This window comes from Aeromonas sp. 603404 (assembly GCF_049171775.1).
Lineage (GTDB): Bacteria > Pseudomonadota > Gammaproteobacteria > Enterobacterales > Aeromonadaceae > Aeromonas > Aeromonas veronii_A.
Genome location: NZ_JAAKPE010000016.1, coordinates 1 through 56826, shown reverse-complemented (window position 1 = coordinate 56826; position 56826 = coordinate 1). Strand labels below are relative to the sequence as shown.

General features: G+C 59.3%; 54 protein-coding genes and 1 riboswitch. Of the genes, 27 read left to right on the top strand and 27 right to left on the bottom strand.

Annotation, left to right across the window (positions count from 1 at the left end; translation table 11 throughout):
- Nucleotides 1–45: 45 nt before the first annotated feature.
- A complete protein-coding gene (gene arcB, locus G5306_RS18030; RefSeq protein ID WP_421313342.1) occupies nt 46–2358 on the bottom strand; it encodes an aerobic respiration two-component sensor histidine kinase ArcB in 2313 nt (770 codons plus the stop codon).
- Between the two features lie 204 nt (nt 2359–2562).
- Between arcB and G5306_RS18025 the strand changes: the two genes are divergently transcribed.
- Nucleotides 2563–3558 carry a DUF2860 family protein gene (locus G5306_RS18025; RefSeq protein WP_216952915.1) on the top strand — a complete coding sequence of 332 codons (996 nt, stop codon included), beginning with the start codon at nt 2563–2565 and terminating at the stop codon, nt 3556–3558.
- A gap of 67 nt (nt 3559–3625) precedes the next feature.
- Here G5306_RS18025 and G5306_RS18020 read toward each other — a convergent pair whose 3' ends face one another.
- From G5306_RS18020 to G5306_RS18005, 4 genes are all read right to left on the bottom strand, one after another.
- Nucleotides 3626–4327, bottom strand: a complete 702-nt coding sequence (locus G5306_RS18020) for a DUF3334 family protein (RefSeq protein ID WP_227341980.1) — start codon at nt 4325–4327, stop codon at nt 3626–3628.
- An 89-nt stretch (nt 4328–4416) separates the two neighbouring features.
- Nucleotides 4417–4863 (bottom strand): HIT domain-containing protein, encoded by a 447-nt coding sequence (locus tag G5306_RS18015; RefSeq protein ID WP_227341979.1) that lies wholly within the window; start codon nt 4861–4863, stop codon nt 4417–4419.
- A gap of 74 nt (nt 4864–4937) precedes the next feature.
- Nucleotides 4938–5579 (bottom strand): DUF2057 domain-containing protein, encoded by a 642-nt coding sequence (locus tag G5306_RS18010; RefSeq protein ID WP_227341978.1) that lies wholly within the window; start codon nt 5577–5579, stop codon nt 4938–4940.
- 71 nt (nt 5580–5650) lie between these two features.
- A complete protein-coding gene (locus G5306_RS18005; protein ID WP_227342988.1) occupies nt 5651–6550 on the bottom strand; it encodes a LysR family transcriptional regulator in 900 nt (299 codons plus the stop codon).
- Nucleotides 6551–6647: 97 nt separating this feature from the next.
- Here G5306_RS18005 and G5306_RS18000 point away from each other — a divergent pair, with 97 nt between their 5' ends.
- The gene (locus G5306_RS18000; protein ID WP_064338734.1) at nt 6648–7250 is read left to right on the top strand and encodes a short chain dehydrogenase; all 603 of its coding nucleotides are present in this window, start codon (nt 6648–6650) and stop codon (nt 7248–7250) included.
- Nucleotides 7251–7378: 128 nt separating this feature from the next.
- On the opposite strand, the gene G5306_RS17995 is transcribed toward G5306_RS18000, so the two are convergent.
- From G5306_RS17995 to dapA, 3 genes are all read right to left on the bottom strand, one after another.
- Nucleotides 7379–8482, bottom strand: coding sequence for a phosphoribosylaminoimidazolesuccinocarboxamide synthase (locus G5306_RS17995; protein ID WP_245147344.1), 1104 nt, complete (start codon nt 8480–8482; stop codon nt 7379–7381).
- A 168-nt stretch (nt 8483–8650) separates the two neighbouring features.
- Complete coding sequence (gene bamC, locus G5306_RS17990) at nt 8651–9778, bottom strand: outer membrane protein assembly factor BamC (protein WP_005349235.1); 1128 nt, start codon at nt 9776–9778, stop codon at nt 8651–8653.
- The gene (dapA, locus tag G5306_RS17985) at nt 9771–10658 is read right to left on the bottom strand and encodes a 4-hydroxy-tetrahydrodipicolinate synthase (RefSeq protein ID WP_421313339.1); all 888 of its coding nucleotides are present in this window, start codon (nt 10656–10658) and stop codon (nt 9771–9773) included. The genes bamC and dapA overlap by 8 nt, the downstream gene beginning before the upstream one ends.
- Before the next feature lie 205 nt (nt 10659–10863).
- Here dapA and G5306_RS17980 point away from each other — a divergent pair, with 205 nt between their 5' ends.
- The 3 genes from G5306_RS17980 to G5306_RS17970 all read left to right on the top strand — a co-directional run bounded on the left by G5306_RS17980 (nt 10864) and on the right by G5306_RS17970 (nt 12550).
- A complete protein-coding gene (locus G5306_RS17980; protein WP_005349229.1) occupies nt 10864–11397 on the top strand; it encodes a glycine cleavage system protein R in 534 nt (177 codons plus the stop codon).
- Nucleotides 11398–11421: 24 nt separating this feature from the next.
- Nucleotides 11422–11886, top strand: a complete 465-nt coding sequence (gene bcp, locus G5306_RS17975; RefSeq protein ID WP_216980162.1) for a thioredoxin-dependent thiol peroxidase — start codon at nt 11422–11424, stop codon at nt 11884–11886.
- A gap of 163 nt (nt 11887–12049) precedes the next feature.
- Complete coding sequence (locus G5306_RS17970; protein ID WP_421244824.1) at nt 12050–12550, top strand: YfbU family protein; 501 nt, start codon at nt 12050–12052, stop codon at nt 12548–12550.
- Nucleotides 12551–12609: 59 nt separating this feature from the next.
- Here the strand turns inward: G5306_RS17970 and yfbV are convergent, their stop codons facing one another.
- Nucleotides 12610–13050, bottom strand: coding sequence for a terminus macrodomain insulation protein YfbV (yfbV, locus tag G5306_RS17965; RefSeq protein WP_005339116.1), 441 nt, complete (start codon nt 13048–13050; stop codon nt 12610–12612).
- A gap of 304 nt (nt 13051–13354) precedes the next feature.
- Between yfbV and G5306_RS17960 the strand changes: the two genes are divergently transcribed.
- From G5306_RS17960 to G5306_RS17940, 5 genes are all read left to right on the top strand, one after another.
- Complete coding sequence (locus G5306_RS17960) at nt 13355–14557, top strand: acetate kinase (RefSeq protein ID WP_421206035.1); 1203 nt, start codon at nt 13355–13357, stop codon at nt 14555–14557.
- 54 nt (nt 14558–14611) lie between these two features.
- Nucleotides 14612–16792 carry a phosphate acetyltransferase gene (gene pta / locus G5306_RS17955; protein WP_005339119.1) on the top strand — a complete coding sequence of 727 codons (2181 nt, stop codon included), beginning with the start codon at nt 14612–14614 and terminating at the stop codon, nt 16790–16792.
- Nucleotides 16793–17172: 380 nt separating this feature from the next.
- A complete protein-coding gene (locus G5306_RS17950; RefSeq protein ID WP_021231962.1) occupies nt 17173–17493 on the top strand; it encodes a ComEA family DNA-binding protein in 321 nt (106 codons plus the stop codon).
- Nucleotides 17494–17589: 96 nt separating this feature from the next.
- Nucleotides 17590–18501 carry a UTP--glucose-1-phosphate uridylyltransferase GalU gene (gene galU, locus G5306_RS17945; RefSeq protein WP_227341976.1) on the top strand — a complete coding sequence of 304 codons (912 nt, stop codon included), beginning with the start codon at nt 17590–17592 and terminating at the stop codon, nt 18499–18501.
- Between the two features lie 213 nt (nt 18502–18714).
- A complete protein-coding gene (locus G5306_RS17940; protein ID WP_227341975.1) occupies nt 18715–20112 on the top strand; it encodes a peptide MFS transporter in 1398 nt (465 codons plus the stop codon).
- Between the two features lie 74 nt (nt 20113–20186).
- Here the strand turns inward: G5306_RS17940 and G5306_RS17935 are convergent, their stop codons facing one another.
- On the bottom strand, nt 20187–21158 hold the full coding sequence (locus G5306_RS17935) for a response regulator (RefSeq protein WP_421206036.1): 972 nt from the start codon (nt 21156–21158) through the stop codon (nt 20187–20189).
- 289 nt (nt 21159–21447) lie between these two features.
- Here G5306_RS17935 and G5306_RS17930 point away from each other — a divergent pair, with 289 nt between their 5' ends.
- The 3 genes from G5306_RS17930 (at nt 21448) to G5306_RS17920 (ending at nt 23841) form a co-directional block, all read left to right on the top strand.
- Nucleotides 21448–22146, top strand: a complete 699-nt coding sequence (locus G5306_RS17930) for a DnaT-like ssDNA-binding domain-containing protein (RefSeq protein ID WP_005349201.1) — start codon at nt 21448–21450, stop codon at nt 22144–22146.
- Between the two features lie 71 nt (nt 22147–22217).
- Entirely contained in the window at nt 22218–23072 is an 855-nt protein-coding gene (locus G5306_RS17925; protein ID WP_005349200.1) for a DnaA ATPase domain-containing protein, read from the top strand.
- Nucleotides 23073–23205: 133 nt separating this feature from the next.
- Entirely contained in the window at nt 23206–23841 is a 636-nt protein-coding gene (locus G5306_RS17920; RefSeq protein WP_421222447.1) for an NAD(P)-dependent oxidoreductase, read from the top strand.
- Nucleotides 23842–23951: 110 nt separating this feature from the next.
- Here G5306_RS17920 and G5306_RS17915 read toward each other — a convergent pair whose 3' ends face one another.
- The 4 genes from G5306_RS17915 to G5306_RS17900 all read right to left on the bottom strand — a co-directional run bounded on the left by G5306_RS17915 (nt 23952) and on the right by G5306_RS17900 (nt 28777).
- On the bottom strand, nt 23952–25148 hold the full coding sequence (locus tag G5306_RS17915; protein WP_421222445.1) for an ABC transporter permease: 1197 nt from the start codon (nt 25146–25148) through the stop codon (nt 23952–23954).
- Nucleotides 25148–26302 (bottom strand): ABC transporter permease, encoded by a 1155-nt coding sequence (locus tag G5306_RS17910; RefSeq protein ID WP_421313335.1) that lies wholly within the window; start codon nt 26300–26302, stop codon nt 25148–25150. Before G5306_RS17910 ends, G5306_RS17915 begins: the two co-directional genes overlap by 1 nt.
- Nucleotides 26302–27306, bottom strand: coding sequence for an HlyD family secretion protein (locus G5306_RS17905; RefSeq protein ID WP_158111906.1), 1005 nt, complete (start codon nt 27304–27306; stop codon nt 26302–26304). Before G5306_RS17905 ends, G5306_RS17910 begins: the two co-directional genes overlap by 1 nt.
- Before the next feature lie 73 nt (nt 27307–27379).
- A complete protein-coding gene (locus G5306_RS17900; RefSeq protein WP_199258709.1) occupies nt 27380–28777 on the bottom strand; it encodes a TolC family protein in 1398 nt (465 codons plus the stop codon).
- 292 nt (nt 28778–29069) lie between these two features.
- On the opposite strand from G5306_RS17900, the gene dusB reads away from it, so the two are divergent.
- The 6 genes from dusB to G5306_RS17870 all read left to right on the top strand — a co-directional run bounded on the left by dusB (nt 29070) and on the right by G5306_RS17870 (nt 34056).
- The gene (gene dusB / locus G5306_RS17895) at nt 29070–30035 is read left to right on the top strand and encodes a tRNA dihydrouridine synthase DusB (protein ID WP_019445016.1); all 966 of its coding nucleotides are present in this window, start codon (nt 29070–29072) and stop codon (nt 30033–30035) included.
- A gap of 26 nt (nt 30036–30061) precedes the next feature.
- Nucleotides 30062–30358, top strand: coding sequence for a DNA-binding transcriptional regulator Fis (gene fis, locus G5306_RS17890; protein WP_005309538.1), 297 nt, complete (start codon nt 30062–30064; stop codon nt 30356–30358).
- A gap of 112 nt (nt 30359–30470) precedes the next feature.
- On the top strand, nt 30471–31352 hold the full coding sequence (locus G5306_RS17885; protein WP_151285941.1) for a DMT family transporter: 882 nt from the start codon (nt 30471–30473) through the stop codon (nt 31350–31352).
- A gap of 258 nt (nt 31353–31610) precedes the next feature.
- Nucleotides 31611–32429: a DUF3100 domain-containing protein gene (locus G5306_RS17880; RefSeq protein WP_042658540.1), complete on the top strand. Its 819-nt coding sequence runs from the start codon at nt 31611–31613 to the stop codon at nt 32427–32429.
- Nucleotides 32426–32875, top strand: coding sequence for a hypothetical protein (locus G5306_RS17875; RefSeq protein WP_033114935.1), 450 nt, complete (start codon nt 32426–32428; stop codon nt 32873–32875). Before G5306_RS17880 ends, G5306_RS17875 begins: the two co-directional genes overlap by 4 nt.
- A complete protein-coding gene (locus G5306_RS17870; protein ID WP_421313333.1) occupies nt 32875–34056 on the top strand; it encodes a M20 metallopeptidase family protein in 1182 nt (393 codons plus the stop codon). Before G5306_RS17875 ends, G5306_RS17870 begins: the two co-directional genes overlap by 1 nt.
- Nucleotides 34057–34145: 89 nt before the next feature.
- On the opposite strand, the gene G5306_RS17865 is transcribed toward G5306_RS17870, so the two are convergent.
- The 8 genes from G5306_RS17865 to G5306_RS17830 form a co-directional block, all read right to left on the bottom strand.
- A complete protein-coding gene (locus G5306_RS17865; protein WP_150997392.1) occupies nt 34146–35105 on the bottom strand; it encodes a LysR substrate-binding domain-containing protein in 960 nt (319 codons plus the stop codon).
- A gap of 134 nt (nt 35106–35239) precedes the next feature.
- Nucleotides 35240–35866: a LysE family translocator gene (locus tag G5306_RS17860; RefSeq protein WP_151285943.1), complete on the bottom strand. Its 627-nt coding sequence runs from the start codon at nt 35864–35866 to the stop codon at nt 35240–35242.
- Between the two features lie 104 nt (nt 35867–35970).
- Nucleotides 35971–36465: an acetolactate synthase small subunit gene (gene ilvN, locus G5306_RS17855; RefSeq protein ID WP_005311605.1), complete on the bottom strand. Its 495-nt coding sequence runs from the start codon at nt 36463–36465 to the stop codon at nt 35971–35973.
- Nucleotides 36466–36556: 91 nt separating this feature from the next.
- Entirely contained in the window at nt 36557–38275 is a 1719-nt protein-coding gene (locus tag G5306_RS17850) for an acetolactate synthase 3 large subunit (protein WP_151285944.1), read from the bottom strand.
- 390 nt (nt 38276–38665) lie between these two features.
- Nucleotides 38666–38818 carry a hypothetical protein gene (locus G5306_RS17845; RefSeq protein ID WP_005341188.1) on the bottom strand — a complete coding sequence of 51 codons (153 nt, stop codon included), beginning with the start codon at nt 38816–38818 and terminating at the stop codon, nt 38666–38668.
- A 37-nt stretch (nt 38819–38855) separates the two neighbouring features.
- Complete coding sequence (locus tag G5306_RS17840) at nt 38856–39965, bottom strand: MJ1255/VC2487 family glycosyltransferase (protein ID WP_421222433.1); 1110 nt, start codon at nt 39963–39965, stop codon at nt 38856–38858.
- Nucleotides 39962–40465, bottom strand: a complete 504-nt coding sequence (locus G5306_RS17835) for a phosphatase PAP2 family protein (protein WP_042052499.1) — start codon at nt 40463–40465, stop codon at nt 39962–39964. The genes G5306_RS17840 and G5306_RS17835 overlap by 4 nt, the downstream gene beginning before the upstream one ends.
- 126 nt (nt 40466–40591) lie before the next feature.
- Nucleotides 40592–41212: a TetR/AcrR family transcriptional regulator gene (locus G5306_RS17830; protein WP_005349170.1), complete on the bottom strand. Its 621-nt coding sequence runs from the start codon at nt 41210–41212 to the stop codon at nt 40592–40594.
- A 408-nt stretch (nt 41213–41620) separates the two neighbouring features.
- Here G5306_RS17830 and leuA point away from each other — a divergent pair, with 408 nt between their 5' ends.
- From leuA to G5306_RS17805, 5 genes are all read left to right on the top strand, one after another.
- The gene (gene leuA / locus G5306_RS17825; RefSeq protein WP_421268196.1) at nt 41621–43183 is read left to right on the top strand and encodes a 2-isopropylmalate synthase; all 1563 of its coding nucleotides are present in this window, start codon (nt 41621–41623) and stop codon (nt 43181–43183) included.
- 132 nt (nt 43184–43315) lie between these two features.
- Nucleotides 43316–44401 carry a 3-isopropylmalate dehydrogenase gene (leuB, locus tag G5306_RS17820; protein WP_319919746.1) on the top strand — a complete coding sequence of 362 codons (1086 nt, stop codon included), beginning with the start codon at nt 43316–43318 and terminating at the stop codon, nt 44399–44401.
- 33 nt (nt 44402–44434) lie between these two features.
- Nucleotides 44435–45832, top strand: a complete 1398-nt coding sequence (gene leuC / locus G5306_RS17815; protein ID WP_421313331.1) for a 3-isopropylmalate dehydratase large subunit — start codon at nt 44435–44437, stop codon at nt 45830–45832.
- 12 nt (nt 45833–45844) lie between these two features.
- The gene (gene leuD / locus G5306_RS17810) at nt 45845–46444 is read left to right on the top strand and encodes a 3-isopropylmalate dehydratase small subunit (RefSeq protein WP_421313329.1); all 600 of its coding nucleotides are present in this window, start codon (nt 45845–45847) and stop codon (nt 46442–46444) included.
- A gap of 116 nt (nt 46445–46560) precedes the next feature.
- Nucleotides 46561–47490, top strand: a complete 930-nt coding sequence (locus G5306_RS17805) for a transglutaminase domain-containing protein (protein WP_421313327.1) — start codon at nt 46561–46563, stop codon at nt 47488–47490.
- 30 nt (nt 47491–47520) lie between these two features.
- Here G5306_RS17805 and G5306_RS17800 read toward each other — a convergent pair whose 3' ends face one another.
- A complete protein-coding gene (locus tag G5306_RS17800) occupies nt 47521–47811 on the bottom strand; it encodes a PilZ domain-containing protein (RefSeq protein WP_005339160.1) in 291 nt (96 codons plus the stop codon).
- 89 nt (nt 47812–47900) lie between these two features.
- Nucleotides 47901–47991: riboswitch (TPP riboswitch) on the top strand.
- A 60-nt stretch (nt 47992–48051) separates the two neighbouring features.
- Here G5306_RS17800 and thiB point away from each other — a divergent pair.
- From thiB to thiQ, 3 genes are read left to right on the top strand one after another with little or no spacing between them, the layout of a single operon-like run.
- A complete protein-coding gene (gene thiB / locus G5306_RS17795; RefSeq protein ID WP_421313325.1) occupies nt 48052–49032 on the top strand; it encodes a thiamine ABC transporter substrate binding subunit in 981 nt (326 codons plus the stop codon).
- Entirely contained in the window at nt 49029–50648 is a 1620-nt protein-coding gene (thiP, locus tag G5306_RS17790) for a thiamine/thiamine pyrophosphate ABC transporter permease (protein WP_139735828.1), read from the top strand. The genes thiB and thiP overlap by 4 nt, the downstream gene beginning before the upstream one ends.
- Nucleotides 50635–51330, top strand: coding sequence for a thiamine ABC transporter ATP-binding protein (gene thiQ / locus G5306_RS17785; protein WP_421203454.1), 696 nt, complete (start codon nt 50635–50637; stop codon nt 51328–51330). The genes thiP and thiQ overlap by 14 nt, the downstream gene beginning before the upstream one ends.
- 81 nt (nt 51331–51411) lie before the next feature.
- Here thiQ and G5306_RS17780 read toward each other — a convergent pair whose 3' ends face one another.
- The 4 genes from G5306_RS17780 to G5306_RS17765 all read right to left on the bottom strand — a co-directional run bounded on the left by G5306_RS17780 (nt 51412) and on the right by G5306_RS17765 (nt 56508).
- Nucleotides 51412–52782 (bottom strand): PhoH family protein, encoded by a 1371-nt coding sequence (locus tag G5306_RS17780; protein ID WP_005339173.1) that lies wholly within the window; start codon nt 52780–52782, stop codon nt 51412–51414.
- A gap of 220 nt (nt 52783–53002) precedes the next feature.
- The gene (locus G5306_RS17775; RefSeq protein WP_421313323.1) at nt 53003–53686 is read right to left on the bottom strand and encodes an NrdJb; all 684 of its coding nucleotides are present in this window, start codon (nt 53684–53686) and stop codon (nt 53003–53005) included.
- 10 nt (nt 53687–53696) lie between these two features.
- Nucleotides 53697–55844, bottom strand: coding sequence for an adenosylcobalamin-dependent ribonucleoside-diphosphate reductase (locus G5306_RS17770; RefSeq protein WP_421313322.1), 2148 nt, complete (start codon nt 55842–55844; stop codon nt 53697–53699).
- A 211-nt stretch (nt 55845–56055) separates the two neighbouring features.
- On the bottom strand, nt 56056–56508 hold the full coding sequence (locus G5306_RS17765; RefSeq protein WP_005349109.1) for a pullulanase: 453 nt from the start codon (nt 56506–56508) through the stop codon (nt 56056–56058).
- Nucleotides 56509–56826: the final 318 nt, after the last annotated feature.

The following is a 56826-nucleotide window of genomic DNA, read 5'->3' as shown; positions in this document are numbered from 1 at the left end:
GCTCCTTGCCAGCCACTTCCATCAGACTCAAGACAACCTCCAGCCTCAAGACAGCAACCAGCGCCGCAGCCGGGCGATATCGCCCGGATATTCCCGGCGCAACGTCTCAATCCAGTCTTCCACGTTCTCCCACCAGGCGGGATGATCCGGGCTCTGGATCAGCTGAGCCGTCTGCTGCAAACGACGCAGGCCAATGGAGCCTGCCGCCCCTTTTATCTTGTGCGCCTCCTCCACCACCCCCGCCTGATCCCGGGCGATCATGTTGGAGTCGAGCACCGCCATGTAGTCCGGCATCATCTTCTCGAACAGCTCGACGCTGGAGAGCAGCACCGGCTTGCCCACCGTATCGGCATAATCAGTGAGGAAGGGAATATCCAGCAGGGCATCCTGATTGCCCGCATCAGCTTGCTCGTCCGCTTCATCCTCGGCCAGACCGGCAAACAGATGGCCAATCACCTCCCGCACAGCCTTCGAGCCAAGCGGTTTGTTGATCACATCCCGCATCCCGCGCTCCAGATAATACTGGCGATCGCCGGTAGAGTTGGCCGTTAGTGCCACCATGGGCGGCAGGCTGTCGCCATAACGCTCCAGCAGGGTTTTCGCCACATCGAAGCCGGTCATGTCCGGCAGCTGGATATCGAGCAGAATGAGGTCGAAATCATCCGGATTGGCCATCGCCAGCGCCTGGGTGCCATCCCGTGCCACCTGCACCTGATGACCCAACTTGCCCAGCAGGGCGCAGGCCACCGTCACGTTGAGCTCCACATCTTCCACCAGCAGGATATCGAGGGAGGGCATCTCCTCCTCCTGCTCCTGCGGCACTGGCTCGGCGCAAGCTACCTCCAGCTCGGCGGTGAAGCAGGAGCCTTCGCCCGGCTCACTGTCCACATAGAGCAGGCCGCCCATCGCCTGCACCAGCTGACGGGAGACCGCGAGGCCAATACCGGTGCCGGTGGCGTGTTTCTTGCCCTGCACCTGATAGTACATGGCGAAGATCTTCTCCTGCTGGGCGCGCGGGATGCCGATGCCGGTATCCTCCACCTCGAAGTGCAGGGCCAGCTTGCCCGGCTCGTCGGCAGGATGAGAGAGGCAGCGCACGGTGACGCCCCCCTCGTCGGTAAACTTGACCGCATTGCCCACCAGATTCCACAACACCTGACGCAGACGGGTACCGTCGGCTATCACGAATTGCGGCATGTCGCCATCGCGATCGAAATGCAGATATAGCCCCTTCTGCTCCGCCTGAATGCGCGACAGGGTCTCCAGCTCGTCGAGGAAGGCAGGCAGATCGATGCGGGTCGGCGCAATTTCGAGGCGACGCCGATCGAGTTTGTCCAAATCGATGATGTCGTTGAAGATATTGCCAAGGGTCACCGCACTCAGGTGAATGGTCTTGAGCTGCTGGTGCTGCTTGGGATCGAGGGGGGTATCCATCAGCATCCGGCTTAAGCCCACGATGCCGTTGAGCGGGGTGCGCAGCTCGTGGCTGATGGTGGAGATAAAGGTAGTCTTGTCGCGGCTCGCCTTCTCCAGTTTGTCCTGATACTGCTTGCGCTCGGTGATGTCGCGCCCAAAGCCGAGCAGGCCCAGCCGCTTGCCGAAGCGATCGAAGAAGGGCACTTTGCGCAGCTCGAAGTAGGCCTTGCGGCCATCGGGATACTCCAGCCACTGTTCATAGGTGAGGGGCTCATTGCTGGCAAAGACCTGCTTGTCGGTCTCCACCACCTTGTTGGCAATCTCCTGCTTGTAGACATCGAAAGGTGTGAGGCCAATCAGCTCGCTCTCCGCCTTGCCGGTCAGCTCCTCCATGGCGCGGTTGCAACCGGAGAACTGCTCATCCTCATTGCGGTAGTAGACCAGATCCGGGGAACAGTCGATAAAGGAGCGCAGCAGAGCGGTACGCTCCCCCAGATGAAGCTGGGCTTTCTCCCGCTGGAACACCTCGTTCTCGAGATCCTCGATGGCCTGCAGACGCAGTGCCTCGGCCCGGTTGGTCTCGGCAATCTGGGCATTGAGGCGACTGATGTTCTCCTGCAACTGACTGTTGAGCTCCAGATCCCGCTCGCGCATATCCTGCAGCTTGCGCACCATCCGGCTCAATCGCTGACGGGAATCCTCCAGCTGATCCACCACGATGGAGAGAAAATAGACCGCCCAGGGGGTCACCAGCAGGCCAAAGAAGACCGAGCGCACGAAGTCGATCACATCAATATTGCCGCGCAGGAACAGGGTCACCCCCATCTGGATGGCGACAGCCAGCACTATGATGCCAGCCGCCAGAAACATGCTGAAGCGCACCAGTCCCAGCTTGGTCATCAGATCGACGTAATATTGTGCCCAGGATTTAATCTGCTTCATCTTGTTATTTTCTCCCCCATATCCGCGAACAGAATACCAGCACAGAGAATTGAACTCTTCTTATCTCGCACAATTAATTAACGATTCGCCTAGTGAAATGAGTGAGTTAGGATATTTGATGAAATTCTGTCAGTTGCCATTAAGGGTGGCCCCCTATAATCGCCCACCTGGTAATTTAAACGCGTTTAATTTAGGAGTTATCTGATGCGCAACACTACCCTGCTTGGTCTGGGCCTGCTGGTCGCAAATAGTGCATATGCGGATTTGGGAACCATTCCCAACGAATCGGGCTGGTCCGGTTTCCTGCTTGGCGGCGTCAACGTCATCAATTACGAATCCAACTTTTACAGCGGTGACGACGAAAATCGTCGACTGAGCGGACTGGGCAGTGCAGAGAGCAGCTCCGCCGTCGCCCCGCTGCTCAACGCAGATATCCGTTACACCTTTGCCGATACCCGCACCCAGGTCTTCCTCGGTAACCTGATCCAGGATGCCATCCGTTTCGACTTCACCCAGCAACTCGGTATCCGCCAGGAGATGAGCAACAAGGGCACAGTGGCCGGCTCCGTGGTCTTCAATGCCATGCCAACCGAGCAGTGGAGCGATCCCTTCGCCGTAAGCGTCGATCGCCAGTCGACCGATATCAAGTCAAAAGGGGTGCGCTTCGCCTGGGACAATATCTGGGGCAGCAACTTCTTCGGCAGCCTGACCACCCGCAACATCGAAGTCGATGAAGAGCGCAGTGGCAGCCAGTATGGTGCCGACACGGCGGCCAAGCTGGATCGCAACGGCAAGATCCACGCCCTCGACCTCTCCTACAAATGGCAGCTGGCAGCCGGTCAGGTGCTGGAGCCGGCTTTCATCCACCGTCAGGCTGACCTGGACGGCAGCGCCCAGAGCTACAAGAGCAACGGCCTCCAGTTGACCTACGGCAAGCGGGCATCCCAGTGGTCCTTCGTCAGCAACCTCTATCTGGGTCAGACCAAATATGATGAAGCCAACCCAATCCCTGACTTTGGTAACAAAAAAGCCGACTCCGACGAGTTTGCCCTGACCGGTACCTTCTTCTGGCACCGCCTGTTCGGTATTGCACCGCTCTCGGCAACCTTTACCGCTGGCTACGCCAAGTCCGATTCCGACATCAACTTCTACGATTCTGAATCGGTGATGTTCAACACCGGCCTGCTCTACAACTTCTAATAACGGTTGTGCGCACCGATACAACAAGGCCACCCGAAGGTGGCCTTGTTGCTATCCGGCATTTGCCTCAAATACCCAAAGAGTCGAGCAGATCATCGTGATCATTACTGGCTGGCGCAGCGGCTGCCGGGGCCGGCTTGGCGGCATCCTGCTTGGCTTGGGCGATCAGGGCGTCAGGATCCAGCTCCTCGTGCTCCATCCCCTCATTGTGAATGCGGATGAACTCGGTCTTGTCCATCGCCAGCTCCAGATAAAAGATGTTGTTACGGGCGGTGAAGAAAGTGACGCGGCGGGACTCCGGACTGTCAAGATTGGTATCGACGCTCAGCATCACCTGCTTGTTGAGGGCCAGCATCTTCGGCTGGTTCTGGGTAATGTGAGTCTGCAAATCCCGGCCCACCTTGACGGTAAAGCTACCGACGATCTGGTTCATCAGTTCGCCCATCACGTTGCTCACCTCGTCAGAGGTATGGGAGATGGCGAGATCCTCCTTGGAGAGCCCCATGCTCAGCATGTAGCTCTCGTACAACTCCATGGCGGCAGCGGCGGAGAAGTTGATCACCACCAGACCGGAAAAACCGCCATCGAACAGCACGAAGCAGCCGATATCCGGCTTGAGGCAGGTCTTGCTGATCCGCTGCACCATGCCGGAAAACCGCACCTGACTCATGGTCGCGGCACTCAACACATCGGTCACCGAGTTGCACAGGCTGAGCAGTACATCCTCAGTCGTCAACACGACGTCATCATCGGCTCTTGTCACTATCATGGGACCTTCCTGAACATCGAGAATGGGCTTATCTATACCATAACTCTAACAGATGGCGCGGCCCGAAGACTGAAATAGCGACACGCCTCTCAGTTGACGCCGTTATCAGCAGCCGCAGGGGTAAAACCGCTCAGCTTGGCGAGCCGGGCACGCCATCTGTCGGCCTGCTGCGCCAGCACCTGTGGCTCATAAGGCACGATCGGATGAGCCCCCCAGATGGGGCCTGGCCAGGCAGCATCGGTGGCGAAACGTGCGACATGGTGAATGTGCAGCTGTGGCACCAGATTGCCCAGCGCCCCTATGTTGATCTTGTCCGGGCTGAGGGCCTGCTCCATCAGGGCGGCGACGGCGCAGGACTCCTGCATCAGCTGTTGCTGCTGCTCCGGCGCCAGATGGTGAATTTCCCGCAGGTTGGCTACTCGCGGTACCAGGATGAGCCAGGGATACTGGCTGTCTTTTGCCAGCAAGACACGGCAGAGGGGCAGATCCCCGAGCCACCGGGTATCTGCCTGCAGGCGTGAATGCAATTCAAACATGAAAACCTCGTTGAGTACGATGAACAGAGCGCCTGAAAAAAGGAGTGTCCACGTTACTGCAACGGGCAGAAAACTTAAAGCTGTGGCACGGCCCAACCGATAAAGCGCTTGCGCAGGGCTGGGTCTGCCTGGAGGAACAGCTGCTGCAACTGCCCTTCCAGCTCGCTGGCTGCCACAACGGGTTGAGCCCCACCAGCGGCCGTGGCCGTTGGCTGCGTAGCAACGGCGCCAGCCGCCAGCGCCGCCTTGCCGCCGCTGCGGTTGTATTCAGCCAGTTTGCCGTTCCAATCCACCCCAAGCAGCATGCCGCTGGTCACCAGTGCGTCCTGCTGGATGGCAAGCGCGCGGCCATTCTCCTGCAGCGCTACCACAGGAGCCTTGGCATAGGCCTGCATCCCCCGCTCGTCTCCCGGTACGCTGGCCGTCAGCTGCAAATGCTGATTGCTGCCCTGATAGCGCACCACCTGCGGCTCGGAGCGTACCTGCCGATCATTCTCGCTGCTGCTGCGGCTGGGGATCACCCCCTCGAAGCGCACCAGCAGTTGCTGCTCACCATCCGCCAGGGTGGCATGCTGCTCATCCAGCAAGGTGCCGTTGCTCACCGCGAGAATGCGGAAATTCTCCGGAACCTTCACGTCCACCATGGCCTGCACACTGCCAGCCCCCAACACTGCACAGAGCAGCACAAAACCGGTCAACCCTCTATTACTCTTCATTCCCGCTGATCTTCCTGATGCCGATGATGGGCGCAGGGTAGCAGCCGAAGATGACAGAAAAATAACGCCGCTCAGAGCAGGTAGTGGGGTCGCTCGGCAAACCACTGGGCAAGCACCTGCTTGAACAGCCGGATCTTGCGTGGCACCCGCCGCTGCTGGGCATGCAGCACATGAAGCTGATGCAGCCCGCTCTGCCACTCATCTAGCACGGTCACCAGCTCCCCTGCCGTCAGCAGCGATTCCACCAGCATCAGCGGGCACTTGGCATAGCCCATACCGGCACGCGCCAGTTGCAACACTGTGCTGTAATGGTTGGCCCGCACCTTGCCCTGCACCAGAATGTGGGCCTCTTCCCCTTCACGGATAAAGTGCCACTGCTCCCAGGCCGGATTGTGCCCCTGCAACAGGCAGCTGCGCCCGCTCAGCTCATAGGGAGTGGCTGGACGCCCCTCTCTCGCTACAAGTGCGGGGCTGGCCACCACTACATCCTTAAGTCGGCCAATAGGAAGTGCGACCAGATTGTCCGGCACCTCGTTCATGGCGCGCAGGGCGATGTCGTTCTCCCCCTGGCTCATGTCGACCATCTGGTTGGTGAAATTGAGCTCCACCTCCACCCCCGGGCAGAGCGCGGCAAAACTGGTCAGCAGCTCACTCACCATGCGATCGCCGGTACTGACCGGGCAGGTAAAACGCAGTCTTCCGCTATCCTCTTCGGTCAGCGCCTGAATATCCTGCTCCGCCTGCCGAACCAGCGCGAAGATCTCCCCCACCTGCTGGTAGAGGGTCTTGCCCGCCTCGGTCAGACTGAGGCGGCGGGTGGTGCGCTGCAACAGTTGCGCATTGAGGGAGGACTCCAGCGCGCTGACGTGGCGGCTCAGCATCCCCTTGCTGACCCCCAGCGTATCGGCCGCAGCCGAGAAACTGCCGCGCAGCACCACCTCATAAAAGCTGGCCAGATGGGCGATATCCATCATTAGCTCCAATATGGAAACAATGGGTTTATTTTACGCGCTTTTTCACATTTTCTGTTGCGCTAGAATCGATACATTCCAACCAGGAGTGATGCAGATGAAAATTGTGATTGTGGGTGCCTCCGGCACCGTCGGTTCCGCAGTCAGTGAACTGCTTGCCAAAGATCATCAGGTGATCCGGGTCGGCCACAGTCGTGGCGATGCCACGGTCGACATGCGCGATCCCGCCTCCATCAAGGCGCTGTTCGCCAAGCTGGGCCAGTTTGATGCACTGGTTGTCGCCAGCGGCAGCGTGGCCTTCAACGGCCTGACCGAGATGACCGACGAACAGTGGCAGGTGGGACTGGAGAGCAAGCTGATGGGCCAGATCAACCTGACCCGCGCCGCCATTCCCTATCTGACTGACAAGGGCTCCATCACCCTGATCAGCGGTATTCTGAGCGAGGAGCCGATCAACTGGGGCGTGAGCGCCAGCACAGTCAACGGCGCTATCGATCACTTTGTGAAAGCGGCCGCCTGCGAGTTACCCCGCGGCCTGCGCATCAATGTGGTGAGCCCCACCGTGCTGGCGGAGTCGATGGACAAATACGCTGACTTCTTCCCGGGCTTCGTACCGGTACCCGCCGCCAAGGTAGCGCAGGCCTACAAGAAGTCGGTGCTGGGCATCCAGACCGGCCAGGTGTTCAGGGTCAACGGCTAATCGCCGCTCGCTTGCCGCCAGACCAGCAATAAAAATGGGCCCCATAGCGGGGCCCGTCTGTTTATCTGCCTCTCTCCTTCACCATCAGCAAACGTTTGTTTGTTGGCGACAAAAAAAGAGCGCAACCCTTAGTCGATCAGACCGTACTGATCGCGCAGCACCTCGATGATCTCCTGCTTGGGATTGGCAGAACGCGCCAGCTTGTGGCCGATAATCTTCTCGGCGATCCCGACGTAGGTGTTGGAGATATCCATCATCACTTCGGTCGGCAGCTTGTTGTCGCGGGCCAGGGCAAAACGTTCCGGCATGCGGTTCTTGTTGAGCAGGATGTCCGGATCCGGGAAGTGGTTGAGCAGCCACTGACGGAAACCCTCTTTAGACTTCTCGACGATCTGGCCGTCGCGCAGGGCGGCGCCATCCCAGATACGGGAGCTGTCGGGGGTGCCCACTTCGTCCATGTAGATCAGCTTCTCGTTGCCTGCCGCATCGTGGACATAACCAAACTCGAACTTGGTATCGACGAAGATCTGATCCAGCCCGGCCAGCGCGTCGCTGATGACGTTGAAGCCCTCTTTGAGCAGCACTTCGTAGCGGTCGATGTCGGCCGGCTTGCTGAAGTTGAAGCCCTTATAATGGCGCTCGATATCGGCACGGGAGACGTTGACGTCATCGGCTTCCGGCACGCCATCCAGCCCTTTCAGCACGCCCTTGGTGGACGGAGTGATGAGGATCTCCGGCAGCTTCTGATCCTTTTTCAGCCCTTCCGGCAAGGTGATGCCGCAGAACTCGCGCTCGCCATCCTTGTAGGCACGCCACATGGAGCCGGTGATGTACTGGCGGGCAATCGCCTCGATCATCACCGGACGGGCTTTTTGCACGATCCAGACGAAAGGGTGCGGAATATCCAGAATGTGGCTGTCGGCCAGTCCCTTCTCCTTGAACAGCTTGAACCAGTGGCTGGAGATGGCGTTGAGCGCCGCCCCTTTGCCCGGTACGCCGTTCAGGCCATCCTCACCTTGCCAAATGCAATCGAAGGCCGAGATGCGATCGCTGATCACCATGAGGGCGAGGGGCGCATCGGCCGGCACATCATAGCCTTTCTCTTTTATGAGCCGGGCACTGTCTTCGGGGGTCAACCAGTAGACGCTGCGCACTTTGCCGGAATGGACAGGTTTATCGGTACGGATCGGCAAATCGTCATTCACCGCCAATACTTGATCTGCAAGACTCATGGCTAATAACACTTCCTGTTTGTGGGGGGGTAAACATCGCGAGTCCCTCACCTGCGCGCTCTGTTTGCAACGGGCTGGCAAGGGGGCTCGCATCATCGAAAACCGCTCGGAATCCCCGCGTTTTCAGGGGGATTTTGATAACAAAACAGGGGCACAAGGCCCCTGTATTTATTCTGCTTTTGCTGCTGCCTGATCGGCCAGCCCCTTGGCGAACGCCTCGGACAGGCTGATATACATCTGGGAGATAACCCCGGACGATACCGGCTTCTTGTCCTTGTCGAACAGGGTGATGGAGGTCTTACCTCCCGCCATTTCGCCAAGCTGGAAGCGGTATTTCTCCTCCTCCAGTTTGAACGGCTCGCTCCCTTTCGCCTTCCAGAACTCGGCGCCCGGCTCTTCGTACTCGACGTCGATCCAGCCCAGTGACTGCTGGGTATCCTTGATGGTGAAACCGTAAGCGGGCAGTACCTGGTTGAGGCGACGCCACACCTGATCAAAGGAGCCTTCGGCAATCCAGGCGCTCAGTTCGTTGTTGTCCAGACCCAGTTGCAGACCCATGCCATCGTTGGACTTGTGCTGCTCGCGGGCTTTCAGCTGGCTGTCGTAATAGAGAGAGAACTGGTTCAGCACTCGCGCGGCATAGCGCTGGGCATCGGCAGGGGTCAGCTTGTTGCTGGTCTCGCCGTCGATAGTCTCTTCGTGATCCAGCACCCGGACCGACATGTTGACGGCGTGGCGCTGGGCGTCGTTGCGCACGGTGAACTGGTAACGCTGACGGATTTTGAAGTCTTCGTCATCTTCACCCCAGCCATCGAGGGCGACCGTGTTGTCAAACCAGCCGGTCTGCAATACGCCATCCTGCTGATCCAGCTTCTCGGTGGTGACCTTGTATTTGGCCAGGAAGTTCATCAGGAACGACCAGGTATCGCGCTCCACGCTCTGGCTGGTGCTCAGGGCATAGAAGGCAACAGTCGGTTCGGTTGCGCTCTGCACCACCTGACTGCCCGGTACCACGGTCAGCAGTTGAGCGGGTGGGCGCACATCGACCTGGGCGCCGAGGGCACCTTCACGGCTGCTCTCGGGAAGCGGCGGGATGTCGTACTGGCTGTTGAAGGTGGGGGCACTCAATCCTGCGGGGATCAAGAACGCGCGGCCCTCGAGGCGGGCATCTTCATAACCGAAGTCGCGGTTGGCCATTTTGCGATCCTGGGGGGTGCTGCAACCGGCCAATACGGCCACAGTCGCAACGCTCAGCACCAGACGGGCTCTATTTCCCTTTCCATTAGATTTAAACACTCGCCATCAACTCCGCTGTGGTCAGTGCTCGCGCCATCAGCTGTTCGCCCTCGGGGGTGAGGTCAACCAGCGGCAGGCGCAAGGTGGCTGTTGCAATCAACCCCAGTTGGGCACAGGCCCATTTCACCGGGGTGGGGCTCGGTTCGCAGAACAGAGTCTTGTGCAACGGCATCAAGAGATTGTTGATGTCATGCGCCTGCCCGGCATCACCGGCCAGCGCAGCACGACACATGTCGGCCATCTGGGCCGCTGCAATATTGGTGGTGACCGAAATCACGCCATCGCCACCTTGCAGCATAAAATCACAACCAGTGGCATCGTCGCCACTGTAGAGAGCAAACTCCGGCCCGCACAGCTCGCGCAGCAGCGGGGTGCGGCTCAAATCGCCGGTTGCCTCTTTCAAACCGATAATGCCGGGAACCTTGGCCAGACGGGCCACGGTCTCCGGTTTGAGATCGCAACAGGTGCGACCGGGCACATTATAAAGAATTTGGGGCAGACCACTAGCCTCGGCGATCGCACAATAGTGGCGATAGAGACCTTCCTGAGTGGGCTTGTTGTAGTAAGGAGTCACCGAGAGACCCGCCACCACGCCGGTTTTGGCCAGTCGCTTTGCCAATTCAATGGCATGGGCAGTATTGTTGGAGCCGCAACCGGCGATGACGGGAATGCGTCCGGCGGCATACTCAACGGTCTTTTCAACGACGGCGATATGCTCCTGCTCGCTCAGGGTCACCGATTCCCCTGTGGTACCCACCGCAACAATGGCGCAGGTCCCGGCGCTGACATGATAGTCGACCAGTTTGGCCAGACTGGCCCAATCGACTTCACCTGAAGCCATCATGGGGGTAACGAGCGCAACAATACTACCGCGTAACATGGACTTTTCTCCCGATTTTCAGGGGCGTAATGGTAAAGCTGACCCCTTTGAAAAACAAGGGAGAGAGGGGGCAAGCCGTGATACCATCCGGAACAAAAAGTAATGGACGAAAGTCGGCAGCGTCCCTCAGGGAGTGGTCATCAGGGCCGGAGGGTTGGCTTGCCAGCGCGGCTTTCGCAACGAAATAACGGACGAGAGAAGATTTATGACTCACTACCTGGTCGTAACGGCCATCGGCACGGACAGGCCTGGCATCGTCAATGAAGTGACCCGCCACGTCAGTGGCTGTGGTTGCAACATTGTGGACAGCCGCCTTGGCATCTTCGGCAATGAATTTACCTTTATCATGCTGCTCTCGGGCGACTGGAACAGCATGATGCAACTCGAAATCAGCCTGCCCCTGCGTAGCCAGGAGTGGGATCTCATCACCATGATGAAACGCACCGAGCGCCACCAGTCCCTGCAGTATGACGTCCGCGCCAGTGCCGACCTGTTGATCCGCGACGAGCCCGGCATCGTAAGCCAGTGCACCCAGTTCTTCAGCGAACATGGCTGGAACATTCAGGCGATGCAATCCATGACCCTGGAGCAGCAGCCATTCAACCTGCTGAAGATCAGTTTTCAGCTCAATCTGGCCAGAGAGGGTGAAGTGGAAGGTTCGCAAACCGCCTTCGCCGAATTCTGTCGTCAACTGGGTGCCGAATCGTTCGAGTTTATCGTCAATCGCAAACACGCCTGAGGGCGTTTTACCCGAGGAGACCCCATGCAACCACTACAAGCTGGCAGCCCCGCCCCCGATTTCTCCCTGCCCGACCAGAATGGTAATCAGGTCAGCCTCGCTGGCCTGCGCGGCAGGAAGGTGCTGGTCTATTTCTATCCCAAGGCAATGACCCCCGGCTGCACCACCCAGGCCTGCGGCATGCGCGATGTGAACGCCGAGCTGGCCGCCCTCAATGTGGTGGTGCTTGGCATCAGCCCGGATCCGGCCAAACGGCTGAAAAAGTTCGAAGAGCGGGACCAGCTCAACTTCACCCTGCTGGCCGATGAAGACCACGCCGTCGCCGATGCTTTTGGCGTCTGGGGCCCGAAGAAATTCATGGGCAAAGAGTATGACGGCATTCACCGTCAGAGCTTCCTGATCGATGAAGAGGGCAAGATTGCCCACCACTTCGACAAGTTCAAAACCAGCGATCACCATCAGGTGGTACTGGATTTCCTCAAGGGATAACCCTCCCCTGCGTCATTGAAAGGCCTGCCATGCAGGCCTTTTTTGTCTGGTCAGCCGCCCCTTGCCAACGGATTTTTCTCACCAACTCCCCCGCCCAGATCAAAAAATTCATTTTATATATGGGTTAACGTGACCCAAGAATCATATTCCAGCGAGATATCCCATGAACATGAGCAACACTGAGCGTTTGATCCTGAGCAACCAGTACGAAATTCTGGCGAAACTCAATCCGGAGAAAGCGGACGCCTACCAGCGCGCAAGCACCATCATCGAGCGCGGCTACTGCCTGCAGATCCTCGAGCTGGAGAAGAGCTTCGGCCATCTGGATCTGGCGACCTGCCAAGAGGTAATCGACACCCTGGAGCTGCACCACGCACTGGCCATCTCATGGGGCAATCTGGATGTAGACGATCAGGGCGAGATCAACGCCAGTCGGCTGGAGTTCAACGGCTACAGCCGCAGCCAAGAGCGTGAGCTGGCTGACTACGTCTGCTTCCTGCTGGAGGTGGACAAGCGCTTCCCCGAGCTCAAGTGCCCGTGCGACGAGCTCTCCAGCGACATCGCCATGCGCGACAAATACCAGCGGATGCTGCAGGTGTGGCGTCAGTGTCCACGTCAGTACAAGCTCTCCATCCAGGAGATCCGCAAGGTGCTGGCGGCCTGATCCGCATACCAACCGCAACAAAAAAGGCGCCACTGGCGCCTTTTTGCATCTGAAACGGGTTATTCGTAGAGAAAGGATTTATCGAGCTGCTGGAAGGCGGCCTTGAGGGTATCGGCCAGCTCTTCATAGCGCGGCTGGGAAACCAGCTGGCGGCGGCCACCCTGCTCGTTCATCTTGCCGTTGATCTCCCGATACCAGCTCGCCAGCGACGGGGGCAATCGGGTATCGGCACGCTGGCCGAGCCAGTAGTAGCCCTGCAGCGGCAAACTGAGCAGAAACAGCACGGAAGTGATGACAGAAGGCCAGTAGTGCAGCTCGCCAAACTGGAACTGCAGCATCACGCTCAACACCGCCAGTGCGGGGATCACCTTGAGGGCGAACTCGGTCGCCTTGATCACCCGATTTTCAGGAAACATCGAATTGAGCTCGGGACGGCGCGGCCAAAGCGTCATATAATGGCGGCCTTGCTGTAACTTAGTTCCAAAAATGTTCATGCTCATACTACCTCCGAGCGCTTTTTGAACGTACTAACGGCAAAACCTCGACAAAATTTGATGCAAAGTAACAAAGGTTGAGGATGACTTTGTTATTTTTCAACAATCGGGTTATCCTTTGTACGCCCATTTTTGCGTCAAAAGCTTCTTGCTATTGACCTGTCAGGGACGTCTGGATTTCGGGTCTTGTATCACTATACAAGGGGCAAGCAACAGATTGCCAACCCTCATAAGGATAAGTTGAAAGTTTTTGGCCGCACCGCGTCCAACGCATCCGCCTACACAACCCAATCTGCGATAGGATTTATTCATGAGTAAGCTGGTTCTTGTTCTTAACTGTGGCAGCTCTTCCCTGAAGTTTGCCGTCATTGACGCAACCACCGGTGATGACCTGCTGTCCGGCCTGGCCGAGTGCTTCAACCTCGACGACGCCCGCATCAAGTGGAAACTGAATGGCGAGAAGGGCAGTGCCGATCTGGGTGCGGGTGCCGCTCACCAGGAAGCGCTGGACTTCATCGTCAACAAGATCCTGCCGCTCAATCCGGAACTGTCCAAGAACCTGATCGCCATCGGTCACCGTGTTGTTCACGGCGGCGAGCGCTTCACCTCTTCCGTCGTTATCTGTGACGACGTGATCGACGGCATCGAAGCCGCCGTTCCGTACGCACCGCTGCACAACCCGGCTCACCTGATCGGTATCCGTGAAGCTCGCCGCGTATTCCCGGCGCTGGCTGACAAGAACGTGGCCGTATTCGATACCGCGTTCCACCAGACCATGCCGGAAGAAGCCTTCCTGTACGCCCTGCCGTACAAGCTCTACAAAGAGAACGGCATCCGTCGCTACGGCGCTCACGGCACCAGCCACTACTATATCAGCCTGGAAGCTGCCAAGCAGCTGAACAAGCCGGTTGAAGAGCTGAACATCATCAACTGCCACCTGGGCAACGGCGGTTCCGTCTGCGCCATCAAGAACGGCAAATCCGTTGATACCTCCATGGGTCTGACCCCGCTGGAAGGCCTTGTTATGGGTACCCGCTCCGGCGATCTGGACCCGGCCATCATCTTCTTCCTGCACGACAAGCTTGGCATGAGCGTGGCCGATATCAACACCATGCTGACCAAAGAGTCCGGCCTGCAGGGTCTGACTGAAGTGACCTCCGACTGCCGTTTTGTTGAAGACAACTACGACAGCAAAGAAGAAGCCAAGCGTGCTATGGACGTTTACTGCTATCGCCTGGCCAAGTACATCGGCGCCTACGCTGCCGCCATGGACGGTCGTCTGGACGCCGTTGTTTTCACCGGTGGTATCGGTGAAAACTCCGCCCCGATCCGTGAAATCACCCTGAACAAGCTGGGTCTGCTGGGCTTTGACGTCGATCACGACGCCAACCTGAAGGCTCGTTTCGGCAAGGGTGGCGAGATCACCAAGGCTGGTTCTACCAAGGCCCTGGTTATCCCGACCAACGAAGAGTGGGTTATCGCCCACGACGCGCTGGAACTGGTCGGCGCTTAATTGACGCAGTAACTCGAGGCCGCCCACAGGGCGGCCTTTTCCTGATCCCAAAAAATGAACAAGGGGTATAAAGTGGCACGCACTATTATGCTTATCCCGGTCGGCACTGGTGTCGGCGTAACTTCCGTGAGTCTTGGCGTTGTTCGCGCCATGGAGCGTCACGGTGTCAATGTCAGCTTCTTCAAACCGGTTGCCCAGCCGCGTCCGGGTGAAACCGGCGCAGAGCGCTCAACCGCCGTTATCCGCGCAGCTGCCAACATCAACCCGCCCGAGCCCTTCACCCTCTCCTACGCCGAGAACATGATCAGCTCCAGCAACACCGATATCCTGCTGGAAGAGATCGTTGCCCGCTTCGAAGAGCACGTGAAATCCAGTGGTGCCGAAGTGCTGGTTGTCGAAGGTATGGTGCCGACCGACAAGCAGCCCTTTGCCAACAAGCTGAACTACGACGTCGCCAAGGCGCTGGACGCTGACATGGTATTCGTGACCCACCCGGGCCATGACTCCAGCCAGAAGCTGAAAGAGCGCATTGAGCTGGCCTGCTCCAACTTCGGTGGTGTCAACAACCCCCGCATCGTTGGTTGCGTGATCAACAAGGTGGGCGCGCCGGTTGACGAGCATGGCGTAACCCGCCCTGACCTGACCGAGATGTTCGAGGCCCATCACCACGCTTCTGACGCGGCTCACAACCTGGAAGTGCTGCAAGTGTTTGGCAAGAGCCCGCTGCGCATCCTGGGTTGCATCCCCTGGAACACCCAGCTGATCGCCCCGCGCGCCAAGGATCTTGCCAAGCATCTGGCCGCCAAGATCCTGCACAAAGGCGAGCTGGACAGCCGCCGTTTGCAGACCGTGACCTTCTGTGCCCGCTCCATCCACAACATGGTTGAGCACTTCCGTCCGGGCAGCCTGCTGGTGACCTCCGGCGACCGCTCTGACGTCATCGTCTCCGCCTGCCTCTCCGCCATGAACGGCGTCAAGCTGGGCGCCCTGCTGCTGACCGGTAACTATCATCCGGAGCCGCAGGTAATGGCGCTGTGCCAACAGGCCATGGCCACCGGCCTGCCGATCATGATGACCGGTACCAACACCTGGCAGACCGCCGTAAGCCTGCAGAACTTCAACGTCGATATTCCGGAAGATGACCGCGAGCGTATCGAGCTGGTACAGGACTACGTCGCTGGCCACATCGACAAACACTGGATCGAGTCACTGACCGTCAGCTCTACCCGTTCCCGTCGTCTGAGCCCGCCGGCATTCCGTTATCAGCTGACCGAGCTGGCCCGTCAGGCCAACAAGCGTGTCGTGCTGCCGGAAGGTGACGAGCCGCGCACCATCAAGGCTGCCGCCATCTGTGCCGAGCGTGGCATTGCCCGTCCGGTGCTGCTGGGTAACCCGGAAGAGATCCGTCGCGTTGCCGAACAGCAGGGTGTGGTACTGACCGATCGCGTCGAAATCATCGATCCGGCCGTTGTGCGCGAGCGCTATGTGCCGCGTCTGGTCGAGCTGCGCAAGAACAAGGGCATGACCGAAGTGGTTGCCCGCGAGCAGCTTGAAGACAACGTGGTACTGGGTACCATGATGCTGGAGCGCAATGAAGTTGACGGCCTGGTATCCGGCGCGGTGCACACCACTGCCAACACCATCCGTCCGCCGATGCAGATCATCAAGACCGCTCCGGGCTCTTCACTGATCTCCTCCATCTTCTTCATGCTGCTGCCTGACCAGGTGCTGGTCTACGGTGACTGCGCGATCAACCCGGACCCGACTGCCGAGCAGCTGGCCGAGATCGCCATCCAGTCCGCCGACTCCGCAGCCGCGTTCGGCATCGAGCCGCGCGTCGCCATGATCTCCTACTCTACCGGCACCTCCGGCGCCGGTGCCGATGTAGAGAAAGTGCGTGAAGCGACCGAGCTGGCCAAGGCCAAGCGCCCCGACCTCATCATCGACGGCCCGCTGCAGTACGATGCGGCCATCATGGAGAACGTAGCCAAGTCCAAGGCACCGAACTCACCGGTTGCCGGTAAAGCTACCGTGTTCGTCTTCCCTGACCTGAACACAGGTAACACCACTTACAAAGCGGTGCAGCGTTCTGCTGACCTGGTCTCCATCGGCCCGATGCTGCAAGGCATGCGCAAGCCGGTCAACGACCTCTCCCGTGGTGCCCTGGTTGACGACATCGTCTACACCATCGCCCTGACCGGTATCCAGGCTGCTCAGGCTGACGAACAAGCCTAATCAGCATCCGCCTGAAAAAACCGATCACAAAGGCTGCTCACCCCAGGTGAGCAGCCTTTTTTATTGGTTCTCTCTTTGAAGACCAGTGAAACATGCCATCCGCACTTTGTTGCGCAGAATAATTCCATCCGGCACCTCCACAACGGTTTGAGCAGAGCATCTCGGAGAAGTTTGCTCGTCAAATCAAAGATGCATCTGAAATACATTCCAGATCATAAGGTTGGCTATACGGCGGCATTCATGGCTAAGCGCTTATAGCAAATCCGCCACCATCGGCATGAGAATTTGACCTGTTAGAAATAGCAGTGAAAAAGACCCGTTCGATACGCTATTTCTCAAACTGCCTACTCGGCAAAATCCAACATCATGGAGGAATGGAAATGCTGATGAAGAAGCTCTCTGCAATCATGCTGTTAGCCTGCTTGCCCCTGTTCAGCCAACCTGTGTTGGCCGCTGATAAAGCAGCGCCGAAGCAAACCACCACAGCCGAGGTCGCCAAGGAAGCCGGCAAGCTGAATATCAATACGGCCACCCTTGCCGAACTCACCAGCCTGAAAGGGATTGGCGACAAGAAGGCACAAGCCATCGTCGACTATCGGGAGAAACAGGGAAAGTTCACCTCGGTCGATCAGCTGGCAGATGTCAATGGAATTGGCCCTGCCACGCTGGAAGCCAACCGTGACATGATCATCGTCAAATAACGTCCGAGCTCTGCATATACGAATGGGGTAGCCTGTGGCTGCCCCATTTTTCTTGGAGTATCATGGCCGCACTTTAATCCCGCTGGATAGTTTTCCATGAAAAAGACTCCTCTGACAGTTCGCAAGGCCGTGCTCCCGGTAGCCGGTCTGGGTACCCGTATGCTGCCAGCCACCAAGGCCATCCCGAAAGAGATGCTGCCGGTGGTCGACAAACCGCTGATCCAGTACGTAGTGCGCGAAGCCATCGCCGCCGGTATCAAAGAGATCGTGCTGGTCACCCACTCGAGCAAGAACTCCATCGAAAACCACTTCGACAAGAGTTTCGAACTGGAAGCGACCCTCGAGAAGCGAGTCAAGCGTCAGCTGCTGGAAGAGGTGCAACAGATCTGCCCGAAAGACGTCACCATTATGCACGTCCGCCAAGGGGAGGCCAAAGGGCTGGGCCACGCGGTCCTCTGTGCCCGCCCGCTGATCGGTGACAACCCCTTCGCCGTGCTGCTGCCTGATGTGCTGATTGATGAAGTGGCCAGCGACCCGAAAAAAGACAACCTGGCCGAGATGGTGCATATGTTCGAAGAGAACCAGATCAGCCAGATCATGGTGGAAGCGGTTCCCGAAAGCGAAGTGGACAAGTACGGCATCGCCGACATCAAGGGCGAGGCCCTGAGCGAGGGGATGTCCCTGCCAATGCAGGCCATTGTCGAGAAGCCGCCCCGTGACGAAGCCCCCTCCAATCTGGCGGTGGTGGGTCGTTACGTCCTCTCCTCCAATATCTGGCCGCTGCTGGAGAAGACCCCGGCCGGTGCCGGTGACGAGATCCAGCTGACTGACGCCATCGCCATGCTGATGGAGCAGGAGCAGGTCAACGCCTACTTCATGAAGGGCAAGAGCCACGATTGCGGCAGCAAACTCGGCTATATGAAAGCCAATGTGGAATATGCCGTACGCCATCGTGAGCTGAACGGCGAGTTCATCGGTTGGCTGAAGCAGTTCGTCAAACAGTTGTAATCGCTAAAAAATCTGTTTTTTGTAGAGGTATTCGAGGAGCATCAAATGATGCTCCTTTTTCATTTGCGCAACAAAAAATCAATCAAGAGTAAATAAACTCTCAGCAAATCATAATGTTGTAATTTATTCACGCATGTTCTATAAGGGTTGAGGCGTGTTTCTCGCCCTTGCATAAAAAACTCAAAAAAATATAAGACACAGGTGGAAGTTCCAATGAATAACCCGTCAAAAGGGACCTTTTTAGGTCACCCTAAAGGGCTTTTTTTGCTCTTTAGTACCGAACTGTGGGAGAGATTCTCCTATTACGGCATGCGTGCCGTACTGGTGCTCTATCTGACCGACCTGACTGCCAACGGCGGTCTGGGCTGGAGTCAGGCAGATGCCCTCAAACTCTACGGTATCTATACCGGTCTGGTTTATATCACTCCGCTGATCGGCGGCTGGCTGGCTGACACCTTCCTGGGTCAACGTCGCGCCATCCTGATCGGTGCCGTGCTGATGGCCGCAGGTCAGTTCACTCTGGCACTGCCCCACGCCATGTTCCCGGATATGGTCAACACCATGTTCTACACGGGCCTCGCGTTGCTGATCGTGGGTAACGGCCTGTTCAAACCGAACATCTCCACCATGGTGGGTGACCTCTATGAAGAGGGCGATCACCGCCGTGATGGTGCTTTCACCATCTTCTACATGGGCATCAACCTGGGTTCCCTGCTGGCAGGTGTGATCTGTGGTGCTGCCGCCACCGCCTACGGCTGGCAAGCAGCCTTCGTCGGCGCCGGTATCGGCATGCTGCTCTCTCTGGTGATCCAGGCCACCATGGCCCAACGTTTCCTGGGTGACATCGGTCGTGTCACTGCCGCCCAGCGCGCAGCCGCCCTGCGTACTACCGAGCAGAAAGCACCGCTGACCAAGCAGGAAGTGGATCGCATCAAGGTTATTCTGGTACTGGGTCTGTTCACCATCATCTTCTGGGCCGGCTTCGAGCAGGCCGGTGGTCTGATGAACCTCTACACCCAGGAGTATACCGACCGCATGATCGGCAGCTTCGAAGTGCCGACTGCCTGGTTCCAGTCCCTGAACCCCTTCTTCATCATCACTCTGGCACCGGTCGTTGCGGCCATCTGGATCAAGCTCGGCAAGAAAGAGCCGAACTCTCCGGTGAAATTCGCCATGGGTCTGCTGTTCCTGGCTATCGGCTTCCTGTTCATGGTGGGTGCCGTGCTACAGCAGGGTGGTGACAACACCGTCAAGACCTCCATGTTCTGGCTGGTTGGCGCATACCTGTTCCACACCCTGGGCGAGCTCTGCCTCTCCCCGATCGGCCTCTCCATGGTGACCAAACTGGCTCCGCTGCGTCTGGCTTCCCTCATGATGGGTGCCTGGATGGGCTTTATCGCCATCGCCAACTATGCTGCGGGCTTTATCGGCTCCATTGTTGGTGAAGCCGGCCCGATCGCCATCTTCGGTGGCATCGCCCTGGCTGCGGTGCTGAGCGCCCTGTTGCTGCTGACCATGGCTAATCGTCTGGTTTACTGGATGCACGGTGCCGAAGGCCCGGCCAAAGAGCCGCAAGCTCAAGAGAAGAAACTACACTCCGCCACCGTCTAAACGGTCAGGATTGTAGACAACAGACAGGGCGCCCATCGGGCGCCTTGTCTGTTTTGGTCTCTAGTCAAGCAGCCTCAGTGATGACGCACCTGCACATTGAGCGCACTACCGCTGTCGCTGCGAAACTGCAGATCGAATGGTTCATGCCAGCTGCGTTTGTGCAGAGCGTAGTGGCTGTTGCGCATCAGACCAAGCGGTAATCCACCCGAGCGCATCAACCAGTGGGGGGAAGTGAGCCCGGCATTGGCAAATACCAGCCCATCGTGCTGATCAAACAGCAGAGCAGCCATGGCAAAAGCGTGGCGCAACCCGGACTCCATCAACTGATGGTTTAGGTAGTCGAGCAACCGGTGCGGTTGGCTCAGCAAACGGCTCTCGTTCTGCTGAAACTGGCGATAGGGCACGTTCATCAGAGAGCGCACCAGCGCCCCGCAAAATCCTGCATCCGTCCCCATGATGGGCATCTCCATCACCAGCACCAGCAGCTTGTCTTCCACCTTGAAGGTATCGGGAATGAAGAGGTGCCCAAGCCCCTTGAACGTGACCTGCCAGGGGCCCCACTCCTGCAATCCCGGTGGCTTCAGCCCGGCGAGCAAACGGCTGGCAGCCCGATCATGCGCACTGAAGTAATCCATATGCGCCATCAATTCGAGCTGCTGAGCTCGCGTGGAACTCCCATTCAGGCACTGGTCGATACTGCGATCGACCAGTGCGAAGTTCTCGAGGGGCTTGAGCAGGTAGTCCCGAGCACCGGCACGCAAGGCACTGGCGACCGCCTCCATGGAGCTCTGGGCCGAAATGACGATAACCGGAATATGGGGATAGCGCGCAGAGAGACAGGCGATTACCTCGCGGCCATCCATATTGGGCATATTGAGATCGCACAGTACCACGTCGGGATGATAAATCGCTGCAGCTGACAACCCTTCAATTCCATCCTCAGCCTGAAACACCGTTGCCCCGTCCCGCGCGAGGTAACTCACTAACGAATGGCGAAAAACTGCTTCGTCTTCCACCACCAGGATCCGCAGTCCGGGTTTTGGCATGTTGACAAAAACCTTATGAGTCAATTGTTTATTTAAGTAATAAGACTAGTCTAAATCAGCAGAAATGCCGCGTGCCTTGCGTCACAAATAGCCGGATTGGCTAATCTGCATACCAAAATAGTGCAAGCTGCTGGATTATCGACACAATCCCGCTCTCCCTGCTCAACGCTCCGCGGTACGATCAATTTTCACCACCCGACCATGCAGGGCACTCACTTGCAGTGTGACGAATTGTGCAGGAGAGCACCATAGGGGATAATGCCCCCCACTCCAGCTCGTGAAGAAGACCATGACCCCAGCCGAATACAGCGCCCTTGCCCACCCAAGATTGTCCCATCCGGCTCGCAGTCTCTATACCCTGCAGCTGCGCCGACTGGTGCTGGAAAATCAGGCGGCCCGGCTCAACTATCCCGAGCTGGGTCGGGCGCTGGCAGTGGTCGACCCGGGCGATCCCTGCGGCTTCTCGTTTCAGGTCAATGCCCGCCAGCTCACCGAGCTGTTCGATGAATTGATGGAGGCGGGCCTGCTGCAAGTCGAGGCTCAGCCCGAGAGTGAGCACTACCACCAGTGCCCGTTTCAGTTGCCGCTGCTGACCCAGAAACTGCGCAGCCCGCTGCCGGAGCGCCCTTTCCAGATGCATCTGCAGTGGCGACCGGACGAAGAGCTGCCCGCCCTCGCCCGTCTGTGCGGGGTGATCGATGCCAGTTACAGCGAAGAGGATCTGGGGGAGTTTATCGCCTACTGGCTGGGGCGCCCCGAGGTGTTCGACTCCCAGCATCAATGGATGCTCAAGTTCATTCGCGCCCTCAAGACCCGCCGCTATACCCGTCGCAAGCCGATGGAGGTGCAGGGCTACCAGCAGGTGACGCCGGCCCCGGCAGAGTCGGGCCCCAGCAAACGGGCCCAACAGATGATTGAAGAGGCCAAACGACTGGCCCAACAGCAGACGCAAGAACCCGCAGCGCAGCAGGAGCCGGATAATGATTGATAGCGGCCCCCGCCTGCAGGCAGAATCAACCCCTTGTCTACCCATCCCTGATCGAGCAGAAGGAGCATTCCATGACTGACCCGCAAGATCCCCTGCGCCAGGAGCTGGAAGAGATCGAAGCCAAGCGCCAGAAGATCGCCAAGGCCAAGCAGGATCACCGCATTCACGACCCGGAATTGAGTCGCCATGTGGGTGGCCTGCTGGAGCGCATTCGTCGCCTGCAACAAGAGACCGGTGGCGGCCAGTATGACTACGAGACCCTGCGCAAGGAGTACGACGCCAAGGCCAACGCCGAGGTGCGCGAGCTGCAGAAGGCAGCCCGCCAGGAACGGATCCAGAAGCTGATCGCCCAGGCCGACCTCAACCCCGACTGGGTGTTCGACAAAATGGATGCCGGTGACCCGGCGCTGCAATACCCTATCGAAACCGCCCGTTACTTTATCAGCGGCTTCGAGCACTGGGAGAAGAGCGGTGGCGGCTGCATGCTGATCTACGGCGACTACGGCACCGGCAAGTCGACCCTCGCGGGGGCGGTAGCGCATGAGCTGATCGCCCGTCACCAGAAATCGGTGATCTTCCAGCAGTGGGCCTCCATCGTCGATCGGCTGTTCTTCAACGTCATCCCCGATCAGGACGAGCGCAACCAGTACCGCCGCGCACTGGAAGAGGTGGATCTGCTGATCATCGACGAGGTATCGGCCAACCGCGCCAAGATGGCGGAGAGCCAGTCCAGCTTCCTCGGCCACCTGCTGCGCCGCCGTCGCAACCTGTCAAAGAGCGTCATCATCATCACCAACCACACGCCCCAGAGCCTGCATCAGGCGATCGGTGATTTCAGCTATGAGGCGATCAAGGCATTCAATCCGGTGGATATCCACCTGAGCGGCCCAAGCCGTCGCCCCAGCATCGGCAACTACAACGGCTGATCCCTCTCAAAGAGTGCGAGTCGCTGACGGCTCGCACTCTCTCCTCCCTGCCAGCTCACAAATAGAAACAACTCTCATTTACAGCAGGCGAACAAGCCACTAGGCTAGCCCCTTTTGCCAAGGGAGCTCAGCTATGCCAACCACACTGATTTTCGGAGCCAGCCGCGGGCTGGGCCGCGCCTTTACTCATCACGCCCTGAGCCAGGGTCACCGGGTCGTTGCGCTGGTACGCAACCCCGAGATGGCCACAGAACTAGGTGCGCTGGGAGTTGAGGTGATCGAGGGGGATGCGCTGGATCTGGCTGCGGTGCAGCAGGCATGTGTTCTGGCGGGACAAGATGCACAGGTCGTCTCTACCCTCGGCAGCTTCCGTCAAGCCGCGCCGGTGGACTATCAGGGCAACCGCCATGTGATCGATGCCATGGAGCAGGTAGGCCTGAAACGGCTGCTGCTGGTCACCTCCCTCGGCTGTGGCGACAGCTGGCAGTATCTGCCGGAGCGGGCCCGCGCCGCCTTCGGTCACGAGGTACGTCTCAAGAGTCTGGCGGAGAGCTGGCTGCAGACCAGCGCCCTTGCATGGACCATTCTGCGCCCGGCGGGCCTGCAGGATGGCGACGCCACCGGCCGCGCCGAACTGAGTCAGGGCAAGGAAGTACACGGACTGGTGCGCCGTGCCGATGTGGCCGCCCAAGGGCTGCGTCTGCTGGCGGATGAGACGGCGGTGGGGCAGATCTACGCCATCGGGGATCCCACGCTCCAGCGTGGCTAAAGCAGCAGTAAAACCGCTTAACCCCACCACATAGCAAAACGGTCAGCCCAAGGGCTGACCGTTTTCGCCTTACCGCACACGCCATCTTGCTCGCGCTTGCACCATCCCGCTTAACCGGCGGTCGTCTCACTCTGTACGACCGGCTGACTGGCCACCGGCAGCGACTGCTGCCGCCAACGCAGCAGCAGGCAAGCCAGCACGCCGTAGAGCAGCGCCAGTCCCCACAGCTGCCACCAGTAACGGGAAACCTGCGCGAAGTCGGCCCCCATCTGGTTAAGGCGCAGAAAACCCTCGATGGCCGGGATAGTGGGCACCCACTGAGCCAGCCAGTTGAGGGGCGCCGGGATCAGCTCGAGCGGCCAGATAAAGCCCGCCAGAAAGACCAGCGGCAGGGAGGAGATCAACACCACCTGAGTGGGCAGATCGCGCCGGGTAAAGATCGCCCCCAGCACAATACCGAACCAGCAGGTCGCCAGCAGGAACGGCAGGGCGAACAGCCATAGCTGCACAGGGTCTGCATGACGAGCGATATTGTAGTGATCGAAGCAGAAGCCGAGGAAGTAGCTCACCGGTAACAGAAACAACCCCGCCAGCACCAGGGTTCTGGCCAGCAGCAGCGGCAACACCGGCGCGCTTTGCCAGTAACCGTGCTCGCCGCGGCAACTGCGCTGGTTCTGGGTCGCACCCAGGATCCCCGCCCCCATCAGCAACACCTGATGGAGGATCAGCACGAACACCGCCGGCACCACGTAGTTGACGTAGCCCATGGTGGGGTTGAACACCGGCACCACGTTGAGGGCCACCGCATTCCAGCCCATGGCCGCTTGTGGCAGTGCCTCGCCGTGGCTCAACAGCCGCGCCACCTTCACCTGCGCGGCGAGAGTGCCGCCAGCCTGCGCCAATCCCTCGGCAATGGTACCGTAGACCAGAAAGTAGGAGGCATCACCGGCATAGCTCAGGGTGACGCTCTTGCCCAGCATCAGATCCCGATAGAAGTGGTTGGGGATATGCAGGATCCCGCTCGCCTTCCCGGCCATCATCAGCTGCCGCGCTTCATCCAGTGAATTGGCCCGCGCCACCAGCTTCACCTGCGGCGTGGCATCGGCCATAAACTCCAGCTGACGGGACAACTGACTGCCATCCTCGTTGACCATCACCACCGCCTCTTCCCGCGGCAGCTGATGCAGATAGGGCTGGGGATAGAGAAACGAGTAGAAGATCACCCCGCCAAACAGGGTCAGCATGATGGCGCGATCCGCCAGCAGGGTGCGCAGCTCTAGGCGCAACAGATCGACAAATCCCAGCATCACTCAGGCTCCTTTTCGGCGACTGCCACTGCGGCTGATTGACGGGCCAGCTCGGCCTGCTGCTTGTAACGACGTACCACCAGCAGCAGGGGGAGCAGAAACAGCAGCAGCGCCCCCAGTTGCGGCAGGGCGGATGCGAGGGGCAGACCATAATTGCTCTGACCAATCTGCAGCTCGACATAGTGAGAGACCGGCAACAGGCTGCGCCAGAAGCGGGCGAAATCCCCCATGGCACTCACCGGAAAGGTGACCCCCATAAAGGCAAAACCGGGCGCAGTGTAAGCCCCCGCCAGCGACAGGGCGCGGGCCGGATCCCGAATGATGCCGTAGAAAAAAGCCCCCATGGTGACGCAGGCTGCCGAGGCGAGCCCCAGCCCCACCAGCAATACCAGCCAGCTACCGTGCATGGGGTAGGAGAAGCCCTTGAACAGCAGCAGTGTCCAGACAATTCCCCAGCCCCAGCCAATCAGCATGTGGGGCAGCAGGGTGCGCCAGAGGCCAAACCAGACACCGCGAGTGGTCCAGTCCAGCCCCAGCCGATCATTACGGGCCAGTGCATTGAGGCCGAACAGCACCACCAGGATCTGCCACACCGCGGGCAGAATGGCGCTCAGCAGAAATTGGGCATAGCTGGAGTTGAGGTTATAGAGCGCAGTGACCTGACTGCTGATGGGCACCGACTGCCCGAGCGCGCCGGGCAGCGCCTTGCCATCGGCCATCGCCTCCAGCACGCCGACCTGACCGTTAAGGGTGCCTACCACCTGCGCCAGCGCAGAGTTGACCAGCTTGGCGATCAGGATGAACTGGCCGTTGTTGAACACCGTCACCTGCGGCTGGGTGCCCTGACGGGCATCCCGCTCCAGATGGTTGGGGATCACCACCAGCGCATAGATGTCGCCACCGCGCAGGGCGTGGGCACCGGCATCGATGGAGTCGAACTGTTGCGCCACCTTGAGCCCCGCCGAGCCATCCAGCGAGAAGGCGAGCTGGCGCGAGAGCATGCTGTGGTCGAAATCCACCAGCCCCACCTTGAGGTCGCGGGCCAATCCTGCCGAGAAGATCCAGCAGAGGATCCCCATCAGCAGCAGCGGCACCCAGCTCATCAGGGCACGACTGAAGGGATCCTGCCACAGCAGCCGAAATTCACGTCCCATCAGAGTTCAACCAGCACACTCATGCCAACCCGCAACCCCTCAACCGGTTGCAGCGGGCGAGCCTCCACCAGGAAGCTCTTCATGTCGAAGCCCTGACGGGTATCGGTGGCACGCCAGGTGGCGAAATCCCCCATCACGGCCACATGGGTCACCTTGAAGCGCACGGTCTGATCGCCAAGGCCCGGGATGCGGGCATCAAACTCGGTACCGACCGGGAAGCGGGGCAGCAGATCCTCGCGAACGTGGAACTGGGCCCAGGCATCGCTCATGTCGAGCAGGGTCACCACCGGGAAGCCTTGTGGCGCCAGCTCGCCGCTACGCAGCAGTACCTGACTCACTTCACCATTGTGGGGGCTGGTGATGCGGGTGTCGGCCAGATAGGCCTCAACCTCGGCAACAGAACCCGCCGCCATCTTGGCCTTCTCGCGAGCGGCGATCTTGGTCTCTTCCCGCGCCCCTTCCAACGCCATCTGGTACTGTTGCCACGCCATCCCTTCGCTGTAGCGTGCAGCTTGCCACGCGGTCCAGGCCTCGTCGCGTTTTTGCAGCGGCATTACGCCGTCGCGGTGCAGGCTGGCGACCCGCTCATAGGTCTTGCCACGCAGTTGGGCGGCAGCCTTGGCTTTTTGCCACTGATCCTTGGCGGCAGCGATCTGTTGGGCTCGGGCCCCTTTCTCTGCCTCTTGCGCCAGCGCCCCCGCAGCGGCCTCACCGGCCTTGGCCTGGCTCAGCTTGGCTTCGATCTCGGGGCTCGCCAGGGTAAAGACCAGCTGATCCTTGGTCAGCTGATCACCCTTTTTCACCAACACTTCGTCGATACGACCCGGCACCTTGGAGGAGACCGAATATTGCTGCGCTTCAATCTGCCCTTGCAGATGCACCGGCTCCGGCTGATAAGCGAGCCAGAAGCGCCAGCCCAGCCAGACCACCAGGATCACCAGCACCAGCGGCAACAACAGCGGTTTACCCTGGCTCATCTTCTTTTTGATGGGGGGATGGCTCATCACTTCACCTCGACAAACGGGCGACCCTTGGCGGTCGAAACAGAGATAGAAAAAGGAACGGGCTGGAGTGCGATCATGAGTTCACCTCGATCACCTGACCGTGCTGATATTGATTGAAACTGTTCATCTGGCCGGAGAGCGCCAGCAGACGGGCCAGAGACACCACATATTGATAAGCCGCCGCCGCACGCTGGGTCTTGACCCCCGCCAGCTGGTTCTGGGCATCCACCACATCGAGGGAGGTCGAGAGCCCCTGCCCGAAGGCTTTGTCCCGCAGCAGCACGTTCTCCTCTGCCAGCGCCTGGGTGGAAGAGAGGGATTGATACTCCTCCAGCCCCTGCGCCGCTTCACGCCAGGTCTTCTCAACGAGCAACTCCAGATCCTGACGGGTCTTGGCCTGCAGCAGATTGACCTGCAACTCGGCACTCTTGGCGGCCTGCACCGTCTCGGAGCGGCCATCGCGGCTCACCAGCGGCATGCTGACCCCCACCCCCACCAGCCAGTCCGGCGCAGTCTTGGAGGCGAGTGAATCATCTTCATAGAGGTTGTAGTTGCCGAACAGGAACACCTCGGGGGCATATTTGCCCTGCTCGACTCGGATCAGCCCCTTGGCCTGCTCCTTCTTGGCAGTGAGCAGCTTAAGACCGGGGTGCACCTCCAGGGTCTGGCTCACCAACCCCTCAAGGCGCGGCAGCTCCTTGTTGACGAACAGGCCGCTGCCCGGCTGGGCATTTGGCAACTTCAGCATGCGGCCAAGGGCCAGCTCGGCGATCTCGAGGCTGCGGCGCGCCTTCTGGGTATCGATGCGGGCCCGATCATAGGCCGACTGGGCGGAGAGGCACTCCACCCTGGCTATCTGCCCCTGCGCTTCGAGCTTCTTGGCGTGATCCAGATGGTGGGCCAGCCCCTCTTCGATCTCCTGTTTGGTCTGCACCACCTGAGCAGCCAGCACCACACCGAAATAGGTCTGGGAGAGGCTCTCGAAGGTGGATTGCTGCTTGAGCACCAGCAGCTGCTGCGCCTCGCTCACCTGCGCCTGACGGATATCCTGCGCCGCATCGATGCGGCCACCGGCAAAGAGCGGCCAGAGCATCTTGACCGAGCTGGTCACCACATTCTGTTTGGTCAGGGGAGTGACAAATGCGTTGGCCCCGACCCCGAACAGGCTGCCGAGTGCCAGGATCAGATCTTTCTGCTTGGCCAGCGGATTGAGATCGAGGGCATCAAGTTCAATCGGCTGATCAAGATGGGTATAGCTGGCCCCCAGATCCACCTTGGGCAGATACATATCCTTGGCCGCCTCGCGCAGCTGCTTGGCCCGATCGACCCCGGCCTGCTCGGCAGCCAGCCCTTCATCCTGCTGGATGACCCTGGTCCAGGCTTCACCGAAGCTGATAGTTTGCGCCTGCGCCGACCCCAGCACGGCCCCCATCAGACACGGCCAGAGTGATTTAATGAACCTTGACGTCATAGATCCCCAATCCGCTTTTGTTGCATAAATGTTTGGAGCATTTGCTCGACTTAAGCCCGCTATCATAACGCAAAGCGGGCCTGCAAGTGGACTGACAATTATGCAGGCGTCCGACCCGAATGGTACAGCGCTCACTCTCCGGCAATCTGGCCGTTTTTCAATAACTCCAGAATTTGCAAGCCTTGGCGCGACGTTTTTTTCAGAAAAAAATGGCTGACGCTCAAATACTAACCTTTTCTCCTGCCTAAAAAATGCGTAATATACGCCGCCCTAAGCCGATGGTAACCGTGGAATGCAGATAGGTCCCCACACGCTTGAAACTCCCTTGATTGTGGCTCCCATGGCCGGTGTAACTGACCGACCATTCCGTGAACTTTGTTTGCGATTGGGGGCTGGCATGGCCGTTTCCGAGATGCTGCTGGCCAACCCGGATGTCTGGGATACCCAGAAAACCCGGATGAGGATGGATCACTCTGCAGAAGGCGGATTGCGTTCGGTCCAGATTGCCGGAGCCGACCCCGAGATGATGGCGTTTGCTGCCCGCTACAACGTGGAGCAGGGCGCACAGATCGTCGACATCAACATGGGATGTCCGGCAAAAAAAGTGAATAAGAAGTTGGCAGGTTCTGCCCTGCTGCGTGCCCCCGATCAGGTCAAAGCAATTTGCCGGGCCGTGGTGGATGCAGTGGAGGTGCCTGTCACCTTGAAGATCCGCACAGGATGGGATCCGGATAACCGCAATGGCGTGGAGATCGCCCGAATCGCCGAAGATTGCGGTATCGCGGCCCTTGCCGTGCATGGTCGTACCCGCGCCTGCCTCTACAAGGGCGAAGCGGAGTACGACACGATCAGGGCGATTAAGCAGGCCGTATCGATTCCTGTTGTCGCCAATGGTGACATCAACAGCCCGGAGAAAGCCCGGTATGTCCTCGACTATACCGGTGTTGACGCCGTGATGATCGGCCGAGCTGCGCAAGGACGACCCTGGATTTTCCGGGAAATCCGTCATTTTCTTGAGACGGGCACCAAGCTGCCGCCTCCCGAGAGGGAAGAGGTTCGCACCCTGATGAACGAGCATGTAACCAACCTGCACCGGTTTTATGGTGCATATCTGGGAGCGCGCATAGCCCGTAAACACGTGGGCTGGTATCTGGATGAAGAAGAGACGGGCCGAGAATTCCGTAAGCACTTCAATGCCCTGGATTGCGCAGACGCGCAACTTGAGGCACTCGAAGCGTATTTCGATGGATTAGGTTAACAAGATAACTAAAGAGCCGACCGAATATGTTCGAACAAACCCTGACTTCTGATGCATTGGTAACAACTACTCACAATCACGCTGCCGAGCCGACCCAGCGCCCCCTGCGTGACTCTGTGCAACAGGCCCTGCGTAACTACCTGGCCCAGTTGAACGGTCAGGAAGTGATTGATCTGTACGATATGGTTCTCTCCGAAGTCGAAGCGCCGATGCTGGACGTGATCATGCAGTACACCCGTGGTAACCAGACTCGCGCTGCCGTGATGATGGGTATCAACCGTGGCACCCTGCGCAAGAAGCTCAAGCGTTACGGCATGAACTGATTGCTGGCCGCGAGCCGCGACGGCGGTTCAAGGCAGATGCGAAAGGCGCCAGGTAGCAATACCTGGCGCCTTTCCTTTATGCTCTCCCATCCATTTCACCATGGCGACCCCGATGAACCGCACTCCCCTGCTGCTGATGGTACTGGTCACCCTGCTGGCCGCCGCTGGCTGGCTCTTCTCGAAAGAGGCGATCCGCGAACTGCCCCCTGCCGCCTTTATCGGCAGCCGCTTTCTGCTGGCCGCGCTGCTGTTGCTCCCCTTGGCCTGGTTGCGCGAGCCACCGCCGACTCGCGCCCAGCTGGTGCGCGCTGCCGGTTGCGGCACCCTCCTCGGCGCCAGCCTGCTGCTGTGGGTCACTGCCATCAGCCAGAGCGATGCGCTGGGCAGCGGCGCCTTTATCATGAGCGTCGCGACCCTGATGGCCCCGCTGGCAGCCTGGGGAGCCTTTCGGACCAAGCCTGGCCGCCACTACTGGCTCACCCTGCCCATCGCCATCGCCGGTTTGCTGCTGCTCTCCAGCAGCACCCACTGGGGCGTGTCGCTCTCGCTGTTCTGGTTTCTGGCGGCGGCCACCACTCTCGGCATCCAGCTTGCCGTCCATCGCCACTTTGCCCAATCCATTGCCCCCACCTGGCTCACCTGCATCCAGCTGGCGATGACCGGCCTGCTCGGCACCCTGCTCTCCCTGCTGACCGAACAGTGGCCCGAGGCTGGAGCCAGCCACGGCATCTGGGGCTGGTTTGCGGCAAGCGTGCTCATTGCCACCACATTGCGCTACTGGCTGCTCACCCACGCATTGAGCAAGATGACTACCGCCCACGCCGCCCTGATGATGCTGCTGGAGCCGGTCTGGACTCTACTGCTGAGCACCCTCTTCTACAACGAACCCCTCGGCGGCGCCAAACTGGCCGGAGCCGGACTGGTGCTCGGCGCCCTGGTGCTCTACCAGCTCCCCCTGCTGCTGCGCAGTGCACGGCTCAAAACGCCCGTCTGATCCGCGTCACCGCCCTGCGGGGCGGTGTCACCATTTCCCTCCTGTTTGCTTATCTTGTCCTGCCAATGCTGACGTTCTGTTAACGGCCTTTAACCCTTGGTATCCAGAGGGTTAAAGGGCATACCCCATGAAAAAATGCCATATGGCCAGCTTGATGAAGGTCACATACCTGCCCCTCTTAGCCCCCTATGATGCCCCCATCATCGGTCTGGACAACCCTGACGATGGCCACACATGGGAATAACAAGAGAAAAGACTATGCAGCAAACCAGCCCCCTCAAGACGGTCACGGTCAGCATATTGGCAACCGCCATGCTGATCTTTGTGGCCCAGTACCTGATAGGTAAACAGGAGATCAAGATCGGCATCGCCATCATTCCGATCCTGCCGATGCTCTTTGCCGTCATCATCGGCATGTGCATTTCCGCCAAGCCGATCAAGGATCGCATCCCCGGCTGGAAACAGCTCTTCACCGAGAAAGAAGAGGGCTTCTGCGGCAAGATGGTGGGCTTCAGCCTGCTGATCCTGGGTACCCAGTACGCGGGGATGATCATCCCCAACCTGAAGATGATCCTGAGCGTCGGCGTACCGCTGTTCCTGCAGGAGATTGGCAACCTGCTGCCGATCCTGATCGCCATCCCGCTGGCGGTGAAGTTCGGCTTTGGCCGCCGCGCCATCGGGGCCTGCTCCTCCATCAGCCGTGAGCCGTCCGTCGCGGTCATTCAGGGCAAGTTCGGCACCGGCTCTCAGGAGTACATCGGCGTGCTGGCCATCTACCTGTGCGGCTCCGTTATCGGCACCCTCTGGTTCAGCGTGCTGGGCAGTATCGCCCCGCTCACCGGCCTGCACCCGCTGGCACTGGCTGCCGGTTCCGGTGTGGGCTCAGGCTCCATGCTGAGCGCTGCCTCCGGCGCCCTGATCAACGGTCTCGACGAAGCGCTGGCTCAGCAGGTGCTGAGTATCGCCGCCGCATCGAATCTGCTCTCCTCCGCTCTTGGCGCGCTCTCCCTCACCTATCTGGGTCTGCCGCTCGCTGAAAAAATCTATGCCCTGACCGCTAAAGGAGAGAAAGCATGAAAAGCATCGTAATGGATATGCGGTTCGTCTTTCTGGCGATCCTGCTGGCCATGTTTACCCAGACCCTGACCACCGGCACCCCACTCTGGCTGATGGGTGACAGCTTCATCGCCATGTCACTGGTGGTGTTCGCTTCGCTGATTGCCAAGCGCTACCTGCCCTCCTCCCTGCCGGCGTTTGCCTATGCCACCATCATCGGCATTCTCATCTGCCTGCCGGAAACCCCGGTGCGCGGCCTCTTTATCGACGCCGTCGCCAAGATCTCCTTCCTCTCCTGCTGCGTACCGCTGCTGGCCTTCGCCGGTCTCTCGGTGGGCGGTCAGCTGGAAGAGCTGAAGAAGATGTCCTGGAAAGTGATCCTGATCTTCATGATCGTCTCCACCTGCTGCTTCTTCGGCGCCTCGCTGGTGGCCCAACTCGGCTTCTCCATTCAAGGGATCATCTGATGAACAACCTCCACATTGAACCGGCCCTGCTAGCCCTGCGCAACTTCAGTCAGGAAGTACGCCACCATCTGCACACCATTCCGGAAGCCTCCGGCGTCGAGTTCAAGACCTCGGCCTACTGCCGCGAGCTGATGGCAAGCTTTGGCTACCGCCTCACCGACTACCCGGGCTTCACCGGTTTTCACGGCGATCTGGTGGTTGATCCTGTGCTGCCGACCATCGCCTTCCGGGCCGACATGGATGGCCTCGAGATGCACGACATGAGCGACGTTGCGTTCAAGTCAACCCATGAGGGAATGGCTCACAACTGCGGTCACGACTCCCATATGGCGATCGCTCTGACCGCAGCCAAGTTTCTGGCCGCCAACCGCGATCGCCTCCAGTACAACGTCCGCTTTATCTTCCAGATGGCGGAAGAGGACATGCGGGTACCGGGCGCCGAGAAGATGGTGGAGCTGGGCTGCATGAAGGGGGTGGACGAGGTCTATGCCCTCCATAACGACGGCGCCATGGAGACCGGCACCATCAAGTTCAACAACGGGGTCATTTCCTCCTGGGGCTCCGCCTGGACGCTGGATGTGCATGGCATCTCCGCCCACGGCTCGACCCCCCACAAGGGGCTGGATGCCATCCGCGAAGCGGTGCGGATCATCGAGGATATGGACTACATCGTCGCCAAGCGCACCAGCCCGTTCAGCCCGGCGGTATTTGGCTGCGGCATGATCAACGGCGGCACCATCCCCAACGCCATCGCCGACCATGTGCAGGCGCGCGGCACCATCCGTGCCATGGATGCCGAAACCGACCAGATCCTGAAGAACAGCTTCAAGGAGATCGTGGCCCAGAGCGAACTGCGCGGCTTCAAGACCAAGATGGTCTATGCAGGGTATCCGGCGGTCGAGAACCACGCCGATGCCTGCGCCCGCCTGCTGCAAGCGGCCGCCGACGTATTGCCCTCTGAGGGGATCAACGCTCAGGGTCAGCCGATGACCGGCAGCGAAGACTTCAGCTACATGGTCAACGCCTGCCGTGGCCGCAAGGGTGCCATGTTCTTCCTCGGCAGCGGCTGTCAGGCCAAGGGGATCTGCAACTATCTGCATGCCAACCCCTACTACCTCGATGACGACTGCCTGCTGGTCGGAGCCCAGATCTTTATCAATCTGGCGACCCGCAGCGCTTAATCCCGCATACCGATAAAACCAGAAGAGAGGCAACAGCCTCTCTTTTTTGTCTCTGCATTCTTGCTCTGTGTACGACAAACAACCTGCGGCTAGAGCCACGGCAACTCCGCCATATTGGCAGTCGGCGGCTGGTTGATAAGGTGCAGTTGCACCGTCTCCCGGCTGATATGGGGGGCGTAGAGGTGGATAAAGTCGTACATGTAGTCACGTAGATGGGCATGCTTGCGCAGGCAGATGTGGGTCGCGCTCGAGGCGATCAGGTGGTCGATGTTGAGACTCACCAGACCCTCCCTATCTCCCTCGTCGAAGGCCACGCTGGCAATCACCCCGACCCCCATCCCGAGCCGGACGTAGTGCTTGATCACGTCGGTATCGGTGGCGGTCAGCACAGTTTTCGGCGAGAGGCCGTGGCGGCTGAAAGCCTTGTCCATCTTCGAGCGGCCGGTAAAACCGAACACATAGGTGATGAGGGGATAGCGAGCCAGATCCGCCATTGACAGCGGCTGGCAGTCAAGCAGCGGATGACCGTGCGGCACCACCACACTGCGCCCCCAACGATAACAGGGGACGGCGGCCAGCTCGTCGAATAGGTACATGGACTCGGTGGCGATCGCCATATCCACATCGCCGCTTTGCACCATCTGGGCCAGTTGGGCAGGCGCCCCCTGATGAAGCTGGATCGCCACGTCAGGGTAGCGACGACTGAACTCGGTGATCACCGCTGGCAGCTTGTAGCGGGCCTGGGTGTGGGTGGTGGCGATACGCAGCACCCCGCTGGTAGCCAGTTGCTCCCCGAGCGACAGCTGGTTGATCTGCTCCACCTGCGCCACTACCCCCTTGGCCAGCTCCATCACCTGCTCGCCTGCGCTGGTCAAGCCGACCAGATTCTTCCCCTTGCGGGTAAAGAGGGCGAGCCCCAGCTCATCTTCCAGCATCTTCATCTGCTTGCTGAGGGTTGGCTGGGAGGTGTAGAGCTTCTCCGCCGTCGCCGAGATGTTGAAGTTATTCTTCACTATCTCGGTAAAGTTCTTGAGCCGGGCGATGTTCATCTGGGCAAGGGATCTCGCTGCTGCGGCCAGCAATGCTGGCGTTTATAAGAGAGCGCGGGAGAGACCCGCAGCTAACCGCCGACCATACCACAGCGCGGCACACGATAATCTGCCCCAGGTCAGAAAGCGGCGAGCTAGTCGCTGGCGAGCTTGATCCCGAGTCCGACAAATAGGGTGCCAATGCCCCGGTTGAGCCAGCGACCGAGGCGCTGCGACAACCGTACCTTGTGGCTGGCATAGACGGTGGTAAAGACCAGCAGGTGACACCAGATGATGCCGCCCAGATTGAAGATGCAGCCGAGCAGGATAAAAGCGAGCGCCTTGTCGGGGGCATCCGGCGCGATGAACTGGGGCACGAAGGCGAGAAAAAAGAGCGCCACCTTGGGGTTGAGCACATTGGTCAGCACTCCCTGCCGGTAAATCTGGCCATAGGATAGGGCAGGCAAGGTGATCCCTCTCTCCATTGCACCCGTTGCCTGCTGGCGCAGCAAGGAAAACCCCAGATAGATGAGGTAGATGGCGCCAGCCAGCTTGATAAGGGCAAACAACTCGGCCGAGGCACTGAGCAGGGCCGACAGACCGAGGGCCGCCGCCAGCACATGCACCATGACACCTGTGCCGATACCCAACGTCGTGACTGAACCGGCACGCCACCCTTGCGAGCCGCTGCGCAGCATAACCAGCAGGGAATCCGGCCCCGGCATGATGTTGAGCAGCAGCCCCGAGACCATAAACAGTGCAAGATCATGAATACCGAACATCACCCCTCCCCTCGTAAAGAAAAACCAAACAAAAAGGGCTCCGCAGAGCCCTCTTTTCTTTCACTCTGCGGCAGCTGACGTGTCATCAGCTGTTCCGCCAGCCATCAGGGCCGCAGCGCCTTATCCGCCCGGGAGATACCGCAGACACCGGAGCGCACCACTTCGATGATCTCGTTGGTCTGGGCTGCGGTCTTGATGAAAGCATCCAGCTTCTCGCTGGTGCCCACCAGCTGTACCGTGTACTGCTCGGGGGTAACGTCGACGATCTGGCCGCGGAAGATATCTGCCAGCCGTTTCAGCTCGTCACGGGCCCCACCGGCGGCGCGCGCCTTGACCAGCGCGATCTCCCGCTCGATATGCTCCCCTTCGCTCAGGTCGCACACCTTGAGCACATCCACCAGCTTGTGCAGCTGCTTCTGGATCTGCTCCAGCACCCGCTCGTCCCCCATGGTGACTATGGTCATGCGTGACAGGGTGGGATCCTCGGTCGGCGCTACCGTCAGGGTCTCGATGTTGTAGCCGCGCTGGGAGAAGAGACCCACCACGCGGCTCAGGGCGCCGGATTCGTTCTCCAGCAGTACTGAAATGATGTGTCTCATGATATTTCCCCCGCCTTGCTCAGCCACATCTCGTCCTTGATGGAACCAAACTTGAGCTCCTTGAGCACGACCGAAATAATATGTTCCATCGTCAGGTTCTCTCCGTTTTGCTCAGCCACATCTCATCCATGGCGCCAAACTTGATCTGCATCGGATAGACGTGCTCATCCGGGTCGACCGAGATATCCATGAACACCAGCCGATCCTTCATGGCGAAGGCCTTCTCCATGGCGCTCTCCAGCTCCGCCGGATCACTCACCGCGATGCCGACATGGCCATAGGCTTCCGCCAGTTTGACGAAGTCCGGCAGGGACTCCATGTAAGAGTGGCTGTGACGACCACCGTAGAACATCTTCTGCCACTGCTTGACCATGCCCAGCGCACGGTTGTTGATGGAGATGATCTTGATGGGCACCCCGTACTGCATGCAGGTAGAGAGCTCCTGAATGTTCATCTGCACCGAGCCATCCCCGGTGACGCAGCAGACCACCGCATCCGGATTGGCAAACTGGGCCCCCATGGCGGCCGGAATGCCGAAGCCCATGGTGCCGAGGCCCCCTGAGTTGATCCACTGGCGCGGTTTGGCAAACGGGTAGTAGAGGGCAGCAAACATCTGGTGCTGGCCGACGTCGGAGGCGACGAACGCCTGACCCTGAGTCACCTTGTAGAGGGTCTCGATCACCTGTTGCGGCTTGATCTGGGTAGCCGACTTTTCGTAGGCCAGACAGTGACGGGAGCGCCACTGGTTGATCTGGCTCCACCAGTCCGCCAGCACCTCCTTGTCGTTATCGAAGCCACACTCGCGGATCACTTCCAGCATCTGCTCCAACACGGTTTCCACCGAGCCGACGATAGGCACATGGGCCTGCACCGTCTTGGAGATGGAGGTGGGGTCGATGTCGATATGGACCACGGTCGCATTGGGGCAGAACTTGGCCACGTTGTTGGTGACGCGGTCATCGAAGCGGGCACCGACGGCGAAGATGAGATCCGCGTTGTGCATGGTTTTGTTGGCTTCGAAGGTGCCGTGCATCCCCAGCATGCCGATAAATTGCGGATGGACACCGGAGAAAGCCCCCAGTCCCATCAGGGTGGTGGTCACCGGCAGGTTCAGCAGCTCCGCCAGTTTGGTCACCAGATGGTCCGCATTGGCGTTGATGGCGCCACCGCCCACGTACATCACCGGGCGCTGGGCTTCTACCAGCAGCTTGGCTGCCCGCTTGATCTGCCCTTTATGGCCAGACTTGGTCGGGTTGTAGGAGCGCAGGGAGACCGTCTCGGGATACTGGTAGGGGAATTTTTCTTTCGGGTTCTGCACATCTTTGGGCAGATCCACCACCACCGGCCCCGGGCGGCCGCTGGCGGCAATGTAGTAGGCCTTCTTGATGGCCTCGGGAATATCGCTCGCCTTCTTGCACAGGAAGCTGTGCTTCACCACCGGGCGGGAGATACCGATCATGTCGGTCTCCTGGAATGCATCCTCACCGATCATGCTGGTCGGCACCTGGCCGGAGAGGATCACCAGCGGAATGGAATCCATATAGGCGGTGGCAATACCGGTAATGCAGTTGGTCGCTCCCGGGCCTGACGTTACCAGCACAGTCCCCACCTTGCCGGTGGAACGGGCGTAACCGTCAGCCATGTGAACCGCGGCTTGCTCATGCCGCACCAAGACATGCTCCATCTTGCCGTTTTCGAAGAGAGCGTCATAGATGTCGAGCACTGAGCCACCAGGGTAGCCGAAGACGTGCTCAACTCCCTGATCTTCCAGCGCTCTAACCACCATCTGGGCGCCTGATAACATCTCCATGATAAAGCCCTCCAGGCTTTGCTCCGTTTAGCGAATCCCGCCGACGATGCCGTGCTTCCCGGCACGGCCCGATCCGTTTCTTGTTGTTATCTGAATGCAGATCGGCCCAATTCAGCCCCGTCGACAGTAGAAAAAAAGGATTTTTCCATCATTGACCCGAAAATCGGGTGAAAAAACAACTTAACCCGCTTCATAACGCTTGTCCACGGCTTTATCTGACCAGAACAGTCATACATTTCAACCAGCTATTAACATTCAATGACTTGCCGCTGCGACCATGAGACAAAAGGGAAGGATGTCGGGGAATGGCCAGTGGATCATTCCGCAGAGGAGAAAAACAGCCACAAAAAAGCCCACCGTTCAGCGGTGGGCTTGATGCCGGATGATGATTCAGTTGTCCTGATCCGGCTCTGCCAGCCAGATCTGCTGATCCGGATCTGTCTCTTCACTGACAGAAATGCTGACGCCCATATCGAGCAGTTCGTGCAGGGTTAGATTGTCAGCCAGGTTCATGACTTCGCCGTTTTCATTGGTAAAGCGCATTTGCTCCATCCTCTCCTTGGTGGGGTCGCCTTTCAGTCTAGTCAACAACGCTCACTTGCGATAACCAGCCAGCGGATAAACGCTCTCCCCCATCCAGCTCGCTCAGGCGATCACTCACCTCCTCCGGAAACAGGGTGCGAGCCCAGAGCCGACGAGACAAAGAGGCCACGCTCTCGTCAGCACCCGCAGCCAGCCAGCGGGCCAACTCCCCCGCCACATCGGGGTAACAGACCGCACCCGGCGAGGCGCTGTCGAGCCAGGTACGCACCAGATTGGCATCGAGCACATCCATCAGGGTCGCCAGCCCCATCATCTCCAGAGTCTTGCCATTGGACAGCTGCTCGAACTGGCCAACAAGGGGCTTGACCAGCAGCTTCTTGCCAAGGGTGAGCGCCTCGGAAGCGAGCTCGAAACCCGCGTTGGAGATGACGCCGCGACAACCGGCCAGCACGGCGATAAATCCTTGCCGCGACGGCGGTTCGAAGCGCAGGTTGCGCCACTGGCTCGGGGTGCGAATGGCGGGATGAAAGCAGACGAAGCGCTGCTGACCAAAGCGCGACAACAGGGCTGCGATCGCCTCGCTCTGCTCGAACGGCAGATAGACCAGGATCTCGCCGTTATCCGGCGCGGCGGCGATGGGGTCGATCACCGGTGGTAGCAAGGGGTGGCCGAAGTGAAACCAGTGCAGCCCGAGCGGCTGATCCACTGGGGCAAAGTGGCGCATCAGCTGACGGCTGATCCCATTCTCCCCCCAGCGCGGGATGGGCCAGTTGAAGCTGGCCTGATGGCTGACGGTGAGGCTTGGCTTGCCATAGCGGCGGGCGGCGTGGGCGGTCAGCGGCTCAAAGTCGCTCACCACCAGATCGTATTCGCTGCAGTCGAGAGACCGCAGATCCCGCCAGAAGGTGAGCGGCGAGGCGGCTTGCAGGGTGCGCCACGGAGAAACTCGCCCCTCGTGACTGACAAAAGTGAGGCCGGGAAAGGCGCGGTAGGCGCCAAACTCCTCCATGTCGAAGTAGCAGTCGGCGGAGCGGCCGCTAAAGAGATAATCCACCTCGACCCCTGCCGTGCGCAGCGCCCGCGCCAGGGTGCGACTGCGACTGATGTGGCCGTTGCCGGTGCCCTGCACCCCGAACAGTATCCTCATGAATGGCTCCAGCCGAGCGCCAGCACGGCGCAAGCGCCCCCCAGCAGAGCACCGGCTACCAGATCGCTCAGGTAGTGTACCCCGAGCAGCAACCGGGATGCCCCCACCAGTGCCGCCCAGCCAAACAGCAGGGGTGCCCAGAGCGGAAAACCGGTGGCCAGTATGGTGGCCATCAGAAAGGCTGCGGCGGTATGGCCGGAGGGAAGGCTGTAGCGATCGGAGGGGGTGATAAAGACCGGCAAACCGACTGGCCGTTGCCGTTTCAGGCTGTTTTTCAGCAGCAGATAGAGGGGCAGTTCGATGGCGAAGGCAAGCAGCGCCAGTCGAACCAGTTCACGCTCTGCCTCCCCCAGCCACCAGAGCAAGGCGGCCAGCACGGCGTAAAGCGGGCCATCACCGGTGCGGGAAATGAGACGACTCACCCTCGCCTGCTGCCGGTTGTAACCGTGAAGCAGGCAGACCCGGCACACCTGAAGGTCCCATTGCTGGATCTTGTTCATATCCCCTCCTTCCCTGAATTCTGCTTGCAGAGTAAGAAAGCGGGATGACGTTACGTTGAACAAGGGATAACAGATTTATGAAAAAAGGGCCGAATGGCCCTTTTTAATCTCGATGTTGCGGCAAAATCAGTGGCTGCCGCGCAGACCGGTCTCCATCAGACGGCAGTTGTGGTCCGCCAGACGAGCCATGAAGTGCTCATCCACTTTCAGGCCAAACACCTGCTCGTAGAGATCCTTCATCACGAATGGCTGCCACATCATGCTGAGGAAGGAGATCTTCAGCATGTCGGGATCCAGGTTGTCACCCAGCTCGCCGTTGGACTTCATGGTTTCCAGCAGGGCATCGAACTGCGGCAGCTGGCGTTCCAGCAGACGGTTCAGCACAAAATCCCGGCCCGGGCTCTTCTCGGTCGACAATGCGCTGGAGATGGCAGAGGTCAGCTCGCTGTTGGGCGCCATCACCTGATAGTAGGTGTTGAGCAGCTCGTTGAGGCTGTGATTGCTGTGTTCATCTTGCCAGGCATGGTCGAGGGGTTCGGCCACATCGCCCAATACCGCTTTGTAAAGACCCTCTTTACTGCCAAAGTAGTAGTGGATCATTGCCAGATTGGAGCCAGCAAGCTCCGCGATTTCGCGTGTAGTCACCTTGCTATAGGGAGTATTGAGAAAACGCTCACGGGCGGCAGCAAGCAACTTGTCACGAATGTCAGAACGTCCGACCGGACGACCAGGTCTACGTTTTTCCATTTAACACCTCAGATAATTCAGCCAATGCTGATAAGTCGATCTGGTTGTGCAGAGAATAGAGCACAGCAGGAATGACCAGATAATCGGTCATGGGCCGAATATGGGACAAGGAAATTTGCAATCCTTTACAATCCGATTAAATACGTCAGCAGATTGCCCCTGACCTTCCGTGTTGACACAGCATAAAAATCTCGATATTGGTAAAAGCGTTATCGACTGGAAGGAATAACAACGTCATGCGTATCGCCACCCCGCTACTACTAATCTCCCTAATCGCGTTAACTCGCGCGGGATCCTTGTAGCCGGGCTAAGGCATAGCCGGAATTTACAAAAACCCGTGCACCCTGCACGGGTTTTTTTATGCCGCCGCAGGATGCACGTCACCGAACTTAGGAAGAGGGAAGTCACATGTCAGATCGGGTCATCATATTCGATACTACCTTGCGTGATGGTGAGCAGGCCCTGGCGGCCAGTTTGACAGTCAAGGAGAAGCTGCAAATTGCCCAGGCGCTGGAGCGGCTCGGTGTCGACGTCATGGAGGTAGGCTTCCCGGTCTCCTCTCCCGGCGATTTTCACTCGGTGCAGACCATCGCCCGCCATATCAAGAACAGCCGGGTCTGTGCCTTGGCCCGCGCTCTGCCCAAGGATATCGATGCCGCCGGTGAGGCCTTGCGAGTTGCCGACGCCTTTCGCATCCACACCTTCATCTCCACCTCCTCCATCCATGTGGAGAGCAAGCTGAAAAAGAGCTTCGAGGATGTGCTGGAGATGGGCACCAGCGCCATCAAGCATGCGCTGCGCTACACCGACGATGTGGAGTTCTCCTGCGAGGATGCGGGCCGCACCCCCATCGATAACCTCTGCCGCATGGTGGAGGCCGCCATCAAGGCGGGCGCCCGCACCATCAATATCCCGGATACCGTCGGCTACACGGTACCGACCGAATTCTCCGGCATCATCCATACCCTGTTCAACCGGGTGCCAAACATCGACAAGGCCATCATCTCGGTCCACTGCCACGACGATCTGGGGCTCTCGGTAGCCAACTCCATCGGCGCAGTGCAGATGGGAGCTCGCCAGATCGAGTGCACCATCAACGGCATCGGCGAGCGGGCCGGCAACTGCTCGCTGGAAGAGGTGGCGATGATCCTCAAAACCCGCGCCGATCTGCTCGGGGTGCACACCAACATCCGTCACAACGAAATCCATCGCACCAGCACGCTGGTCAGCCAGCTCTGCAATATGCCGGTGCAGCCCAACAAGGCGATCGTCGGTGCCAACGCTTTCTCCCACAGCTCCGGCATCCATCAGGATGGCGTGCTCAAGGCGAAAAACACCTATGAAATCATCACCCCCGAGAGCATTGGCCTGACCCAGAACAACCTCAACATGACCTCCCGCTCCGGCCGCCACGTCATCAAGCACCGGATGGAGTCCATGGGCTACGCCGAGAGCAGCTACGACCTCGACCACCTCTACGGCAAATTCCTGACCCTGGCCGACAAGAAGGGTCAGGTGTTCGACTACGACCTCGAAGCGCTGGCCTTCTTCAGCCAGATCCACGAAGAGCCGGAGCACTTCAAACTGGAGTACCTCGGGGTGCAGAGCGGCAGCTCGGTACTGGCCACCGCCTCGGTCAAATTGAAGGTAGGACAGGATCTGATCTGCGAAGCGGCTACCGGCAACGGCCCGGTGGATGCGGTCTACCAGTGCATCAACCGCATCACCGGCTATGAGATCCGCATCGACAAATACGCCCTCAAGAGCAAGGGCGAAGGGGAAGATGCCCTCGGTCAGGTCGATATCGTCGCCGAGTACAAAGGGCGCAAATTCCACGGCATGGGACTGGCCACCGACATCATCGAATCCTCGGCCCACGCCCTGCTCCATGTGATCAACAGCATCTGGCGCGCCGATCAGGTCGCCGAACAGATGGAACGCAATAACAGCATCAAATCAGAAACCGTCTGAGCAGGACTCGCTGCCACACAGACGGCATGGAATGACAACATCAAGACGGGGAACGTCTGAACCGGCAACCGCGCGCAGCGTCGGGGAAACCGGACAGAGGGATCTCAAAGACAATATCAGGATGGAGAGTGTATGAGCAGTTATCGGATCGCAGTATTGCCGGGTGACGGCATTGGCCCGGAAGTGATGGCCGAAGCCGTCAAGGTGCTGGAGAAGGTGCAGGCCAGGTTCGGCCTCGCCTTCGAGTATGATAACCATGACGTGGGCGGCATCGCCATCGACAACCACGGTACCCCGCTGCCGCAAAGCACGATCAAAGGCTGCGAAGCGGCCGATGCCGTGCTGTTTGGCTCGGTGGGCGGCCCGAAATGGGAGCATCTGCCGCCCAACGATCAGCCTGAGCGTGGTGCCCTGCTGCCCCTGCGTGCCCACTTCAAACTGTTCTGCAACCTGCGCCCGGCCCGCATCTACACCGGTCTGGAACAGTTCTCCCCGCTGCGTGCCGACATCTCCGATCGCGGCTTCGACATCGCCTGCGTGCGTGAGCTGACCGGCGGCATCTACTTCGGCCAGCCCAAGGGGCGTGAGGGAGAGGGGGCGAACGAGAAGGCATTCGACACCGAGGTGTACCATCGCTTCGAGATTGAGCGCATCGCCAAGATTGCCTTTGAGTCGGCTCGCGTGCGCCGTGGCAAGGTCACCTCCATCGACAAGGCCAACGTACTCGCCTCCTCCATTCTGTGGCGTGAGGTGGTGACGCAAGTCGCCAAGTCCTATCCGGACGTAACCCTCAACCATATGTACATCGATAACGCCACCATGCAGCTCATCAAGGATCCGTCCCAGTTCGACGTGCTGCTCTGCTCCAACCTGTTTGGCGACATTCTCTCCGACGAGTGTGCCATGATCACTGGCTCCATGGGGCTGCTCCCCTCCGCTAGCCTCAACGAATCGGGTTTCGGACTGTTCGAACCGGCCGGTGGTTCGGCCCCGGATATCGCCGGCAAAGGAATTGCCAACCCCATCGCCCAGATCCTCTCCGCCGCCCTGATGCTGCGCTACAGCCTGGGCCAGGAAGCCGCAGCTCAAGCCATCGAGCAGGCCGTGGCCCAGACCCTGGCCGAGGGTTACTTCACCGCCGACCTGCATCAGGCCAGCGCCCGCCATCCGGTGCAGAGCACGTCCGAGATGGGTAGCCAGATCGCCGCCCGGATCTGAGCCGCATAACAGAGAACAAGGAAGAGAGAAGCAATGGCCAAGACCCTCTATCAGAAAGTATTCGACGCCCACGTGGTACGGGAAGTGGAAGGGGAGACCCCCCTCATCTACATCGACCGCCATCTGGTGCATGAAGTGACCAGCCCGCAGGCATTCGACGGCCTGCGCGCCATGAATCGCCAGCTGCGCCGCCCGGATCTGACCTGGGCCACCATGGATCACAACGTCTCCACCACCACCAAGGACATCGCCGCCTCCGGCGAGATGGCCCGCATCCAGATGGAGATGCTGGCGGACAACTGCAAGGAGTTCGGGGTTCGCCTCTACGATCTCAACCACAAATATCAGGGGATCGTCCATGTGATGGGCCCCGAGCTCGGCATCACCCTGCCCGGCACCACCATCGTCTGCGGCGACTCCCACACTGCCACCCACGGCGCCTTCGGCTCGCTGGCGTTCGGCATCGGCACTTCCGAAGTGGAACATGTGATGGCAACCCAGACCCTGAAACAGGGCCGCGCCAAGACCATGCGCATTTCGGTCAACGGCAAGCTGGCCGAGGGCATCAGTGCCAAGGACGTGGTGCTGGCCATTATTGGCAAGGTCGGCCATGCCGGCGGTACCGGCTATGTGGTGGAATTCGCCGGCGAGGCCATCGAAGGCCTCACCATGGAAGGGCGGATGACGGTGTGCAACATGGCCATCGAGCTGGGCGCCAAAGCGGGGATGATTGCCCCCGACCAGACCACCATCGACTACATCCGTGGCAAGGAGTTTGCCCCCAAGGGCGAGGTACTGGAGCAGGCCATCGCCTACTGGCAGAGCCTCAAGAGCGACGAAGGTGCCCGCTTCGATGCAGAGGTAGTGCTGGACGCTGCCGACATCGCTCCCCAGGTCACCTGGGGCACCAACCCGGGTCAGGTGATTGCCGTCAATGAACCGATTCCGGCGCCGGAATCCTTTAGCGATCTGATGGAGCAGCAGTCCGCCCGCAAGGCTCTGGCCTACATGGATTTGCAACCGGGCCAGAAGCTCTCCGACGTTGCCATCGACAAGGTGTTCATCGGCTCGTGCACCAACAGCCGCATCGAGGATCTGCGTGCCGCCGCCGCCATCGCCCGCGGTCGAAAGGTCGCCGCTGGCGTGCAGGCGCTGGTGGTGCCTGGCTCAGAGCAGGTGAAGGCGCAGGCCGAAGTCGAGGGTCTGGACAAGATCTTCATCGAGGCCGGTTTTGAGTGGCGCCTGCCCGGCTGCTCCATGTGTCTGGCGATGAACAACGACCGGCTGCAACCGGGGGAGCGCTGCGCCTCCACCAGCAACCGCAACTTCGAAGGGCGTCAGGGCCGCGCCGGCCGCACCCATCTGGTGAGCCCGGCCATGGCCGCCGCCGCCGCCGTCACCGGCCGCTTCGCCGACATTCGCGCACTGTAAGAGGACATTTCGATGACAGGATTCAAACAGCACAAAGGGATCGTCGTCCCCCTCGACAGCGCCAACGTCGACACCGACGCCATCATTCCCAAGCAGTTTTTGCAGAAGGTCAACCGCATCGGTTTCGGTAAGCATCTGTTCCATGACTGGCGCTTTCTGGACGATGCCGGCCAGCAGCCCAACCCCGAGTTTGTACTGAACCAGCCGCAATTCGCCGGTGCCAGCATTCTGCTGGCCCGCGAGAACTTCGGCTGCGGGTCTAGTCGCGAGCACGCCCCCTGGGCGCTGGCCGACTACGGCTTCAAGACCATCATAGCCCCGAGCTTTGCCGACATTTTCTACGGCAACGCCATCAACAATGGCATGGTACCGGTGCGTCTGAAGGAGGAGGAGATCGATGCCCTGTTCCAGCTGGTTGCCGCCCTGCCGGGCATCGAGATCGAGGTGGATCTGGAAGCCAATCAGGTGCGTGCAGGTAGCCTCTGCTTCGGTTTCGAGATCGACGAATTCCGCCGTTATTGCCTGCTCAACGGCTTGGATGCCATCGGCCTGACCCTGCAGCACGAGGCCGCCATCAGCGCCTTTGAGGCAAAGCAGCCGAGCTGGATTTAATCAGCCAGTTGCAAAAAACGAGTAGAATCAACAGGGAGCTTCGGCTCCCTGTTTTACTGTCCGCGACGCTTCCCACTTTGGACCACCGGAACTGGCCCGTGCCACAGGAAAGGATGATGAAGAGACCGACGGCAATTCCTCTGCTCTGTGCCCTGCTGCTTGCCCTGCCTGCGGGGGCCAGCCAAACCAGCTTCAACAACAGCCTCGGCCAGATCAGCGTCGGCTGGCAGGATAGCGAAGGCAAATCCCAACAGCTCACCTACCGGCTCGAACAGGGCAAGTTACCGCCTCTCATCGCCTATCGCCCGGCCAGAATGCAGGAGGAGGTATTGCAGGTATTGCTGCGGGAGGTGCGCCAGAACTACCCCGAGGTGCAGTTCACCCTCTCCCGCCCCTCGCTGGAGCTGCATCTGAAAAGCCGCAATCAGGACAAGGCACGCGAGGCGATGGCCTTTCTGCAGTCCAAGCGGAGCAAAGAGGAGCAGGCGTGGCTGACCAAACACTACTTCCAGTACTTCAACACCCCCGACGGGCAGCTGGCGGTGAAGCAAGATCATGTGCGCATCGCGCTGGAGAGTCGCAGCGGGCTGGCTCCGCTGGCGGATCAGCTCAAACAGCAGGGCAGTACCGAAACAGAAGCGCGCCAGAAAACCGTGGCCCATATGCTCACCTTTATCCAGAGCATCCCCTATCAGCAGCTCGACAGCCTGAATGGAAGACAGGGCAAGGGCTTCCTCCCGCCCCGTCAGGTGCTGGAGCAGAACCGGGGGGACTGCGACAGCAAGGTAACCCTGATGGCCGCCATGCTGGCCCAGCTCTTTCCCGAGCTGAAACAGGCCATGGTGTTCGTCCCCGGCCATGCCCTGCTGGCCGTTGACCTGCCCGCCAAGCCGGGGGATGCGACCCTCAACTGGCAGGGGCAGAACTACCTGCTGCTCGAACCTACCGGTCCCGCCACCTTGCCTGCGGGCCAAATAGCATCGACCAGCAAAACGCTGGTCGATAGCAAGCAGTTGAGTGTGCAGTCGGTTCAGGAGAAAGGCTAATCCCCTCCCTCTGCCGATGGGGAGAAAGGACTAACCCTGAGGCAGAAACTCTACCGCCAGCAGCAACCCGCTCTCCTCCTCCAGCACCCGGATAATACGGGCATGGGCTTCAAAGGGGGGCAACAGGTTGTTGTTGGTGGCAAGACTGATCCGGATGGGCTGATTGATGTCGAGCTGGTGTTCAGAGACCGCAATCCCCATGCCGTTGGCACTGAGATCCCGGCAGATCCCCTCCAGCACCAGCTGCTGCTGATAGACGGTGACCGGAGCATTGATGACCATGCGCGCAAAGGCACGCCTTTCCTTGGTATTGGTAAGCACGCGAACATCCTCTGTTGGGTGGGCGTCATCTCATGGGTATTGCACAATTGTGCTGGTCTACCCAAAAGAACGTTAATACAATGCGGTTCGTTTCTCAAACGGGGTGCGGTTTACCGCTGAGATTATACCCGTGTACCTGATCCAGATAATGCTGGCGGAGGAATTTGAGGCATGGCGCTCATTTTTTGCGCCCTCACCCGCTGGCACCTCGTTATTAACAAGTAATAGGGAGTGCCACCCATGAAGACCCTGCTGCTGGTCACCACCGGCCTGCTGTCGGCCAATGTGTTCGCCGCCGACACCCTCACCGTCTATACCTACAGCTCTTTCACTGCCGAGTGGGGTCCGGGGCCCAAGATCAAACAGGCCTTCGAGAAAGCGTGCGACTGCACCCTCAATCTGGTTCCCCTCGAAGATGGGGTCGCCATTCTCAACCGACTGCGGCTGGAGGGCAACCACAGCAAGGCCGATCTGGTGCTGGGGCTTGACGATGCCCTCATCAGCGAAGCCAAGCAGAGCGGTCTGTTCGCCCCCCATCCCGCCAAGCTCGACAGCATCAAGGTGCCGGGTGGCTGGCAGGATGACACCTTCGTCCCCTACGACTACGGCTACTTCGCCTTTGTCTATGACAAGGACAAACTCAAGCAGCCGCCCAAGAGCCTGAAAGAGCTGGTGGAGCGTCCCGACCTCAAAGTGATCTATCAGGATCCCCGCACCTCCACCCCGGGGCAGGGGCTGATGCTGTGGATGAAGTCTGTCTACGGCGACAAGGCGCCTGCCGCCTGGGCCGAGCTTGCCAAAAAGACGGTCACCGTCACCAAGGGGTGGTCAGAGGCTTATGGCATGTTCCTTGATGGTGAAGCGGACATGGTGCTCTCCTACACCACCTCTCCGGCCTATCACCTGATTGCCGAGAACAAGCCCCAGTATCAGGCCGCCGCCTTCGAAGAGGGTCACTACCGTCAGGTAGAAGTGGCCGCCAAGCTGAAGAGCGCCAAACAGGAGAAGCTGGCTGACCAGTTCCTGCAATTTATGGTGAGCCCCGCCTTCCAGCAGGAAATCCCGACCGGCAACTGGATGTATCCGGTTATCGACACGCCGCTGCCCAAGGGCTTCGAGCAGATGATCACCGTAGACAAGTCGCTCGCCTTCAGCAGCGATGAGGTGGCCGCCAATCGCAAAGGGTGGATCCGCGAGTGGCTGCAAGCCGTCACCCAGTGAGCCGTTATCTGAAACCACAGGTTCGTCCCCTCTGGTGGTTACCGGGCAGTGCAGCCACCCTGTTGATCCTGCTTTTATCCCTCGGGCCGCTCGCGGCCCTGTTGTGGCAGGCCGGTTCGCTGGCCCCCCGCACCCTGCTCGCAGATCCTTATCTGCGTCATGTGCTGGGCTTCAGTCTGGGACAGGCACTGCTCTCCACCCTGCTCAGTCTCGGGCTGGCCATTCCAGTGGCCCGCGCGCTAGCGCGGCGGCGCTTCCTTGGCCGAACCCTGCTGATCAAGCTGTTTGGTCTCTCGCTGGTACTGCCGGTCATCATCGCCATCTTCGGCATAGTAGCGGTACACGGCAAGCAGGGGTGGCTGCCGCAACTGTTGCGCTCACTGGGGCTGGATCCCGGCAACTATCTCTACGGCCTGTTCGGTATCCTGCTGGCCCACGTCTTCTTCAATATGCCGCTGGCGGCACGCCTGATGTTGCAGAGCATAGAGAGCATCCCCGAATCGAGCTGGCGCCTCGCCAGCCAGCTCGGCATGCGCTCATCCCACATCTTTCGGCTGCTGGAGTGGCCGCTTATTCGCGGCATATTGCCGGGGCTGGCCAGCCTCATCTTTATGCTCTGCTTCACCAGCTTCACCACAGTGCTGGCACTGGGAGGCGGGCCGAAAGCCACCACGCTGGAGGTGGCCGTCTATCAGGCGCTGCGCTTTGACTTCGATCTCGCCACCGCAGGCGGACTGGCGCTGGTGCAGCTCATCCTGACCGCCGCCCTGCTCGCCCTGCAGCACAAGCTGCAGAGTACCCCGGCCAGCAGGGTGGCCCCCCATCGTCCCTGCCTGCGGCCGGACCGTCATCAGCCGGGCACGGCCGTGGTGGATCTGCTCTCGCTCGGTATCGGGCTCGTCATCTTTCTGCCACCGCTGCTGGCCATCGTGGTGGCAGGCCTTCAACCCGACCTGCTGACAGCGCTCACCTCCACCAAACTGTGGCAGGCGAGCGGTCAATCGCTGCTGATTGCGTTGGCAGCCGGTGCATTGGCCACCTTGCTCGGCGGTGCACTGCTGCTGACCAGCCGCCATCTACGGATACGGGCTCGCAAGCGGCGGGCTGCCGCCCTGTGGGAGGCCAGCGGCTCGGTGATCCTGATGATCCCGGCAGTGGTGCTCTCTACCGGTCTCTTTATCCTGTTTATGCCGTTCGCCGATGTGTTCGCCCTCGGCCCCTGGCTGGTGGTGCTGGTCAACGCCCTGATGGCGCTACCCTACGTGCTGCGCACCCTCTCCGCCCCCATGCAGCTGGTGGTGCGCCAATACGACCGGCTGGCGGATAGCCTGGGGGTACGCGGCCTGCATCGCCTGCGACTGGTGGAGTGGCCGCTGCTGCGCCGCCCGCTAGCACTAGCGATGGCACTGTCGATGATCCTCTCGCTGGGGGATCTCGGCGCCATCGCCATGTTTGGCAGTCAGGAGCTCACCACCCTGCCCTGGCTGCTCTACCAACAGCTTGGCAGCTATCGATTGACCGAGGCAGCCGCCACCGCTCTGCTGCTGCTGACGCTCTGTTTCTCCCTGTTCTGGCTGGTGGAGCGGGGTCTTGGAGGAAAACATGCTGAACATTGATATGCTTGCGACCAGCTACCCCGACTGGCGCGTCAGCTTCAGCGCGACCCTGCCCAAGGGAGAGATCACCGCACTGATCGGCCCAAGCGGCGCAGGTAAATCAACCCTGCTCGGGATGATCGCCGGATTCGTGCCGGTGGAGTCGGGCCGCCTCAGCTTCGATGGCGAAGATCTGCTGCCACTGGGCCCGGCCGAGCGACCAGTCACCACCCTGTTTCAGGATCACAACCTGTTCCTCCATCTGTCGGTGTTCGACAATATCGCCATCGGCTTGCACCCGGGTCTGCGCCTGCGTGCCGCCCAGCGGGCACAGGTGCTCGATGCAGCCGCACGGGTTGGTCTTGGCGAGATGTTAAACCGCCAGCCTGAACAGCTCTCCGGCGGCCAGCAGCAGCGGGTCGGGCTGGCTCGCGCGCTGGTGCGCGGCAAACCGCTGCTGCTGCTGGATGAGCCCTTCTCTGCCCTCGATCCCGCCCTGCGCCGGGAGATGCTGGCCGAAGTGGCGCGCCTCGCCTGCGAACAGGGCATTACCGTACTGATGGTGTCCCACAATCCGGAAGATGCCCAGCTTATCGCCGATCAGGTGCTGTTTGTCGACGAGGGGCGCATCGCCCTGCAAGGCAAGCCGGATATTCTGCAAAACAGCGACCACCCGGGGCTGCTGCGCTATCTTGGCCAATAACCCTTGGGAATAAAGACTGCGCCATGATCAAAAAGGGAAGCCAAGTGGCTTCCCTTTTTCATATGAAGATAGTCAGCTAAATCAGAGATTTTCCTCGGCGAACGAAGCCAGTCGGCTGCGCACGACGCCATTGAGGAAGATGTTGGCACTGCCGTCAAAATCCTTGAAACGCTCGACGATGTAGGTGAGACCCGAGGTCACCGGGCTAAGGTAGTTGGAGTCGATCTGGGCCAGGTTACCAGAGCAGACGATCTTGGTGCCTTCGCCGCAACGGGTGATGATGGTCTTGATCTGGGAAGCGGTCAGGTTCTGGCACTCATCCAGCAGCACGAAGGTGTTCTGGATGCTGCGCCCGCGCATGAAGTTGACCGATTTGAACTGGATATTGGCCTTCTCCATGATGTAGCTGAGCGAGCCGCTCATGTTCTCGTCCTGCTTGTGCAGCACCTCCAGGGTGTCGGTCACCGCCGCCAACCAGGGCATCATCTTCTCCTCTTCGGTGCCGGGCAGAAAGCCGATGCTTTCAGCAATTTCCGGGGTATTCCGGGTGACGATCACCTTCTCGTAAATGCCCTTCTCAATCACCAGCTCCAGCGCAGCAGCCATTGCCAGCAAGGTCTTGCCGCAACCGGCCGGGCCGGTCAGGATCACCAGATCGATGTGCGGATCGAGCAGTGCATCCAGCGCCATCCCCTGATAGACATTCTTGGGGTGTACACCCCACGCCTTGCGAGACATCAGTCGCTCGCGGCCCAGATCCTTGATGCGGATCTTGCTGCCATCGTGGCTGAGCACCCGGGCGGCGAAGAAATTCTCTTCATCCACCAGATACTGGTTTACGTGAACCCCTTCCAGCAGATTGGCATCGATCACATGGATGGTGTCGCGACCATGGGTCTCGCTCTCGCACTCGCCAACCCGCTCCCAGAAGCTGCCGGGCACCACCTGAAAGCCTTTGGCCAGCAGGCGGATATCATCGATCAGCTGGTCACTACGGTAATCTTCAACGTGAGCAAGTCCGGCTCCCTTGGCCTTGAGGCGCATGTTGATGTCTTTGGTGACCAGCACCACCTGGCGCTTCAACTCATGCTTTTGCAGATAGAGGGCCGCGTTGATGATACGGTTGTCGGCCTCCTTGTCGGTAAAGACCTCGGCATCCTGCGGCAGATGGTGATCGCTGAAGATGCAGATATTGCCGCTCGCTTCGCCAGCCAGCGGCACGCCCTGGGTGATCTGATCCGGGGTTGCATCGCGGAACACATCTTCCAGCGCACGAATGGCCACCCGCGCGTCGCGGCTGACATCCTTGTTGCGATCCTTGATGTTATCGAGCTCTTCCAGCACAGTCATGGGGATGAGCACGTCGTGCTCTTTGAAGGAGTAGATAGCGAGGGGTTCGTGAAGCAGAACGTTGGTATCCAGGATAAACAGCTTTCGGTCCGTATTGTCCATAAGCATCCTCCTTGGCACTGAAGGGCCACGTGTGTGAATCTCAGATGTCATTGAAACCACACGGCCGTGACAGTTTTATTACCCTCAACGCTACGCCCGATTTTACTATCGCGCAACAAATCACTTGGCCGCCTGATGTGATTGCGCATAAAAACAGCAATACAAAGACCGGCACTGTGGCCGGTCTCTTTTCTATCGTTCAACTACTTGGGCATGTTTGTCAGCCGCACTTGGAGTCGCCACAGTTGAGGCAAGTCATGCAGCCATCCTTCAGCACCTGCGCCTTGGTGTGGCACTTGTAGCAGAGCGCGGCATTGGCCGGGAAACCACTGCCACTCTGTTGCTCTTCAGCCTCCTGAGCCGCCTTCAACTCGGCCTGTTTCTCAGCCAGAAACGCCTGCTGATGCTCGTCCAGCCCGGTTGCCTTGAGCATGCCGATCTCGGTGAGATGGCTCTCGATCACGTTGCCAATTTCGGCGATCAGCGATGGCACATACTTGCCCTTGTTCCAGTAGCCGCCCTTGGGATCAAACACCGAGCGCAGCTCCTCCACTAGGAAGGTGACATCCCCACCCTTGCGGAATACCGCCGAGATGATGCGGGTCAGCGCCACGATCCACTGATAGTGCTCCAGGCTCTTGGAGTTGATGAAAATCTCGAACGGACGGCGAGTTTCGTGAACCGTGCCCTCGTTGAGAATGATGTCGTTGATGGTGATGAACAGCGAGTGCTCGGAGACATGCTCCGGCGTCTTCAACTTGTAGGTGGTGCCCATCAGCCGCTCCGGGCGCAGCACGGTTTCGTGCATATGCACTACGTCATCCTGCACAGAGAGATCTTCTTGCGGCTCATCCTTGGTACGCACCTTGTAGGCGACGATTTTCTTGTCGATCTTCTTGACCATAATGTCGTTCTCAGAATTTACCGTAATAGCCTTCTTTCAAGGCGTCGTAGAGGTTGGCGGCCGTATGCAGCTCGCCATCGTATTCGATCTCTTCGTTCCCCTTGACGGAGATGATGGAGCCATCCTCTAGGGTGAAATCGTACAGGGTGTTCTCCAGATCCTTCTCCTTCACCAGCACGCCCTGGAAGGCCTCCGGATTGAAGCGGAAGGTGGTGCAGCCCTTGAGGCCAGAGTCCGAGGCATACATGTAGATGTCCTTGAACTGCTCGAACGGGAAATCGGTTGGCACGTTGGCAGTCTTGGAGATGGAGGAGTCAATCCAGCGCTGGGCCGCCGCCTGAATGTCCACATGCTGCGCCGGGCTGATGTCATCGGCAGTAATGAAATAGTCCGGCAGACTGCTCGCCTCATCATCGGCATAGGGCATGGCGGCCGGATTCACCAGCTCACGATAGGCCAGCAGCTCGAAGGAGTAGACATCCACGCTCTCTTTGCTCTTCTTGCCCGGCTTGATAACGTTGCGGCTGTAGTGGTGAGCAAAGCTCGGCTCGATGCCGTTGCTGGCGTTGTTGGCCAGTGACAGCGAGATGGTGCCGGTCGGTGCAATACTGCTGTGGTGAGTGAAACGCCCACCCACTTCGGCCAGCTCGGCGACCAGCGCAGGATCCACTTCGGCAACCTGCTGCATATAGCGGCTATAGCGCGCATGCAGCACCTTGCCCTTCACCTTGTCACCCACCTTGATGCCATCAGCCGCCATTTCCGGGCGCAGACGCAGCATCTTGCCGGTCACTTCGAACTCCTGCTCCATGATGGGGGCAGGGCCCTTCTCCCTGGCAAGACGCAGGGACTCCTGCCAGCCGGTCATCGCCAGCTCCTGGGATACCTGCTCGGTAAAGGCTACGGATGCCGCAGATCCGTACTTGATCTGCAGCATGGTGAGGGTCGAACCAAGACCCAGGAAACCCATGCCATGCCGGCGCTTGGCTGTGATCTCCTCGCGCTGTTTGGCCAGTGGCAGTTGGTTGATCTCCACCACGTTGTCGAGCATGCGAGTAAAGATGGCCACCACCTTGCGAAACGCCTGCCAATCGAATGCCGCGTTTTCAGTAAAAGGGTCGCGCACAAACTTGGTCAGATTGACCGAGCCCAGCAGACAGGCACCGTAGGGCGGCAACGGCTGCTCACCACAGGGGTTGGTCGCGCGGATCTCTTCACAGAACCAGTTGTTGTTCATCTGGTTGACCTTGTCGATCAGGATGAAGCCGGGCTCTGCATAGTCATAGGTGGAGGTCATGATGACATTCCACAGCTTGCGTGCCGGCAGGGTCTTGTAGACCTTGCAGGCGACCTGCCCCAACTCGTTGAATACAACCCCTTCCTTGTTGGGCCAGTCGGCCCATAGCACCTGAGCGGGATCGTCCAGCGCAATGCCATCCTGCTCCACCTCTTTGGCGGTGTAGGGGAAGATCAGCGACCAGGGGGCATCCTCTTTCACCGCCTTGACGAAATCTTCGGTGATGAGCAGAGAGAGGTTGAACTGACGCAGGCGGCCATCTTCACGCTTGGCCTGAATAAACTCGATCACATCGGGATGGCGGATATCCATGGTGCCCATCTGGGCGCCGCGACGGCCACCGGCTGACGAGACGGTGAAACACATCTTGTCATAGATATCCATAAAGGAGAGCGGGCCGGAAGTGTAGGCACCGGCACCGGAGACAAAGGCACCGCGCGGGCGCAGGGTCGAGAAGTCATAGCCGATACCACAACCGGCTTTCAGGGTCAGACCGGCCTCGTGCACCTTGCCGAGGATATCGTCCATCGAATCTTCGATGGTGCCGGAAACAGTACAGTTGATGGTTGAAGTGGCAGGCTTGTGCTCAAACGCCCCGGCGTTGGAGGTGATGCGGCCCGCCGGAATGGCCCCATTGCGCAGCGCCCACAGGAACGGCTCATACCAGGCCTCCGGTTCCAGCTCCTGCTCTGCCAACGCACGGGCAACCCGCTGGTAAGTCTCATCGATAGAGCTGTCGATGGGAGTGCCATCCTTGCTCTTGAGGCGATACTTGCTATCCCAGATCTCGAGGGACGTTTCCTGCATGGGGATAAGGCGGGAGCCAAGCTCACTCTCCAGCACCGGGTTCGATTTAGCCATTTTCAATCAACCTTATGTGAATGCATCGACATCATGACAACAGCACAAAACACAACAAATAGTGCCATCTAAAATTAATGACACAACATATAGTACACCTGATGCCATGAAGGCGCCGATTCTAACCTAAAAAAATGCCCCGGCCAGCAGATTTCTGGGCCAGGGCACTTAACTGATTAATTTACTGAGAGATTTAACACTCAGAGATAGATCAGGGCTTCTTGACGTATACCGTCGGTGTTTCACCCGCCATATTCAGATAGAACTCGTAGACGCCATCGGCATCCGGTGAGAACTTCATGTCCTCATACTTGGAACAGGGGTTGACCGGCACAGCCTCACCACCCAGTACGGCAACACCATCACTCGGGCTCTTGTAGCCAAAGTTGGTGCCACAGCTCCAGCCTGAATCAGCAAACTTGAACTTGTAGGGGGCCCACTCTTTCTTGAGGGTGCCTTTAGCCATATAGAGCTTGTCGGCTACCTTGACTACCTTGCTTTCATCAGTCGCCATCCAGTCGTTCATCTCCCCGCGCAGGTAGATGGACTTGCCACCGAAGTCGCTGTTGTCTGCCCCCGCCTGCTCTGCACCACCATTGGATGCGCAACCGCCTAATACCAGGGTTCCCGCCGCCAGCATCATCGTTACTGTTCTCTTGAACATGAGTCTATTCCTTAAATTATTGTGATTCCTTGGTCCATCAATATGGACTGAAGAATTAAACCAGAGGAGGCATCACAAGAAAGGTAGAGGCATCACATTCTGTGTTTTTTATATCCAACCCATTGAACCAGCGAGCAAATATTGAACACGAAAGGAGATCCCTTTGGGGCTTCGCAGGGGGATTCAATGAATGACAAGAAGGGAAAAGCTTAATAAGCTGGCGACTTGCTGAATAGCAGGTAATAAAAAACCCCGCTCATAGAGCGGGGTTTCTTGTATTGGGTGCCTGGCAGTGTCCTACTCTCGCATGGCGAATGC

Coding starts and splice junctions, on each gene's coding strand:
- arcB (WP_421313342.1), bottom strand. CDS start 2,358: ATGAAGCAGATTAAATCCTGGGCACAATATTACGTCGATCTGATGACC.
- G5306_RS17950 (WP_021231962.1), top strand. CDS start 17,173: ATGCTGATGAAGAAGCTCTCTGCAATCATGCTGTTAGCCTGCTTGCCC.
- G5306_RS17960 (WP_421206035.1), top strand. CDS start 13,355: ATGAGTAAGCTGGTTCTTGTTCTTAACTGTGGCAGCTCTTCCCTGAAG.
- G5306_RS17920 (WP_421222447.1), top strand. CDS start 23,206: ATGCCAACCACACTGATTTTCGGAGCCAGCCGCGGGCTGGGCCGCGCC.
- G5306_RS17850 (WP_151285944.1), bottom strand. CDS start 38,275: ATGGAGATGTTATCAGGCGCCCAGATGGTGGTTAGAGCGCTGGAAGAT.
- G5306_RS17835 (WP_042052499.1), bottom strand. CDS start 40,465: ATGAACAAGATCCAGCAATGGGACCTTCAGGTGTGCCGGGTCTGCCTG.
- ilvN (WP_005311605.1), bottom strand. CDS start 36,465: ATGAGACACATCATTTCAGTACTGCTGGAGAACGAATCCGGCGCCCTG.
- G5306_RS17860 (WP_151285943.1), bottom strand. CDS start 35,866: ATGTTCGGTATTCATGATCTTGCACTGTTTATGGTCTCGGGGCTGCTG.
- G5306_RS17940 (WP_227341975.1), top strand. CDS start 18,715: ATGAATAACCCGTCAAAAGGGACCTTTTTAGGTCACCCTAAAGGGCTT.
- G5306_RS17925 (WP_005349200.1), top strand. CDS start 22,218: ATGACTGACCCGCAAGATCCCCTGCGCCAGGAGCTGGAAGAGATCGAA.
- pta (WP_005339119.1), top strand. CDS start 14,612: ATGAACAAGGGGTATAAAGTGGCACGCACTATTATGCTTATCCCGGTC.
- G5306_RS17930 (WP_005349201.1), top strand. CDS start 21,448: ATGACCCCAGCCGAATACAGCGCCCTTGCCCACCCAAGATTGTCCCAT.
- thiQ (WP_421203454.1), top strand. CDS start 50,635: ATGCTGAACATTGATATGCTTGCGACCAGCTACCCCGACTGGCGCGTC.
- fis (WP_005309538.1), top strand. CDS start 30,062: ATGTTCGAACAAACCCTGACTTCTGATGCATTGGTAACAACTACTCAC.
- galU (WP_227341976.1), top strand. CDS start 17,590: ATGAAAAAGACTCCTCTGACAGTTCGCAAGGCCGTGCTCCCGGTAGCC.
- G5306_RS17995 (WP_245147344.1), bottom strand. CDS start 8,482: ATGAGTCTTGCAGATCAAGTATTGGCGGTGAATGACGATTTGCCGATC.
- G5306_RS17910 (WP_421313335.1), bottom strand. CDS start 26,302: ATGGGACGTGAATTTCGGCTGCTGTGGCAGGATCCCTTCAGTCGTGCC.
- G5306_RS18010 (WP_227341978.1), bottom strand. CDS start 5,579: ATGAAGAGTAATAGAGGGTTGACCGGTTTTGTGCTGCTCTGTGCAGTG.
- G5306_RS17865 (WP_150997392.1), bottom strand. CDS start 35,105: ATGAACATCGCCCGGCTCAAGAACTTTACCGAGATAGTGAAGAATAAC.
- leuD (WP_421313329.1), top strand. CDS start 45,845: ATGACAGGATTCAAACAGCACAAAGGGATCGTCGTCCCCCTCGACAGC.
- G5306_RS18015 (WP_227341979.1), bottom strand. CDS start 4,863: ATGTTTGAATTGCATTCACGCCTGCAGGCAGATACCCGGTGGCTCGGG.
- G5306_RS17900 (WP_199258709.1), bottom strand. CDS start 28,777: ATGACGTCAAGGTTCATTAAATCACTCTGGCCGTGTCTGATGGGGGCC.
- G5306_RS17935 (WP_421206036.1), bottom strand. CDS start 21,158: ATGCCAAAACCCGGACTGCGGATCCTGGTGGTGGAAGACGAAGCAGTT.
- G5306_RS17805 (WP_421313327.1), top strand. CDS start 46,561: ATGAAGAGACCGACGGCAATTCCTCTGCTCTGTGCCCTGCTGCTTGCC.
- G5306_RS17775 (WP_421313323.1), bottom strand. CDS start 53,686: ATGGTCAAGAAGATCGACAAGAAAATCGTCGCCTACAAGGTGCGTACC.
- G5306_RS17840 (WP_421222433.1), bottom strand. CDS start 39,965: ATGAGGATACTGTTCGGGGTGCAGGGCACCGGCAACGGCCACATCAGT.
- G5306_RS17780 (WP_005339173.1), bottom strand. CDS start 52,782: ATGGACAATACGGACCGAAAGCTGTTTATCCTGGATACCAACGTTCTG.
- G5306_RS17830 (WP_005349170.1), bottom strand. CDS start 41,212: ATGGAAAAACGTAGACCTGGTCGTCCGGTCGGACGTTCTGACATTCGT.
- G5306_RS18020 (WP_227341980.1), bottom strand. CDS start 4,327: ATGATAGTGACAAGAGCCGATGATGACGTCGTGTTGACGACTGAGGAT.
- G5306_RS17875 (WP_033114935.1), top strand. CDS start 32,426: ATGAAAAGCATCGTAATGGATATGCGGTTCGTCTTTCTGGCGATCCTG.
- G5306_RS17765 (WP_005349109.1), bottom strand. CDS start 56,508: ATGTTCAAGAGAACAGTAACGATGATGCTGGCGGCGGGAACCCTGGTA.
- G5306_RS18005 (WP_227342988.1), bottom strand. CDS start 6,550: ATGGATATCGCCCATCTGGCCAGCTTTTATGAGGTGGTGCTGCGCGGC.
- G5306_RS17870 (WP_421313333.1), top strand. CDS start 32,875: ATGAACAACCTCCACATTGAACCGGCCCTGCTAGCCCTGCGCAACTTC.
- G5306_RS17880 (WP_042658540.1), top strand. CDS start 31,611: ATGCAGCAAACCAGCCCCCTCAAGACGGTCACGGTCAGCATATTGGCA.
- G5306_RS17845 (WP_005341188.1), bottom strand. CDS start 38,818: ATGCGCTTTACCAATGAAAACGGCGAAGTCATGAACCTGGCTGACAAT.
- leuC (WP_421313331.1), top strand. CDS start 44,435: ATGGCCAAGACCCTCTATCAGAAAGTATTCGACGCCCACGTGGTACGG.
- thiB (WP_421313325.1), top strand. CDS start 48,052: ATGAAGACCCTGCTGCTGGTCACCACCGGCCTGCTGTCGGCCAATGTG.
- G5306_RS17970 (WP_421244824.1), top strand. CDS start 12,050: ATGAACATGAGCAACACTGAGCGTTTGATCCTGAGCAACCAGTACGAA.
- G5306_RS17980 (WP_005349229.1), top strand. CDS start 10,864: ATGACTCACTACCTGGTCGTAACGGCCATCGGCACGGACAGGCCTGGC.
- dusB (WP_019445016.1), top strand. CDS start 29,070: ATGCAGATAGGTCCCCACACGCTTGAAACTCCCTTGATTGTGGCTCCC.
- G5306_RS17905 (WP_158111906.1), bottom strand. CDS start 27,306: ATGAGCCATCCCCCCATCAAAAAGAAGATGAGCCAGGGTAAACCGCTG.
- leuA (WP_421268196.1), top strand. CDS start 41,621: ATGTCAGATCGGGTCATCATATTCGATACTACCTTGCGTGATGGTGAG.
- G5306_RS18025 (WP_216952915.1), top strand. CDS start 2,563: ATGCGCAACACTACCCTGCTTGGTCTGGGCCTGCTGGTCGCAAATAGT.
- G5306_RS17885 (WP_151285941.1), top strand. CDS start 30,471: ATGAACCGCACTCCCCTGCTGCTGATGGTACTGGTCACCCTGCTGGCC.
- G5306_RS18000 (WP_064338734.1), top strand. CDS start 6,648: ATGAAAATTGTGATTGTGGGTGCCTCCGGCACCGTCGGTTCCGCAGTC.
- G5306_RS17915 (WP_421222445.1), bottom strand. CDS start 25,148: ATGCTGGGATTTGTCGATCTGTTGCGCCTAGAGCTGCGCACCCTGCTG.
- dapA (WP_421313339.1), bottom strand. CDS start 10,658: ATGTTACGCGGTAGTATTGTTGCGCTCGTTACCCCCATGATGGCTTCA.
- yfbV (WP_005339116.1), bottom strand. CDS start 13,050: ATGAGCATGAACATTTTTGGAACTAAGTTACAGCAAGGCCGCCATTAT.
- G5306_RS17770 (WP_421313322.1), bottom strand. CDS start 55,844: ATGGCTAAATCGAACCCGGTGCTGGAGAGTGAGCTTGGCTCCCGCCTT.
- bcp (WP_216980162.1), top strand. CDS start 11,422: ATGCAACCACTACAAGCTGGCAGCCCCGCCCCCGATTTCTCCCTGCCC.
- leuB (WP_319919746.1), top strand. CDS start 43,316: ATGAGCAGTTATCGGATCGCAGTATTGCCGGGTGACGGCATTGGCCCG.